Origin of the sequence: Blautia sp. AF19-10LB (assembly GCF_003461245.1) — a bacterium.
GTDB lineage: Bacteria > Bacillota > Clostridia > Lachnospirales > Lachnospiraceae > Blautia_A > Blautia_A intestinihominis.
The window spans coordinates 1-57,671 of the sequence record NZ_QTWS01000013.1 but is presented as its reverse complement, the minus strand read 5'-3'; the positions used below and the strand labels follow the sequence as shown (position 1 = coordinate 57,671).

The following is a 57,671-nucleotide window of genomic DNA, read 5'->3' as shown; positions in this document are numbered from 1 at the left end:
CCTTACGCAGCTTAACAAGTGGTGTGGCAACACTTCTGTAAATCCACAATCCTACGGACACACTCGTAAATATCAGGATGACCAGTGCCGTAAAAAAAAGATCCTTCGTCATGATCCGTAAGCCCGAACCGTCAACTCCGGTCTCTCCGATCGTAATATCATAATCTGCTTCCTGCACTGCTTCATTCTTAGATGTACTCCTGTGCTGCGCTTCGCTGAACCCGTATAAAGTAGCCGCCAGCAGCAGCATTGGAACTAATATGATCATCAGGAAACCGAGTATGATCCTCTGTTTTAATTTCATAACACATCCCCGCTTCTCTGTATAAAAATAAACGCACATATAACGAGTCTGTACCCGCTATATATGCGTTCATTATATCATATCACGATATTCCTATCTCTAAATTTTCTATAAAAACGGTGAAAAAACCGTGTCTTACAGATATTTCTTGAGATCGTCAACTTTATCCAGTTTTTCCCACGGAAGATCTACATCTGTACGTCCAAAATGTCCGTAAGCAGCTGTCTGTTTGTAGATCGGTCTTCTCAGGTCGAGCATACGGATGATTCCTGCCGGACGGAGATCAAAGTTCTCACGGATGATCTCAACAAGTCTGGTGTTGGAAAGTTTTCCTGTTCCAAATGTTTCTACATTGATGGAAGTCGGTTTTGCTACACCGATCGCATAGGAAAGCTGGATCTCGCACTTGTCAGCCAGTCCTGCTGCAACGATGTTCTTTGCAACATAACGTGCTGCATAAGCTGCGGAACGGTCAACCTTTGTGCAGTCTTTTCCTGAGAAAGCACCGCCGCCGTGACGTCCGGATCCACCGTAAGTATCAACGATGATTTTACGTCCTGTAAGTCCACTGTCACCGTGAGGTCCACCGATCACGAAACGTCCTGTCGGGTTGATGAAGTACTTGGTATCATCATCTACCATGTCTGTCGGGATGATCTCATCAAATACATATTTCTTGATGTCTTCGTGGATCTGCTCCTGTGTAACTTCCGGATCATGCTGTGTAGAGCATACAACTGCATCGATACGGATCGGTTTGCCTTCTTCACTGTATTCAACAGTTACCTGAGTTTTTCCGTCTGGTCTTAAGTATGGCAGAGTTCCGTCTTTGCGGACTTTTGTAAGCTGGCGAGCCAGTTTGTGTGCCATGTTGATCGCATATGGCATGTACTCTTCTGTTTCATTGGAAGCATATCCGAACTGGATTCCCTGGTCTCCGGCTCCGATCGCATCGATCTCGTCTTCTCCCATCTTAGCTTCCAGAGCTTTGTCTACGCCAAGAGCGATATCTGCTGACTGCTCATCGATTGCAGTGATGACTGCACATGTATCAGCATCAAATCCATATTTTCCACGGGTATAACCGATCTCTCTTACTGTATCTCTTACGATTTTCTGGATATCAACGTAAGCGCTTGTTGTGATCTCTCCCATAACAAGTACAAGACCTGTTGTTGTAGCGGTCTCGCATGCTACACGGCCCATCGGGTCTTTTTCCATGATCGCGTCAAGAATGGCATCGGAAATGGCATCGCACATTTTGTCCGGATGACCTTCAGTTACAGATTCGGATGTAAATAAAATCTTTTCTTTCTCCATGATTGGTTCCTTTCTTTTTTATCTGGTCTATTGATCAATAAGTTATCTGCGTACATAACAAAATAAGACAGCCCCAACAATAGGACTGTCTTGAATTTGATTTCAATCCTCTTATTGTTCGATCACTCGCTCAGGTTGGCACCTTCCTCTCAAGGGAGGGGTTGCCGTGGCTTCACAGATCCTTTGTATCTCCACCACTCTGAATAAAAGGCCGTTTATGAAGTTATCGCAGTACATACAATAAACTTATTTTATATACTTGTCAAGTATCTCGGATGACAAATTTTATCAACCTACGCGAAGACGGAATTTCTGGATTTCTTTCTCACTGGAAACTCTCTCGATCTCTGCGCCGAGACTTCTCAGTTTCTCTTCGAAATTCTCATATCCTCTCTGGATATAAACAATATCATCTACTACTGTGATTCCATCCGCTGCCAGACCTGCAATTACCAGAGCCGCTCCTGCACGGAGATCCGGTGCACTGACTCTTGCGCCTGTAAGCTTGCGAACACCATCAATAATAGCAGAATTTCCCTCAACTTTAATATTCGCTCCCATTCTGGAAAGCTCGTCCGCATATTTGAAACGGTTTTCAAAGATACTCTCTGTTACGATACTTGTTCCTTCTGCAAGGGCAAGTGTAACAGCGATCTGCGGCTGCATATCTGTCGGATATCCTGGATATGGAAGAGTCTTGACATGAGTGCGGTGAAGTCTCTTGCCTGCACGTACACGTACTGCATCATCAAATTCTTCAACCTCACATCCGATCTCTTCAAGTTTGGCAGTTGTTGCCTCAAGATGTTTCGGGATAACATTCTTAACTGTAACATCCCCGCCAGTTGCGGCAGCAGCAAACATAAAAGTTCCTGCCTCGATCTGGTCCGGAATGATAGAATACTCTGTACGATGAAGTTTCTCAACACCCTTGATACGGATAACATCAGTTCCCGCACCCTTGATGTTGGCTCCCATACTGTTCAGGAAGTTCGCAACGTCTACAACATGCGGCTCTCTCGCTGCATTCTCGATCGTAGTACGGCCAGATGCCATAGAAGCTGCCATCATAATGTTGATCGTCGCACCTACAGATACAACATCAAGGAAAATATGGCTTCCATGAAGGTTCTCTGTCTCTGCAACGATCGCACCATGAAGGATGTTCACATCTGCACCTAATGCACGAAATCCCTTCAGATGCTGATCGATTGGTCTGCTTCCGATGTTACATCCGCCCGGAAGCGGAACCTCAGCGTGTTTGTATTTGCCAAGTAATGCGCCAAGAAGATAATATGACGCACGGATTTTCTTAATATATTCATAATCTACACTGATATCGTTAATTGTAGATCCGTTAATCTTAACGGTAGACCTGTCAATTCGCTCAACCTGAGCTCCTATCCCGGCAATTGCTTCCAACAAAACATTGATGTCTCTTACGTCAGGCAGATTCTCAATAAGAATGGTTTCATCCGTCATGATCGCAGCAGAAAGAATAGCAAGCGCAGCGTTCTTCGCACCACCGATCTCAACTTCTCCTACTAACGGATTGCCACCTTTAATTACATACTGTTCCATAAAGCACCTCTATAATTATTTTCACTCCGCAAGTCGAAGCGAATGCCAGAGATAAATCTCATCCTCAAAGTCTGTATTATAACACAGATTTGCCATTTGTAAATAAAAATTTACTCTGTCCCCTTCCGCTTCATTGTCTTTTCAACAATAGTTACTTTGAATTCTCTTCTAGTATTTCCAAAAGATCGTGCAGACTTTCTTCCAAATCTTTCCCTTCTTCGTCCAGAACAACATCTGCATATTTCTCATATAATGGAGTTCGTTCTTCGTACAGATCCTTCAATGTCTGACCGTCCTTTAACAGTACGCCTCTGCACTGCAGATTGCCAAGGCGCTTTGCAAGGGAATCTAAAGATAATTTCAAATATACAACTGTTCCAATCGACCTCAGATGATTCATAGCCTCTTCACAGTACACTACGCTTCCGCCTGTCGCGATCACAGTATGGTTTACATCAATAGACGCATTGACACGGTTCTCAATTTCCTTGAATCCCATGTATCCTTCTTCTTCAATGATCTCACGCAGACGTCTTCTTTCCTGTTTCTGGATCAGAAGATCCGAATCAAGGAACTGATAGCCTAATACCTTTGCCAGTACAACGCCTATTGTGCTTTTGCCGACTCCAGGCATTCCTATCAATGTTATATTATTCATAAAATGTCCGTTCTCCTGTTTGATTTCTCACAAATTGCTTAACGCCCATTTTAGCATAAATGCCCTTTTTCTGCAATCCCTCTTTGGGAAGGCTCATTTTTTCGCACTTTTTCTCCGTTTTTTGACACTGTAGCCAAATGTGCCCAGTTTCTTTCCGATACCAAGATATTCTCCATGAGAATATACCATCGGACGCGCACGGTTAAGATCAAAGCGGTTGTTTTCGTCCATATACTCCTCATCCGCATGTACTGCAAGTACTTCCGCAAGAAACATATCATGAGATCCCAGTTTCTTAACTTCTGTAACACGGCATTCTATAGATACCGGAGATTCTTTGATCATAGGTGCTTTGACAAATTCTGCCTTTTCTCTTGTAAGTCCTGTTTCTTTGAATTTATCAACGTCTCTGCCAGAGCGGACACCACAGTAATCCGTAGCTCTGGTAAGTTTCTCTGTCGTCAGATTGATTACAAATTCTCCCGTTTCCATCAGCATATGATGGGAAAAACGGCTCGGACGAACAGAAATATAAACCATTGGAGGATTTGTGCAGATCGTACCTGTCCAGGCTACTGTTATAATATCATCCTGTCCTTTGCCATCTGTAACGCTCACCATAACCGCCGGGAGCGGATACAGCATATTCCCTGCTTTCCAGGTCTGTTTTGCCATGATTTACAAATCCTCCTGTCTGTCTTTTGCTTTTGTTTTATGCATAATCACCGGACATCTGTGCTGCTTCCATCAGCGGCGGGATCAGCTGTTTCTTACGTGAAACTACACCTTCGAGATAGAATGCATCGTTTTCCGGCTCCATCTTAAATGCATTTTCTGCCATTTCACGGCTTCCCTCTCCATAAAACAGCAGTTCCGTTGACTGTGTTATAATATCCGTCAGCATGAAGTAAACTCTGGTGACACCATGGCGTCCGCATTCGCTTACCATGAACGGCAGCAGTCTTTCTTTGATCTCTTTGAGTTCTTCTGAATCCATAGAACTGATCTGTCCAACGCCAAAGCAGATATCACCTTCTGCAATAAATTTCTTGTAATCCTGATAAAAGATTTCTTCCGGTGATTTATCCTTGAGGTTGCTTCCTGCACGGAACATTTCCTTCGCAAACTGCTCAATGGAAATATCTGCGATCAGTGCCAGTGCTCCTGCTGCCATCTTATCCTGCAGTGTGCAGGTCGGTGAACGGAACATCAGCGTATCTGAAATGATCGCTGCGCACAGAAGTCCTGCGATCTTAGGCGAGATCTCAAGTTTCTGTTCGCCATAGATCTGATACATGATCGTTCCGGTACATCCCACCGGCTGGTTACGGAAGCTGATCGGCTGAACCGTCTGCAGTGTTCCAAGTTTATGATGGTCAATGATCTCAAGAATGTCAGCTTTCTCAATATTATCTACTGCCTGATCGATCTCATTATGGTCTACAAGAACTACCTGCTTCTTGTGCATGCCCAGGAAATTACGTCTGGATATGGTACCGATACATTTGCCCTTCTTATTGATGACCGGGAATGCACGATGACGGTGCTTGATCATGACATCCTGGATATCATCTGTAAAATCTTCGGTATTAAAAGTTACAAGATTTTCTGTTTTCATGATATATCTGACCGGAATACTCTGGTTGATCAGTCGCGCGATCGTAAAGGTATCATACGGGGAAGAAATAATGATGATATCCTTCTCATGTGCGAGTTTCATAACATTCTCTGATACCTGGATTCCAAGTCCCACGATAATACAGCTTACATTCTGGGAAATCGCCTGAAGATGATCCTCTTCTCTGTCTCCCATGATGATCATATCATCTTCTTCGATATATTCTTTCATTTTATCCGGGTTGGCAGTTCCTACCATAACTCTTCCCTTGATAAAATATCCATGAGGATTTCCCTCGATCACTTCTCCGTCGATCGTCTCTGCGATCTTCTGATACTGTGTTCTTGCTCTGGAAAGAAGATAGCTGTCAGTCGTATCCATATAGGTCTTCGCAATATCACCGATCGTGATCAGACCTTCCAGGGCACCTTCTTTATCTCTGATTGGAAGAGAAACAATGCTGTTCTCCTGCATGATATCCCATGCAGCTTTCAGCGACATTCCCTTGTCTGCATCCGGGCTCATACGGATATCCATGTCCTTGACCTGGGTTCCGATATTACTCAGATATCCCGGCGGCTGAACTCCAAAACGGCTCAGCACATACTCTGTCTCCTCATTGATCTGTCCTGCGCGCTTCGGAATAAATTTCTGGTGCTGGCTTGTCCTGTTTTTGATGTCGCAGTATGCAATTGCCGAACAGATAGAATCTGTATCCGGATTTTTATGTCCTATAACAAAAATTTTTTCCTGATTTTTCATTCCAGCCGTCCTTTCAATCCAGTTTGATATTTGCAAAGAGAGAGCCCAGTGTAGTGGTTGCCTCTTCTCCTGCATCTGGTACTTCATAAACTTCTTCTTCGATTTCCTTCGCCATCATATCAGATGCTTCCTTAATGCTGAGACTGAGCTTTCCGTCCTTGATCGCAGTGACTTTGACTTTGACCTTGTCTCCTACAGCAAGAACCTCTGACGGTTTCTTGATCCTCTTCTCGCAGATCTGAGAAATATGCACCAGACCGGAAAGTCCGTTTCCAAGATCTACAAATGCACCATATGGCTGAAGGCTCTCTACTGTTCCCTCGGTGATAAGCCCGATCTCAAGGTTTGAAACTTTGTTTCTGCGTTCTTCTTCTGCCTTCTCACGGAGAATTTCCTTAGCAGAAAGAATCAGTTTCTTACTTTCTTTATCAACGTCGATGACCTGTACCTGGATCGGTTTGTTCAGATATGCCTCTGTATCCTCAACATATCCAAGAGCAAGTTTGGATGCCGGGATAAAACCTCTGACACCTTCTACATAAGCGATAACGCCTGCGTTTGTGATTCCTTTTACTACAACATCCAGAACCTCTCCAGATTCCTTTAATCCCTTAAGTTTATCCCATGCAAAGACATCAACTGCCTCTACCCTTGAGAGCAGGATATTTCCATTTCCGTCATCTTTACGGATCACGGTAGCCTGAATCTCGTCCCCTTCCTGGACATTTTCTTTGAGGTTAAATCCTGGCTCTCTGCTGAAATTCTCTGCCGGGATCACACCTTCTGCATAATATTTAAGATCGAGGATCACTTCTTTTTCATCCACACTGATCACAGTTCCTGTGAGAATGTCACCTTCCTCGATCGTTTTCATGGAAGCTTCCAGTTCTTTTTCATAATCTTTCATTGACTCAGACATGATCTGCAATTCTCCTCTCGTATAAAAATCTATCTATATCGTCTATACTTTTGATCATTTTACTATAGTTAGTCTCATTATAGCATATTTTATATGCAGGAGGAAATAAAAAAAGTCCCCAAAAAGGGACTCAATAAACGAGGAGTGCCCCGGCAGTGGTTTACCGGGGCGATTATTATGAAAAAATTTATGTGTAATGAAGAACATTACAACGTCTGTTAGTGAAGTTCTCTTCGAACTGTACTTATAATAACAGTCGATTATGAACTTTTTATGAACAAACAATGAAGTTTCCGTATATTTGCACAATTTTATTTCTGTATATTCATTTTTTTTATTCAAATATACTATAAATTTCTGACTCCTCTATTTTTTATCCTGTGTGTTTTTCACAAACGTACTAGTGTCTTTCCTGTGAGGTCAGTTAAGGATGCTTCTGGCAAAATCGACCAGTTTGCCAATGATTCCTTTGACATCTTCTTTGGTGATCCCAAGCTCATCCAGCTTGTTATAAACCTTATTTACCTGACTTCTCAGCTGGTCCTCATCCAGATCTGTATTCTTGAATTTATCATATAACTGGATCAGAGTCTGTTTCTCAGAATCGGAAAGTGTAATTCCCGCACTTTCTGCTGCCACATCAAGAGCTGAGCCGATCTCATCATTTGTTACATCTACCTGACCGAGAATTTCCTTAGCCTGAACGATCAGATCCACTACCTTGTCCGGATCGGACAGAAGTTCATCCACTCCGTTATCCTGAAGGATCTCTACGGCCTGGTCAACCACATCTGAGCTGTCCTGTGCGTAGACCATCGCCGGTGTTGTACATGCAAGAGCCCCTGCAAGTACCAGTGCACTGATTTTTTTGTTTATTTTCATTGTAATTACCTCCTGAATTCATGCATTCTCATGTATCAGCCTGAATTTCACACCTGTTTCGATGCTTTTTCTCTCAGGCGAGCCCATTATACCACAGTTTTTCGGCTATGCTGTAAAAATTTTTTATCTGGCTGTCATTCATAAAACTTTTGACCTTTGTTCACTGTTTTTTCATAAGTTCAACACGATTCCATCATATTTTCTGGCTATACTAAGACCATAAAAATAATACAGCCAACATTATTTTTATAATTTTCTTTTTCATATGTTGATAGCCTGAAATGGTTATCAACTCTCCTTCCTTTTAAATTTAATAAATAATAAAAAGCATCCGACCAGCCACCGGATGCTTTTTATTTGCTTATTTATTTAATTTCGAAAATGTATCTGACAGTCTGGCAAACTGTTCCAGCGTCAGTGCTTCCCCTCTGATATTCAACGGAAGTCCACATTCTGTGATCGCAGCTTCTACCTCTTCCTTGGAATACGGCAGTTCCTGTGAATTCTTAAGACTGTTTGACAGAGTTTTTCTTCTCTGGTTAAAAGATGCACGAATCAGACGGAACATTAATTTCTCATCCAGCGTTGTTACCGGCGGATTCTGATGTCTCGTCAGGCGGATCACCGCACTTCCAACCTTCGGCCGCGGCATAAAGCAATTCGGCGGTACATTTGCAACGATCTTTGGTTCTGCATAATACTGTACAGCCAGTGAAAGTGCCCCGTAATCCTTGGAACCAGGACCTGTCTGCATTCTGTCTGCCACTTCTTTCTGTACCATTACCGTGATCGAATCTACTGGAACATGGCTTTCGAATAAGCCCATAATGATCGGTGTCGTAATGTAATATGGCAGATTTGCAACGACCTTGATCGGACGCCCCTGATTCTTCTCATCTGCGATCTTACGGATATCTGTCTTGAGGATATCTCCGTGAAGAACAGTTACATTGTCCCATTCCTTAAGTGTATCCTTAAGGATCGGAATCAGTGCATCGTCAATCTCAACTGCTGTTACTTCTCTTGCTGCCTCTGCAAGATACTGTGTCATCGTTCCGATTCCCGGTCCGATCTCCAGTACAAAATCATCTTTGGTGATCTCGGAAGCTTCGATGATACGCTCCAGAACATGGGTATCGATCAGAAAATTCTGACCAAACCTTTTCTGGAATACAAAACCGTACTTTTGAAGGACTTCAATGGTATATTTAGGATTTCCAAGATAAGGTCTGGCCATATTTTCTCCTCTCACTAATTAAAATCTTTCTCGTAAAGTACCAGGTATCCATCCTGATTTACTTTTTTCTTGGAGATCAGTTTACGAAGACCTCCTCTTGATTTGGCGATCGCACTGTCAATGATGTCCTTGACCGCACCGATATTCATCGGCTGATCTTCCTTCTGGCTTGTGCTGATCAGGTTATACAGCGACAGCATTGCCATCTGGTCGATGGTGTATCCGTTCTCTCTTGTGTAGATTTTCGCAAAATTAACAAGTTCATCGTTGGTAAATACCGGAATATTGATCATAGATGTAAACTTGGATGTAAATTTCGGGAATCTTGCGATCAGTTTACGCATTCCGATCTTTTCATCCTCAATGATCACGATCAGTCCGTCAGTCCGGAACTCCATTGCCTTATTCAACTGATTAACTGTTTCTTTTGCCAGCTGATTGGCGTTTTCGATAACCAGGAAACCGCCTGACATCTTACGAACAATCTCTGCTACATTCTTGCCATTGATCTGATCCGCAAATACATAGGCAACCTTGGATGCCTCCAGGTTCAGTTCCTTGCAGATCGCCGGGATCAGTCCTGAGATCAGTCTTGTCTTTCCTGTCTCACGGCCACCCATCACAATAATATTTCCTGTCTTTGAAGTCTTGTCAGAAGCACAGATCTGCGCATCATAAAGTGCATCCACGATCTGTTCCCTTAAGCCCGGAACTTTCGCAAAGTAGGTAAAGAGTTTCTCCTCATCTGCGGTCATCTTCTTTTCTCTCGGAATGATATCCCTGGCTTTGCGTTTCGGCTCAACAGTATAGAGAAGCTGCTCCATGTCGTCATCTTCCGGTTCCTGCTGTTTTTCTTTCCTGCCGGATTTTCTGAGAGTTGGTTTCTTTTCAGGAGTCTTGGCTGCTTTTACAGTATCCTCATACTGATCTGCAAGGAATTCTTCTTCCTCAAGATCACTGATATCCTCATCTTCGTAGCCGTCTTCCTCACCGAAATCTTCATCAGAGTCATCTTCCATCTTATAAGAATCCAGATCATCATAAATTTCTTCTTCCGGATCCTGCTTCTTGACAGGTCCGTTCAGGAATTCTTCTTCTGCACTGCGAAGATCCTCTTCAGACATATAATCCTCAGCATCCTCTTCTGCAGTATTTACTTCCTGAACCGGTTCTTCTTTCACTATCGGTTCATCCGGAATTTCAATTCCCTGTGCAGTTGCTGCTGCAAGAATCGTATCTTCCAGATTAAATTCAAAATCAGGTGTCTCCTCAGAATCTTCTGCTCCCGGAAGACAGATATCCGGTGCTTTCGGAATTTCTGTATGTAATGGATTTTCCATTCCAACATTCTTCATTGCTTCCGGGATCTCAAGTTCAGGAAGTTTTGTCTCCTCTTCCTCTGCCGAATCAACAAAGTCATCCTCTGTCTCCAGCGGTTTCACTTCTTCTGGAATTTCAACCTCTTCGATTTCCGGTTCTTCTTCAGCTTCCGGAAGCTCCTCTGCTTCTTCAGCATCTGTTTCCTCAGATTCGATCACTACATCCGGAAGTTCTTCTTCACTGACTTCCTCAGTTACTTCTTCCGGTGTCTCTTCCTGTTCATCCTTGATCTCCTGATTTGTAACTTCTTCTATCTTCTCCTCGATCGTGCTGAAAATAGAAGTTCCAGGTGTTGCCGGAGGCGGGATCACTGCATCTTCCGGTTCAAGTTCCGGTACATTTGTCGGTTCTGCTTCTGAAGAAATATCCTTGATCATTTCTTCCGGAACCTCCTCAGCAGGTGCTTCCTCCTCTTCCTTCATAAATTCCTCTTCGGATTCTTTTTTCTTTCCTGTAAAGATATCGCGGATTCCCTTGGAGATTTTTTCCTGAAGGCTTTCTGCTCCATTAACATCACGCTCATCAATATCTACGCTGTCGATCACAGGTGCATCATCATCTGCTGCCGGTGCTGCTTCTGCCCGTGGTTCTTTCGCTTCTCCATCCTGAACCTCTTCTTTATTCTCAGCGGAATCCTCCACTGTCTTGAGATTCGGAATAAACTGTTTATCGTATTTTTCTTTTTCTTTACCACTCAGCATTCCCATACGACTCTTAAGATCCAGGGCTTTCATGACATACTTGCCATCACTGAACCAGAGAACCATTTCATCACAGAGATCCAGGCATTTCTTGGTATCTCCATTCTGATAATATAATTTAGCCAGCTCGTATGACCATCTCTCTGTGAATTCTTTCTCTTTGTAATCCTCGAGAATTCTGATCTGCTCTTCGAGCGGAGCCTGTTCTGCTTTGCGGATTTTATATTTTAATACATACTGTGTACTGTCATTAGGGGCAACTTCCAAGAATTCATCATAATATTCCATTGCCTCATCAATATCCTTCATCTTGAGGGATACTTCGATTAATCGATACAAAATATTTCTGCCAATAGGAGCTCTGTGATAAGCCAGAAGGAAAATCTCCCTGCTGTCGTCATACCGCTTGTTTGCTGCATAGATCTCACCAACAACACAAAGGGTATGAACATTCTTTACACGACGCCAGTCAATACTGTCTACAACTTCCATGGCATCCTTGTAGTTCTTCTTCTCTACAAGGCGGTTAATTTCTTCAAGTTTGATCCGAAATTCCTCTTTGTCCAATATATTCACCAACTTTCCAAGATTATGAACAGTGTAACATACACTAATATCCTTGTCAAAACTGTTTCTTACGTTTTCTTTTTATCCATAGAACTCTGTTTTAAACAGGCTCAAACACTTCTCCTTTGACAACTTTGAAAACTTTGTTCAGGTGAAACTGATGACTTACAAAATCATCCAGTCCAGTACAGGTGATCAGAGTCTGTATATCATGGATACAGTCAAGAAGATAGGTCTGACGGTTGCTGTCCAACTCTGAAAGTACATCATCCAGCAAAAGTACCGGCGTATCCTTGATCTTTTCTTTTACAAGATAAATTTCTGAAAGTTTCAAAGATAATGCTGCGGTCCTCTGCTGCCCCTGTGAGCCAAACTTTCGTATATCCACCCCGTTTACCATAAAACAAAGATCATCCCTGTGAGGTCCGGAGGAAGTCATCTTCATCCGGATATCTCTGTCTCTGTTCTTTTTGAGCGTTTCCTCAAAAAATTCAGCCTCCGTACTGGGCTCATAGAGTACTTCAATATGTTCCTCTCCCCCTGTCAGGTTGCTGTGGATTTCCTTTATGACTGTATTCAGATCTTTTACGAACTCTTTTCTTTTGCTGATGACTTTCTGCCCGTACTGGAGCATCTGCAGATCCCATATTTCAAGCGTATCCTTAAGTGCCGGATTATGATACATATCTTTGAGAAGTTTATTTCTCTGGTTCACGATATGATTATATCCAGCCAGATCTGTAAGATAGATCTGATCCAGCTGGCAGAGTTCAAGGTCCATAAACCTGCGTCTTTCCCCCGGACCATTCTTGATAATATTTAAATCTTCCGGTGAAAAAAAGACAAGATTCACGATTCCAAACAGTTCTCTTGCCTTTTTTATCGGAAGACCGTTAATTGCAACTCCCTTTGCCTTGTTTTTGCGAAGATGCATGTCGATCTTGTAGGAAAGTCCGTCTTTTTTGATCATCATGCGGATGTGGGATTCTTCCTCCCCAAACCGTATCAGTTCTTTATCCTTGCTGCCCTTGTGGGACTTTGTCGTTCCACAGATATAGACAGATTCCAGGATATTGGTTTTTCCCTGTGCATTATCTCCGTAAAAAATATTTGTACCTTTGTCAAAATCAAGCTGCAATTCACGGTAATTTCTAAAATTCTGAAGTTGTACAGATTCAATATACATAATTATTTTATAACTTTGATTTCCTGACCTTCAAAAGTGATCACATCACCAACGTATACTTTGCGTCCACGCTGCTGATCTACTTCACCATTTACTTTTACATTTCCATCCTGAATTTCATATTTTGCCTGAACACCGTCCTCTACAACTCCGGCGAGTTTCAAAGCCTGTCCAAGTTTGATAAATTCATCTCTGATCGTAATTTCCAAAATAATCCTCCTCCTTATCTGGCCTGATTCTGACTGATGTTAACTGGTAAGATCAGATAAGTATATGTTTCTTCGTCATCTCTGATGAAGCATGGTGCTTTTGGATTCATCAGATACATGTGGATCGTCTCATCATCAATAACTTTCAAAGCATCGATCAGGAATTTCGGGTTGAATCCGATAAGAATATCTTTACCCTCTTTTTCAATGTCGATCTCTTCATCCATAGATCCCATAGAAGAATCAATCTTCAGCTCCATCTTACCATCACTGATCTCAATTACGATCGGTTTCTTATCTCCTTCTCTTACAAGAAGTGTTGCACGGTCAATACAGTTCAGGAATTCTTTCTTGTTTACACTGATCTTTGTATCGTAATCACTGGAAAGCATCTGATCAATTCGGAAATATTCTCCCTCAATCAGTCTGGATACCACAATTGTCCGATCAAATTCAAATAAAATGTGGTTTTTTGTGAAATATATACTAACCTGATCGTCAATTTCTCCAGAGAGGATTTTGCTGATCTCGCTGAGTGTCTTTCCTGGAACGACAATCTTGCGATCTGAATAATTTCGCTTCAATGGCATTTTTCTGATGGAAATACGGTGTCCATCCAGAGAAACAATCTTCAGACAATTATCTTTGATTTCGAACAATTCACCAGTCATCAAACGGTTGTTTTCATTGACTGCAATAGAAAAAATAGTCTGACGGATCATCTCTTTCAAAGTAAACTGAGAAAGGGTCAGTGCTTCGTCTTTTTCGATAACCGGAAGGTATGCAAAATCTTCGCCTGCTTTGCCAGGAATTGTAAACTTGGCTTTTTCACAGGTGATCGTTGCTACATAGTTGCTGTCAGTTTTGATAGTTACATCACTGTCCGGAAGTCTTCTGATGATTTCATAAAAGATTTTGGCATCAAGTGCAACCATTCCTTTTTCTTCGATTTGTCCATCTACGATTGTTTCAATGCCCAGTTCCATATCATTTGTTGTAAATTTGATTTGGTTTGTGGTTGCATCCATAAGGATACATTCAAGGATTGGCATGGTTGTTTTAGAAGGAACAGCTTTCAAAGAAATATTTACGCTTTTTAACAGATTATTTTTGGGACAGATAATCTTCATGTGTATAACTCCCTTCGTGTTTGAAAATTGCTTTTATAAATATATAAATATATAGATATCCGCCGTAGCCGCCTTAGGGGATGGGGATTGTGTGTAAAAGTCTTTCAAACCTTGAAAATAAAGGTTTTGAGGACTGTATAACTACGTGTAAAACTACCAGATAACTTTGAAAGTGGGTGTGGATAAGTCACTTAACCCTGTGGATTAATTTTTTTCTTCAAGGTAGCGATGGAGTTTTTGAGGTTATCATTTGTTGCTAATTCTTTTTCGATTTTCTCAATTCCGTGCATAATTGTAGTGTGATCACGGTTACCAAGATTTTTGCCGATCGTCTTGAGAGAAGTGTCAATGATCTCACGGCAGAGATACATGGCGATCTGTCTTGGCATGACGATCTTGGAACTACGCTTGTTTCCGCAGAGTTCCGCTACAGTTACATGATAGTGTTCTGCAACAACGGAAATAATATAATCCGGAGTGATGACTTTTTGCTCATTTGGGGAGATGATATCCTTGAGTGCCTGCTCTGCAAGTTCAAGGGTTACTTCCTTTTTCTCCAGTTTGGAACTTGCCATTACCTTATTAAAGGCACCTTCCAGCTCACGGATATTGGATTTGATGTTTGTTGCAATGTAATTAATGACTTCTTCGCTGATATTGTAGCCTTCGAGCTCTTCTTTTTTGTGGAGAATTGCCATTCGGGTCTCGTAATCAGGTAAGGTAATATCTGCGATCAGACCCCATTCGAATCTTGAACGGAAGCGTTCTTCCAGAATTTCCATATCTTTCGGTGGTTTATCTGAAGAAATGATGATCTGTTTCTTGGCACTGTGCAGACTGTTGAAAGTGTGGAAAAATTCCTCCTGTGTGGATTCCTTTCCTATAATAAACTGAATATCATCGACCAGAAGAACATCAATATTCCTGTATTTTTCACGGAATTTGGACATTGCGGAGTTATTTCCGTTTCGGATCGTTTCGATCAGTTCATTTGTGAATTCTTCACTGGTTACATACAAAACTTTGCTGTTTTCATCATGTTCAATAATATAATGAGCGATGGAATGCATCAGATGAGTCTTGCCAAGTCCTGCACCTCCGTAGATAAACAGCGGATTATAGGTATCTCCCGGGGATTCTGCAACAGCAAGGGCTGCGGCCTGAGCAAATTTGTTATTATTTCCGACAATGAAAGTATCAAAAATGTATTTCGGATTCAAATGTGCATCTTCACAGCGACGTTCGATATCTGACATTGCAGGTGCTGCATTATCATAAGAAGGAACATCTTTCTGAGGTGCTTCATCAGGAGATATGAATTTGACATCGCACTCACTTATTCCAGTCAGTTCGCAGATGGTAACCTGGAGAAGAAGTTTGTACTTTTTATTAAGAAGGTTTATCAGAACTACCTGTTCAGATGGGACTAAAATTGTGATGACATTGTCAGTCACATCGTAGACTTCGAGCGGTTTGAGCCATGTATTGAAGGCTACGTCGCTGATATTGTAGTCACGTTTGACTGTCTGAAGAATTTCATCCCATTTTTCTATAACTTTATCCATATTTCAAACTCCTGGTTCCTTTGAATGTGTGTAAATTATTCGTAACTGTTCAGTACTTTCACAGTTACAATTGGTCAATTGGACATAGATATCCTTTTATATATTATAATAAATCCAGTGGTTAATCAATCATTATTTGTGTAAAATTATCCCCTGAAAAAATGGTTTGTGTGGTTAAAATCGGGTGTTGTCCACAAGTTATCCACTTTATCCACATGTGCATAAGTTGGAAAGTGTGGATAATCCCCTATAAGTTTACATAACATCAGTACAGGCGGATAATTACCCCTGTGGAATGTGTATAACTTTGTCCACAGAGAGAATGCTGTAAAATAAAGGATTTTTTTAGGAATATGTGTAAAAATATGGGGGTATGTGAGGATAAAACAGCCGAAAAAGTTTAAGTTATCCACAAGTTATCCACAAAAAGTGGATAACTTTACGTAAACCAGATATTTCCACAATTGAGTGTGGGTTATTTTGAAAGTGTCGGAAACACTTAATTTTATTGGATTTTTTGTGAATTTTTGCTTGACGAACGGGTGCAGAATGAATATAATTAAAACGATGTTCTATGATAATAGTATGAATAGGGATAATAGATAAAGGAGGTGCTTTACCTATGAAAATGACATTTCAGCCAAAGAAAAGATCTAGAGCGAAAGTTCATGGTTTCAGAGCTCGTATGAGCACAAAGGGCGGCCGTAAAGTATTAGCAGCCAGAAGATTAAAAGGAAGAAAGCAGTTATCAGCCTAAGATATAAGACCGCAGTTATGTGGTCTTTTCTTCTATAATAAAGAAAGGGGATTCGATGAAATATTCAGAGTCCTTAAAGAAAAACAAAGATTTTCAGCAGGTATACAGACATGGAACATCAAAAGCAAATCGGTATCTGGTGATGTACGTACTGGATAATCAGTACATGAAGAATCGTCTGGGAATATCAGTAAGTAAAAAAGTAGGGAATAGTGTGGTTCGCCACAGGCTCACCAGACTGGTAAGAGAGAGCTATCGTCTGAATGAAGAACTTTTCAGGAGAAATCTTGATATTGTTGTAATTGCCAGACCAGCAGCGAAGGGCAGGAGCTATCAGGAGATAGAGAGTGCTTTCATGCATCTGGCAGGGAAACATCAGATCATAGAAGAGGTTCATACTGATGAAGAAACTTCTTATTAAAATGATTCGTCTCTATCAGAAATATATATCACCGATGAAGAGAACTAAATGTCCTTATATTCCCACATGTTCTCAATATGGTTTGGAAGCAATCGAAAAATATGGTGCAATCAGGGGAGGATTACTGGCAATATGGAGAATATTACGTTGTAATCCTTTTTCTCATGGGGGATATGATCCCGTACCATAAAGGTAAATGGATCAATCATGAAGTTGTTCCATAAGATCATCCAGGAGGAACAAGTAAATTGGAAAGTATGATTTTGGCTACTAAAAGTGGTACCCCGATCATCGGCCAGGTCGCAATCGTGATGGGCTGGATCATGAACGGTATCTACAAAGTGCTGGATATGGTTGGAATTCAGAACCTTGGCCTTTGTATTATTATTTTCAGTATTCTGATCTATCTTTTTATGACTCCTCTGCAGATCAAACAGCAGAAATTCTCTAAGCTGAGTGCGATCATGCAGCCGGAGATCCAGAAAATCCAGAAGAAATATCAGGGTAAAAAAGATCAGGATTCAATGATGAAGATGCAGGAGGAAACCCAGGCGGTATATCAGAAATACGGTGTATCCCCTACAGGAAGCTGTGTTCAGCTCGCTATCCAGCTCCCAATCCTGTATGCTCTGTATCAGGTAATCCAGAATATCCCTGCTTATGTAAGCAGTGTATATAATGTGTTCAATGGTGTCTGCACACAGATCCTTGCAGTAGATGGATTTGCAGATATCATCAATAACTTTATCACAGACAACAAGATGACACGAGTAAGACAGGTCACAGATAATGCAGATTCTATCGTAGATTTCCTGTATGCTCTGTCTCCATCCCAGTGGAAATCCTTACAGGATATCAGTCAGTTCTCCGGATTCTCAGATCAGATCAGCAAAACTGCTTCCGAGATCCAGAAGATGCAGACTTTTGGTGTGCTCAACATCGCAGACCAGCCGCTGAGCTATATCAAAACAGGATCCCTGATCCTGATCATTGCAGCTCTTGCAATTCCGGTTCTGTCATGGGCAACACAGATGCTCAACCTGAAGCTTATGCCACAGGCAGCAACACAGGGCGGTGGCGAGAATAATGCAATGGCAAGCTCCATGAAGACTATGAATACAGTAATGCCGCTTATGTCTGCATTTTTCTGTTTCACATTCCCGGTAGGTCTTGGTATTTACTGGATCGCAAGTGCCGTAGTAAGAAGTATCCAGCAGCTTCTCATCAACCGTCACCTGAACAAGATGAACATTGATGATCTCGTAAACGAGAATATGAAGAAGATGGAAGCCAAACGTGCAAAAGAAGGACTTCCGCCGCAGAAGATCACAAACCAGGCACATCAGAGCGTAAAGAATATCAACAAGATCGACAAAGGTATGAGCGGTTCTGATGAAGCAAACCGTGCGAAGAAAGTAGAAGAAGCTTACCAGAATGCTTCCCATGCAAAAGAAGGCAGCATTACCGCAAAAGCAAATATGGTCAAAGCTTTTGATGAGAAAAACAAGAAGAAATAGAGAGGGAAGGTCGGGGTTTTATCATGAATGAATATATGCAGTTTTCAGCAAAAACCAAAAATGAAGCAATCACAAAAGCATGTATTGAACTGGGCGTGACCAGTGATCAGCTTGACATTCAGGTAATCAGCGAAGGAAGTTCCGGATTTTTCGGAATTGGAAGTAAGCCTGCGATCATTAAAGCTCGCAAAGTAGAGGATCATTCAGAAGAAAAGGAACTCGAGGAAATAGTAGCTTCTGTCAAACTGGATGCATTCAAGGACGAGCCGAAACCGGAACAGAAGAAATCTTCACCGAAGCCGGCACCAAAGGCACCTGCCAGAACTTCTAATAAACAAGAAGTAAAGCCAGAGGCAGCGAGAGAAGAAAAACCTGCAAAACCGGTCAGAGAGAAACAGCCGAAAGAAAGAGTTTACAAAGAGAAACCAGTAAGGGAGCCGAAACCGGCCAAAGAAAAACCGGTAAGAGTATCCAAGCCGATCGAGATCATCACTGATCCGGCAGAGATCAAAGAGATCGAAGAGAGAGCATCTGTTTTCCTTCATGATGTATTTGCATCCATGGATCTCGGAGAAGTCCAGATCACATCCAAATATAACACAACAGATGGCTGTCTGGAAGTCGATTTTGAAGGCCAGGATATGGGAATCCTGATCGGTAAGAGAGGACAGACACTTGATTCTCTCCAGTACCTTACAAGCCTCGTTGTAAACAAAGGCAAATCCGACTATATCAGAGTAAAACTCGATACAGAGGATTACAGAAGACGCAGAAAAGAAACTCTCGAGAACCTGGCAAGGGGAATCGCCTACAAGGTCAAGAAAACAAGAAAACCTGTAGTTCTCGAGCCAATGAATCCTTACGAGAGAAGAATCATCCATTCTGCACTTCAGGGAAATAAATTCGTAGAGACAGTAAGTGAAGGTGAAGAACCATACCGTCACGTAGTTGTCAAATTAAAGAGATACTAAAGTGTTACTGCTCACAGGTAGTATCCCGCGAGGTGTTTTGCCATGAATATGGCAAAATCCCGAGACATACAGGGCAAAATCCCATCACCGTAGGTGATTTGGAATGGATTTTGACCAAGTTACTGTGAACGAAGTGAACAGTAACATTAAATCAGCAGTGAAAACAGTTCACAACTGAAATATAAAATGTTATTCTAGGTGAAAGCGTGAATAACACGTGATTGGCGTGTGCTTTCTTCTGGGATAACATTTTTTTTATAAGGAGGAATTATGGAAAAAACGATCGCTGCGATCTCAACTGCTATGAGTGCGTCCGGAATCGGGATCGTCCGTATCAGCGGAGATGAAGCAATGGATGTGATTTCCCGGATCTATCGTTCCAAAAACGGAAAGAAAAATATCAGGGAAGTACAGAGCCACACGATCCATTACGGTTTCATCTATGATGGAGAAGATGTGGTTGATGAAGTTCTGGTTATGATCATGAGAGGACCTCACACTTATACTGGTGAGGACACCGTAGAAATAGATTGTCATGGCGGAGTCTATGCCATGAAGAAGGTTCTGGAAACCGTGCTCAAAAACGGAGCCGTGATCGCAGAACCAGGAGAATTTACAAAGAGAGCTTTCTTAAACGGAAGGCTGGATCTGTCGCAGGCGGAGGCTGTCATGGATGTCATTCAGGCCAAAAACTCCATGGCACTCAAGAGCTCCGTAGAACAGCTCAAAGGCTCCGTACAGCGTGCCGTAAAAGAGATCCGGAGCAGACTGCTCTACCAGATCGCATATATAGAATCTGCCCTGGATGATCCGGAGCACTACGATCTCACCGGCTATCCACAGGAATTAAGAGTCATTGTGGATAAAGAGACCAAAGAGATCCAGGACCTGTTGAAAACTGCCGACGACGGAAGAATGATCCAGGAGGGGATCAAGACAGTTATCCTCGGTAAACCAAATGCCGGCAAATCTTCCCTCCTCAATTTCCTGGTAGGCGAAGACCGCGCGATCGTCACAGAGATCGAAGGCACAACGAGGGATATCCTGGAGGAATACATTTCTCTGAACGGAATTACACTTCGCGTGATCGATACCGCAGGAATCCGCGAAACCGAGGATGTAGTGGAAAAGATCGGAGTCGGCAAAGCCAAACAGATGGCAGAGGACGCAGACCTTATCCTGTATGTTGTAGATTCATCCAGACCACTTGACGAAAACGATGAAGAGATCATAGAATTACTTTCCGGAAGAAAAAGCATCGTGATCTACAACAAGACAGACCTTGAGCCGGTCGTAGATATGGAGAAAATAAAGCAGCGTACCGGAAGTCCGGTGATCCCTGTTTCTGTAGTGGAAGAAACAGGGATCCGTAAACTGGAAGATGAGATCAAGAACATGTTTTTCCAGGGAGAACTTTCTTTTAATGATGAAGTATACATCACAAATGCAAGACACAAAGCTGCACTGGAAGAAGCGAAAGAAAGCCTGGAACTTGTGAAGAACAGTATTGATATGGGAATGGCAGAAGATTTCTTTTCCATCGACCTTATGAATGCCTACGAAAGCCTCGGAAGGATCGTGGGAGAATCCGTAGGGGAGGATCTGGTCAATGAGATCTTCAGCAAATTCTGTACAGGAAAATAAACGCAATTTAGAAAAGAAGGGAAGATAAAAATGGAGGACAGAAGACTGGAGAAAAACTGTGATATCGTTGTAGTTGGAGCCGGTCATGCAGGATGTGAAGCAGCTCTTGCCTGTGCAAGACTGGGACTTGATACCGTAATGTTTACAGTCAGTGTGGACAGTATCGCACTGATGCCGTGTAACCCGAACGTAGGAGGCAGCTCCAAGGGACATCTGGTAAGAGAGCTGGATGCACTCGGCGGGGAAATGGGCAAAAATATTGACAAGACTTTTATTCAGTCCAAAATGCTGAACCAGTCCAAGGGACCTGCAGTTCACTCACTCAGAGCGCAGGCAGACAAACAGGCATACAGCACAGAGATGCGTAAGACTTTGGAAAACCAGCCAAACCTTACGATCAAACAGGGAGAAGTAACCAAACTTCTTGTAGAAGATGGAAAGATCACAGGTGTAAAATTATATTCAGGTGCAGTTTATCACTGCCAGGCGGTCGTACTCTGCACAGGAACTTACCTCAAGGCACGCTGTATTTATGGTGATGTCAGCAACTATACAGGTCCGAACGGACTGCAGGCGGCAAACTATCTGACGGATTCACTCAAGGAACTTGGAATCGAAATGTTCCGTTTCAAGACAGGAACACCGGCACGAATCGCAGGAAATACCATCGACTATTCCAAGATGGAAGAACAGTTTGGTGATAAGAGAGTTGTACCGTTCTCTTTTTTCACAGACCCGGAAAGCGTGCAGATCGAGCAAAAATCCTGCTGGCTTACCTACACAAACGAAAAAACACACGAGATCATTCGTGCAAACCTTGACCGTTCCCCTCTGTATTCCGGAATGATCGAGGGAACAGGACCGAGATACTGCCCGTCCATCGAGGACAAAGTAGTAAGATTTGCTGATAAGAAACGCCATCAGGTATTTATCGAGCCAGAAGGACTTTATACAAACGAGATGTATGTCGGTGGAATGTCAAGCTCCCTTCCTGAAGATGTTCAGGATGAGATGTACCACTCCGTACCGGGACTGGAGCATGCAAAGATCGTAAAGAACGCCTATGCGATCGAGTATGACTGCATCAATCCGCGGCAGCTTTATCCGACACTGGAATTCAAGAAGATCAAGGGACTTTTCAGCGGCGGACAGTTCAACGGAAGCTCAGGATATGAAGAAGCAGCTGCACAGGGACTGATCGCCGGAATCAATGCGGCTATGGAAGTTAAGGGACAGGAACAGCTGATCCTTGACCGTTCCGAGGCATATATCGGCGTTCTGATCGATGACCTTGTTACGAAAGAAAACCACGAACCATATCGTATGATGACAAGCCGTGCAGAATACCGTCTGCTTCTCAGACAGGATAATGCAGATTTACGTCTCCGCAAGAAAGGTTATCAGGTCGGTCTGATCGACGAGGAGACTTATCAGAAACTTCTTGAAAAAGAAGCAGCGATCGCAAGAGAAATTGAGCGAACAGAACATGCGACGATCGGAGGAAATCCGGAAGTGCAGAAGCTCCTTGAAGAAAAAGGAAGCACTCTTCTGAAATCCGGAACAACCATCGCAGAACTGATTCGCAGACCGGAACTCACTTATGAAGACCTTGCGCCGATCGACAAAGAACGTCCGGAACTTCCATGGGACGTAAAAGAACAGGTTGAGATCAATCTGAAATACGAAGGCTACATCAAGCGTCAGATGAAACAGGTAGAACAGTTCAAGAAACTGGAAGCAAAGAAGATCCCGGAGGACTTGGATTATGAAAAAGTCGGAAGCCTCCGTATTGAAGCAAGACAGAAACTGGAAGAATACCGCCCGGTATCTATCGGACAGGCGTCCAGAATCTCCGGCGTATCTCCGGCAGATATCTCTGTGCTTCTTGTATATCTGGAACAGTACAGACGAAATGCATAAAGAAGGAGCAGATCAATGGCATATGATTTAACAATACTGGAAGAAGGCTGCCAGGAACTTGGCATCACTCTCGATGAAGTCCAGAAAAAGCAGTTTACAGATTTTTACGAATATCTTGTAGAAAAAAATAAAGTCATGAACCTGACCGGTATCACAGAATTTCAGGAAGTGCTGGTAAAGCACTTCCTGGACAGCCTTGCCTGCGTAAAAGCAGTGGATATGAGCAAGGTAAACAGGATCATGGATATCGGAACAGGTGCAGGTTTTCCGGGCGTTCCGCTCAAGATCGCGTTCCCGCATCTGGAAGCCTGCCTTCTGGATTCTCTCAAAAAAAGAGTGAACTTCCTTGAGGAAAATTTCCAGCTTCTGAAACTGGAAAATATCACTGCGATCCACGGCAGAGCCGAAGAATTTGCCAAAAACAAAGCATACCGCGAAACGTATGATCTCTGTGTTTCCCGTGCGGTATCCAATCTGGCAACTTTATCAGAATACTGCCTTCCATATGTGAAGACAGGCGGATTTTTTATTTCCTATAAATCAGGTACCGTACAGGAAGAAGTAGAGCAGGCACAGAAAGCAATCAAGATCCTCGGCGGCAGGATCCAGGATGTTGTCTATTTCCAGCTTCCGGATTCAGAGATCCAGCGCTCCCTCGTTGTGATCGAGAAGGTCAAAGCGACCCCGGGACGTTATCCACGCAAGGCAGGCACTCCTCTCAAAGAACCTTTGTCATAAATTATCCTGAATTTCTCAAATTCCTTTTCACAGAATCCTCACAGATTTATCCAATTTTTATCACAACTTTCTCATAGAATATTTCAAGGAGCGGATGTAAGATCCGCTCCGTAATAAAAGATGTTTCCAGGTATCCCCTATCTCTGTTTCGCCCGGAAGCATCTTCTGTTTGTAAAGAAAAGGAGGAGAAATTTGTGATTGAAGTAAACAATCTGGTCAAACGTTATGGCGACCATACAGCAGTTGACCACCTTTCTTTTAAGATAGAGAAGGGAAAAATCTACGGCTTTCTCGGGCCGAACGGAGCCGGTAAATCAACAACTATGAACATGATTACCGGTTATATAGCATCTACGGAAGGAACGGTAACCATTGACGATCATGACATACTGGAAGAACCGGAACAGGCAAAGAAATGTATCGGTTATCTGCCGGAAATTCCGCCTCTTTATTTCGATATGACAGTGCTCGAATATATGAATTTCGCCGCTGATCTCAAAAAAATCCCAAAAAACGAAAAGAAATCCATGGTTGAAGAAGTCATGGAGATGGTCAAGATCTCAGATATGCGTAACCGCCTGATCAAAAATCTGTCCAAAGGTTACAGACAGAGAGTTGGACTTGCACAGGCGATCCTAGGATATCCGGAAGTTATCATCCTGGATGAGCCGACAGTAGGACTTGATCCGAAGCAGATCATAGAGATCCGCGATCTGATCAAGAGCCTTAAAAAGAAACATACCGTTATCCTGAGTTCTCATATTCTTTCTGAGGTAAGTGCAGTATGTGATTATGTATTGATCATTTCTCATGGCAAACTGGTTGCCAGCGATACGCCGGATAACCTGGGGAAACTCGCGCAGGGTTCCAACAATCTGTCACTTCTTGTCAAAGGAGATAAGGACAAGATCCGTATTCTGCTTGGAGAGATCGAGGGGATCAAGGAGATCGCGATCAACGCAGCCAAGGATCAGGAAGGCTGGGAAGTGAAACTTTCCACAGAAGAAAATACAGATATCCGTGAGGAAGTTTTCTTTAAGATGGCAGAACATCATTATCCGATCCTTGAAATGCAGTCCAAGAAAGTATCCCTCGAAGAGATCTTCCTGGAGCTGACCGAAGATGACAAGAAGAAAAAACCTGAGGAACCGGAGAAGGAGGGAGAAACGAAATGACAGCAGTATATAAGAGAGAGCTGAGAAGTTATCTCACATCTATGGTAGGATATTTGTTTATTTTCTTTATCCTGCTTCTTACAGGTATTTATTTTTCGGCCTATCAGCTGGCAGCAGCTTATCCGAAATTTGAATATACGTTAAGTGCGCTGACCTTTGTATTTCTGATCAGCGTTCCAATCCTGACCATGAGAGTTCTTGCAGAAGAACGGAAACAGAAGACAGACCAGCTGCTTCTGACAGCGCCGGTTTCTGTCGGCCAGATCGTTCTTGGTAAATATCTTGCACTGGTAACGATCTTTGCGATTCCGATGGTCATCATGTGCTTTTACCCACTTCTGATGTCAAAATTCGGAACAGTTTCTTTTGCAGGAGCCTATACAGGTATTCTGGGATTTTTTCTGCTTGGCTGTGCAAACCTTGCAATTGGTGTATTTGTATCTTCCCTGACTGAGAGTCAGGTTATTGCAGCAGTTCTTACCTTTGTATTTCTGTTTGCATTTTATATGATGAACGGAATTTCCTCATTCTTTTCAGAGGGAGCTCTGTCTACCTGCATTACATTTGGACTTCTGATCCTTGCGGCAGCTCTGATCATTTATACGATGATCAAGAATCTGCTGATTTCGGCAGCAGTATGTGTGATCGGAGAGATCATTCTTGCGATTATATATGTGGTAAATTCTTCTTTCTTCTCAGGCGGGATCCAGAAGGCTCTGAATATCGTTAACCTGAGTAGCCATTTTGATAACTTTGCCAATTCGATCTTTGACATCAAGGGAATCCTGTATTTCGTGTCAGTGATCGCAGTTTGTCTTTTCCTGACCGTACAGTCTATTGCGAAGAGACGTTGGAATTAAGGAGGCGAGAAAGATGAAACTGAAGGAAAAGTTTAACAAAAAAGACGGGCAGAACAAGAAAGAAAAGAAGCCGTTAAAGCAGAGGATTAAAGAATCCATGAATGGAAAATATCTGAAAAACGGTTCCTATAGTGTTGTGATCAGTGCGATTTTTATTGTGATCGTAATTGTGATCAATATGATCGTCGGATCTCTGCCATCCAAATATACAGAGTTTGATGTAAGCTCACAGAAGCTTTATAGTATCGGCGATGAGACGAAAGCTTATCTCAAGAAGCTGGACAAGGATATCACGATCTATCAGGTTGTCCAGAGTGGTTCTGAGGATGAGACATTAAAGAGACTTCTGGAAAGATATGCGGAAGAATCTTCGCATATTAAAGTTGAGACAAAAGACCCTGTTGTAAATCCGAAATTTACTTCTCAGTATACAAGTGATGATGTTTCTGCAAACAGCCTGATCGTTGTATGCGGTGACAGAAGCAAAGTCGTATCTTACGATACGATCTACCAGTCCTCCATGGACTATAACACTTACAGTTATACAACAACAGGATTCGACGGCGAAGGACAGATCGACAGCGCGATCTCTTATGTAACATCCGAAAATCTTCCGATCCTGTACACACTCGACGGACATGGAGAGAAGGAACTCGATTCTACCTTAAAAGAAGATATCGAGAAAGCGAATATCGATATCCAGTCCCTGAATCTTCTGACAGAAGAGAGCGTGCCGGATGATGCAGCCTGCCTGCTGATCAACGCACCGACAAGTGATATTTCCGAGACAGAAAAAGATGCGATCATCGAGTATCTGGAAAACGGCGGCAAGGCTATGATCTTCTCTGATTATACGGAAGAATCCATGACAAACTTTGACGCTGTACTTGCAAATTACGGCGTAGAGAGAACAGAGGGAATCGTGATTGAGGGAGATTCCCAGCATTACGCACAGATGCCATATTATCTGGTTCCGACAGTTAACAGCACAGATGCGATCACAGATTTTGCTTCCAAGGGATATTATGTGCTGATGCCTACAGCACAGGGTATCCAGAAAACAGATGATGTGAGAGATACGGTAACGATAGAGAGTCTTCTTACTACATCAGACAGTGCATATTCCAAGGTGGATGTAAACAGTGGAAGCATTGAGGAAACAGATGACGATATCAAGGGACCATTTGACCTAGGTGTAAGCATCACAGAATCTCTGGATGATGACAAAGAAACACAGATCGTTTATTATGCTTCCTCCAATCTGATGGACAGCCAGATCAATCAGATGGTATCCGGTGGAAATGAGCAGATGATCATGGAATCCTTAAGCTGGATGTGCAGTTCCGATGAAACTTCTACGATTTCTGTTCCGGCAAAAGACCTCCAGGTTTCTTACCTGACTCTGACTGCCTATGATGCAAGTTTCTGGAAGATCATTATCATGGGTCTGATCCCGGTTGCATTTCTGGTGATCGGCTTCGGCGTATGGCTGAAAAGGAGAAAAGCATAATGAAAAAAAAGACAGTAAAACTTGTCTCTGCTGTAGTTGCACTTGGCGTGGTGTCCGGAGCTTATGTGGGCGTAAATTCTTATGTTTCTTCTCAGGAAAAGAAAGAATCTGAGGAAGAGGACACAAGCGTTGAACTGACCAGCCTGTCTACAGATGATATTACTTCGGTTGCATTCACAGCAGGACAGGACAATGTAGAATTTGACAAAAAAGACGACGCCTGGTCGGAAAAAAGCGATGCGGATTTCCCGGTGGATCAGGATACTGTAAATACTGCAGTGGGAGGGCTCGCATCCCTCTCTGCTGCACAGGAAATCTCTGATGTGGAGGATTTAAGTGAATATGATCTGGATTCTCCACAGAATGAGATCAAACTTACGACAGATGACGGAGATACAGTACTTCAGATCGGTATGGAGAATGAATCCACCAGCCAGTATTATGTGAAGAAAAGCGATGATGACAAGAATGTATATCTGGTAGACAGCTCCGCAGTGGAGCCATTCATGGGAACTCTGTATGATTTTGCAGAGAGCGGAACTTTCCCGTCTGTGACTTCCTCAACGATCACAGAGGTCAAGGTTGACAAAGAAGACGGTTATGAACTGACCCAGGATCCGGATAATCTCTTCTGGAATGTGTCAGACGGAAAGACATCCGAAAAAGCAGATACCGATAAGGCCGGAACGGTGACATCAGCAATCGGTTCACTGGCATATGACAGCTTTGTGGATTATAACTGCACAGATGATTCCAAATATGGATTTGACGATCCGTATGCAGTGATCACTGCGAAATATACGGAGGAAGAAGCGGTAGAAGATGATTCTGAGGATGCCGAAGATACATCGGAAAGCACAGATGAAACGGATACAGATTCTGAGACATCTTCTGAAGATGAAAGCTCAACGGACAGCGATACAGAGGATGCGGATTCTTCTGACACAGAGGACGATTCCGAGGAAGAAGAGACAAAGACAGTCACAGTCGACAAAGAAATCACTATCTATGTCGGTGATGAAACAGGCAGTGACCGCTACGTAAAAGTAGACGACAGCAAAGAAGTCTACACGATCACAGAGGATTCCCTGACAGACATCCTTGACAGCACAGTATCTGATTTCTACAGTCTTTCTGTAAATTATCTCTCTGTCAACAGCCTGGATTCTCTGGAAGTAAAAACTCCAAACGGCGACCATACAGTGACAGTAACACGAGAGACGACGAAAGACAGTGATGATGAGGAAGCAGAGGAGACAACAACCGTTTCCTATAAACTGGATGGAGCAGATTTGGATGAGACAATATTCACAACCTTCTACAATAAACTCATCAACATGACTGCCCAGCAGCGTCTCACCGAAGACTATACCCCGGAAGGCGATCCTGCATACACCTTCGTATTCAAAGACACAGACGGCAACGAGACTACCGCAGAGTACTACGAATACGACACAAACTTCTATGCAGCAGTTGTCGGAGATAAGGTTTATCTGGTAAACAAGATGAACATTCGAGATATGGATGAGGCATATCAGAAAGTGATAAATCAGGATAAAGAAACTAATTCTGAAGAAGAATAAAAAGACAGCCCGGATTGATAGGAACACTATCAATCCGGGCTGTTTTTATGTCAGCACTTAACGAACATTACTGAAGGACCATTTGCTGAATGGACCATATACGTTCTTTCCACCTACGATTTTGTAGGCTCTTATTCTCATTCCAATTTTGTCGTAACTGGAAAAGCTTTCGCCGTAGCTGTTTTTTTTGGTAAATTTTGAATAGGTAAGGACATTTCCATATTCATATCCGCGAATCTGCACCTGATATCCGGCAGCACCTTTAATCTTATTCCATGTTGTTCCGTAAGTGACACCATTTCCACCGGTTGCACTGAGGTTTTTCCAGAAACGGACACCTGACTGAACCGGAGTACCCAGTCCATTATTGGAGACTGCCTTTCTGACACCCTGAATTCGGTTGCTGGCATTACTGTAAACACGCTTTTTGCCATACTGGCGGAAGGCTCTTACAGAGTAGGTATACCTGCTACCTGTTTTGGCTTTTTTGTCCAGGTAGGCAAGGCTTCTGCTGCCCTTTACACCGCCGATACATTTGTTGTTTCGATAGATCACGTATCCGGAAGCATTCGAAATACGTGTCCAGTTAAGATACATACCACTGCTGGTACTTCTGGCAGTTTTTAATCGCGGGGCAGAAACCCTGACGGTGGCTTGTGAAGTAACCGGAACACAGAGAACCATCATACAGGCTGCGATAAGAACTGCGAATAACTTTCTGAAATTTTTCTTCTTCATAGTCATTCCTCCTTGATTTTGATAACTTCATTTTACCTTTTTTGATGTATTTCGACAATAACAAAATTTTTTGTAAAATCCCCTTGATATTCGTGGTCCCTTATGACCCGAGTTGTCCCTGACATAAAAAAAGTTCTACCCTGGTCAAAATTTCTCTTACAAGTGCTCTGGAACTAATTTTAGGCCGATGCTATCATATATATCAGGAAAACAAGAAAGGATGTAGTGACATGGGAGAAAAAACATACAGGAATTAAGAGAAGAATTCTACTTTGATCTGTTTGAGCGGATGTTTGAAAAAGACAGAGAAAAACTCCGTATTTATTACAGCAAAGAATGCCCGACAGTTTCTTTTGTGTATGAAACGAAGAAATGACAGAAGAAGAACTGGAAAAATATATTGTCAGGAAAGACGATGAAGTTACACGGATACTTTTTGCATACGAGATAAATGCTGAAGGAAATATGGAATGGCATAAAATAACCAAAGATATGGCTTCAAAATGGAAAAAAGACCTGAATGATGTAACAGACCTTCCAGAAAAATAGTAGAACAGGAGAAAAGCAATGGATACATCAGAACTTGCAAGACGAATGAAAAAATATGAGGCAGTACCCAAAAACGTATTAATGAGAAGAACACCTGTAATTATGAGGCTGGATGGCAGGGCATTTCACACTTTTACCAGAAATTTCGTGAAACCGTTCGATGAAGTTTTGATGAAAGCCATGCAGGATACCATGAAGTACCTGTGTGAAAATATTCAGGGATGTGTTCTTGGCTATACACAGTCGGATGAGATAACACTGGTTCTCACAGATTACAAAAAATTTACATCAGAGCCCTGGTTTGATTATGAAGTGCAGAAAATGTGCAGTATTGCAGCAGGCTTGGCGACTCTGGAATTTAACCGCAAAATGCAGATGTATTCCAGAACATATGCTGACACCGCATCAGATGAAAAAGAAGAAAAACAGGCAGAAGTCTATGCAAAAGCAGTCAGCAACGGAGCAATATTTGACTGTCGCGTATTTAATGTGCCCAAGGAAGAAGTGGCGAATAATCTTTACTGGCGTCAGCTGGATGCCATGAGAAACTCAATCCAGATGCTTGGACAGGCAAATTTCCGCCATAAAGAATTACAGCATAAAAACTGCCGCCAGATTAAAGAGATGTTACTGACACAGAAAGGACTTTCCTGGGATGACCTTCCTTCACAGTTTCAGAGAGGGAGCTGTTGTATCAAGGAAACTTATGATTTCGAAGAATTCTATGATTTGGAAACCCTCTCTGTTGAACCGGGAACGGTGAGAATGCATTGGGTGATTGACAAGGATATCCCGGTTTTTAAAGATGAAGGAAGAGAGTATGTGAACAGCAGAGTGTATATTGGAGAGGGAAATGAATGAGTTTTATTATTATCAGAACTTATGGAGACGAATGGAAAAGGGATGTGAAAAACGACTGGTTTTTTGAATCAGATGAAGAAATAGACAGGGAATTTATGAATCTGGTCGAATCTGAATTCGGCGAAGAAGAACAATTTCTGCACCATCCGGAAGTCATAAAATATCTTGATATCTTTGGAATAACGGTTGGCGAATGTATCACACAGTTCCGTAATATCATGCAGCCGGCATCCAGACAGGAAGCACAGAAACTTGTCCAGCACGAATGCAGAAAGATCACCCATTCCGTATACCATGACTGGGAAGAAGTACGCAAGACAGCAATCCTGATCCTGCGGCACATGGGGATTTTTGTCAGAGAAGCACAGGCAGAAAAAACGATCCACGGCGTCCTGATTAATATGAACTGGGTATGGGAACAGTATCTGCAAAGTATTCTGGAAGATGAAATAAAAGAAGAGTATACTTTCCAACCACAGAATGAAAGAGAGACATTCTTCAGAATACCAGATAAAGAATCACAACGTAAATTAAAACCAGATTTGTGTATTTACAAAAAAGGAAATAAAACCACACCTGCGCTGATCCTGGACGCGAAATATAAAAATGCCTGGAGTGATGCTGCTCAAAATGGCAATTTTAATGAAAAAAGCGTAAGAGAAGACTGTTTCCAGATACTGGCATATATGTATCGGTTCAGATGTAACAAAGCAGGAATATTCTGCCCCTGTATATACCGCACAGTCAAGAAAGTAAAAATAATAGCTTCAAATCCTTTAAAGAAGCAATGGAAACAAACGAAAAAAAATTTAAAAACCAGGTAAAAAAAATTCTGGAAATATCTTGATATTTTTTTACCCATATGACCTGATTCCTCCCCGGAATATATGAAATCTGTCCTGATGCAAAAAAGTTTTACCCTGAAAAAACTTTTTTCTGCAAACCCTTGGACCTGTTTGTTGGCGAATGTTATACTTATAGCGAACAATAAAACAGAGCAGATTTCAAATGTTTGGGGAGGATTTTTTTTATGAGAGAAGAATATTTAGCAGAAGAAATGAACGAGCGTGATGACTTATTTGAGGACATCCCGGACGACGAACTGGAAGAAGTGGAAAGAGAGGCAAGAGAGCTGCGTAGCTGGTTCGAAAATCCCGATATGTGGGCGGGAAAATCTGTCCATGATTACCTGGAAGACAGATGGAGCGAAGATCACTGGTATGAAGAAGATGAGGACATTGTTGATTCAGACGAGGATATCTTCACAGATGAGTTCGATTATGATGATGATTCCCTTTTGAATCTTATAAGCGAAGAACCTGACGAATCCAATGAAGAGATGTTCGAAGATGAGGATGATGAAACATTATGGAAGTCTGATGAAGAGGGCGTAATCGAGATGGATCTGGATGATCCGGATGTGTTTGCATTTCTCTACATGTTTTATATGGAACATGCAGATTGCACCGGATGTAAAATGCAGGAAGGTGATGAAATATGATATATATAACGGGCGACTGCCACCAGGATTTTGAAAGATTCAATCTAGATGTTTTTCCAGAACAAAAAGAAATGACCAAGGATGATTGTGTGATCATCTGTGGCGACTTTGGCGGTGTCTGGAACAGAAACGAAGAAAGCAGCAGAGAAGCAAAGCTCATGGACTGGCTGGAGAACAGGTCGTTTACAACATTGTTTGTGGATGGGAATCACGAGAATTTTGACCGGCTTTATGCTTATCCGATCGAAAAATGGCACGGGGGCAAGGTTCACAAGATACGGCCGTCCGTCATTCATCTGATGCGTGGACAGGTGTTTGAAATTGATGGAAAAAGCATATTTGCATTTGGCGGAGCCAGCAGTCATGATATTGCCGGAGGCATCCTTGAACCGGATGATCCTGATTTTAAGAAAAAAAAGAAGGAATTGGATCGGGGCTGGTATCCGTACCGAATAAATCATGTGAGCTGGTGGAAGCAGGAACTTCCATCCGAAGAAGAGATGCAGGAAGGAATCGAGAACCTGGCAGCACATGATAACAAAGTGGATTTTATTGTAACACATTGCTGTGCATCGAGTACGCAGACCTTACTTGGAGGCGGGTTGTACAAGACGGATATTCTTACAGAATATCACGAAAAAATCCGCCAGAATACAAGTTTTAAGAAATGGTTCTTCGGGCACTATCACGATAATCGAAATGTGAATATAGAAGAAATTCTGATTTATGAGCAGATGATCAGAATCTGGTAAGATCATGAAACAGGTTTACCAGTTTACAGAGATTGTAGCGGCACAGGCAGGTGCCGCCATAGCAGGGAGGAAAAATGTCTTTAAGAATACCTTTAAGATCAGAAAAACCAGGAAACGTACAAATATCCGAAAAAGAATTCTGGAGAGAGTCATGCGGGAAATCCTCTATGTCAATGAACGAAGACAGAGAATGGCCGGAAGACGATATGGACTGGTCATTTAAAATTCAAGATGAAAAGCAACTGGAACAATGCCTGCAAATGAAAACAGACGATATACACTGGGATATCTTTAAAGACGCATATGAGTGTCCAGGAGCAATAAAAGTAGATGTCTGGTCATGGGAGACTTTAATGGGAGAAAGATCCTTCTTTTATGTGGAAAGACCACTGACGGCTGCGATTCTGTTAAACAATCAGGCTGAAACTGAAAAATTTGTGGAAGAACAGCCAGTCATAATGAGTCCGGGACTGGAAAGTGCGATTGCTTTTCTGAACGAAGAACGTACTGAGAAATTTATAAAAGAATACGGAGAACTGGCATCACAGGTGCGGTTATCTGCCATTTATGAGGCTCAGAATACCACCCTGCTGAAATATTACATAAAAACACACCGTAGCCGGGATCTGCAGGAACTGAGAACTTATCTGGAATGGCTGAATAACAGGAGAAAAGACAAAAAAAGCATAGAACGAAAGCTGTACGAATGGAACGCATATAACGAGAACGAAAATTTCTGGTTTTTTAAATTATTTGTTCGAACCTTTGAAATAGAAAGAGAGCCAGACATAATAATCATAAGGGATATTCAGCGACGACTTCTGGACTATCTGAGCAGAACGATAATGGCAGAAGGTGAGATGCGTGAAATCTTTTGGACAAACCTGAACTGGGATGATCTGGATGATATGACAGAATCTAAATTTATAAATTGTGTCCGATGTTTCATGTTGTTGACAAAGAAATATGGACCGCTTGATATCACAGATGAAGTACAGGATATCATATCAGGTGAGATCGTTGCACTGGATATGATAAGATTAAAATCTGGCATAAGAAAAAACTTCGTGAAGCTGAACCAGTATGAAGTAAAGATGCCAAAGGATAATGCAAAGGCTGGAATCATGCGTGGGAAATGGCTGAAACGCCTGATGCGATATGCAGTTTCGGAAACACTGTGGGAGAAAACCGATCCGGTCACAGAGTGGATCATATAGAGAGATGACTGGAAACTTGTAAAACGCGCAATCAGACAAAAATATATTGGGAAGGAAAATGCAGACAAACTTCTGGAGTATGCAACCACTGTGGAAAATACAGAAACAGATCCACGAATTGTTCAGTTGCTGCTGGCAGAAAGATAAGATACAAACAGCTTTTGCACAGGGAACCCGAAAATTAATAAATACTATTCAAAAAGAAAGGAACAGGTTACTGAGAAGTAATATCAGCTACAGACCATATGCAAACGTAGATTATGAAAAAATTTATAAAAAAGTAGTAGAAATGGATCCGTCCATGGAAGAATTCATAGACGAAGTAAGAGAAATCGAACTTCCGGAAGATGAGGAAATACAGCAGTTGGAAGCCGGGCTGAGAAAAAAGGACAAAAAAGCAACGGAAAGGCTTATAGAACTGTATACGAGATATGCGGTAAGACTGGGTTTACAAAGAGCGGAAGAGAACGAAATGAATATCATAGATGCAATTTCGGAAGCGCATATAGGGCTTGTTGTGGCAGCAAATAACTACAATATTGACAGATGCGGTATATTTGAGGAATATGCACACACTTATATCATAAGCAGATTTGACAGAAATCAGGAAACAACAAGGAAGACAATGCATTATCCACCTGATCACAAAAGAAATTACTTTAAAGTATACCGTAAACTGAGAGATAATGGATATAAACCTGGAAATCTTAAAGAATCAGAGAAGAAGGAAGCATTTGAACTTCTTCGGAAGGAAACGAATCTGTCAGCGGAAGCGATAGAAATTGCTATGGATGCAATGATTCCGGAAGAATCCATGGAGCAGTATTTTGCAGAAAACTATATAGAAGAAAGCAATTGCTATACAAATGACGTGCCAGAAGAATTCATTACAGAAATGGAAGAAGTAGAGAAAGAAATAGACATTCATAAAGCTGCTGAGGCACTGGATCAGGTGATGGATACACTGGCTCCGAGAGAAAAAGAAATCCTCAGGCTGAGATATGGGCTGACAGATGGAAAAGAATATACACTGGAGGAAGTTAGCCAGAAATTTGGCGTAACCAGAGAACGTATAAGGCAGATTGAAGCGAAAGCATTACGCAAACTGCGTCATCCAGTCAGAGGCAGAATTTTACATAAGTATATAGAATAAAAGGAAAATGACAAGAGTTGACTGACAGACAGGAGTAAAAATGGGCTTGAAATTCTCTGGAACAAACTATGAAGATCAGAATGGGATAGAAAAGTATATAAAAGACGGAACCATTATCATGAGTTCGGAACTGGAGAGCACCATTGCTTTTATGGATGAAAAACACAGTGAGGAATTTATAAAAAAGTGCAGAGATCTGGCAGATCAGGTACGGCTGTCTGCTATTTACGAGGCACAGAATATTCCACTGTTAAGACAATATATCAGAAATCATTATGAGGATGAGGTACACGAAGAACTTCGGGCATATCTGGAATGGCTGAATGGAAAGAAAAAGCGGAAAGAAAAAATAAAAAGAAGACTGTATGTACGGAAAAAGGATAGTTATACAGAAGATTTTCGGTTTTTCAAAATATTTCTGCGTACCTACTGGATGAGAGAATCCGGATATGCTGATCAGATCATCAGAGATATACAGAGAAGACTTCTTGAGTATCTGGAATCAGAAATAACAGATGAACTGGCTGGTTACAGTTTTTCCGGGATAAACCTGAACTGGGATGATCTGAATGATATGGATAAACCAGATGCCATAAATTGTGTTCAGTATTTTATGCTGCTGACACAGAAATATGGTCCGGTTGATGTTTCGGATAAAGTTTATGATTTCGTGGATGACGGTGTGTACGTGCTGGACATGATAAAATTAAAGTCCGGTGTAAGAAAGAACTTTGTGGCATTGCATCAGTATGAGGTGGAGATGCCGGAGAGCAGACAAAAGGAAAGTATCATACAGAAAAAATGGACAAAGAGGCTGATGCACTACGCAGTTCCGGATAAGCTTCGGGAAGAAACAGATCCGATTACAGAATGGATCATAAAGAAAAATGACAGAAAACTCATAAAGTATGCGATCAAACAGAAATATATCGGAAAAGAAAATGCAGGGAAACTTCTGGAATATGCTTTTTCTCTGAAAAATGTGGAAACAGATGATTGGATCATTGAACTGCTGACAGAAGAAATGACCGGGCATAAGCAGCAGTCTGTGGAGAAATCCGTAAAAACTCAATGAGAAGGAGCTGGAAATGGAAGAGGACCGCTTTGAAGTAATTGATCAGGATGCTTACGAGGCTGTGAATGCAAAAGAAAGAACAAGAATAACTTCTTTTGATGATGCCAGTTTTTATTATGTAGATGGCAGTCTGACGGAAGCAGTTATAGCTGGAAAGAAAAGACAGATTCGGAAACTGGCACAGAAACAGCCCGTCAGAAGAAGTCCTGCACTGGAATGTGCAATTGCACTTTCCACAAAGGGACTGACAGAATTTATGATAAGAACAATACCGGAAGTAACAGATCTGGTAAGAATGTCAGCAATCTATGAAGGCCGAAATCAACCATTACTGCAGCGATATATGGAAAACCATCCTGATCCAAAAGAAGGCGCGCGCGAACTCCGGACGTATCTCAGATGGCTGGCTAAAAGGAAAAAACAGGGCGGACAGATCAAAAGAAGTTTTTATGTTTTGCAGAAATATATGCATACAGAAAATTTTGCTTTTTTTAAGATGTTTGAACGATATATGGGACCGGAAACCGCCAGTATAATAGTACAGGATATTCAGGGAAAACTTATCGGTTATCTGGATAGGATCATAGATTATAAGAGGAATCGGAAACTGAAAATTCCAAGATCAAAACTGGGCTGGGGACATGTAGAAGAATGGAATCTGGAAGATGTAGAGAATCATGTATCGTATTTTATGAATCTGGTGTGCAGATATGGTCCGTATGATGTGACAGACAGAGTGGAAGAGTTTATGGAACAGGGAGTCTTTACCCTTGATCTAATCCGGCAGAGATCCGGCATGAAGAAAAATTTTGCAGCGATACATCAGTACATGGCGCAGGTATCAAAAGAGGATCCGAGAAAAAGGATCATGCCGGGAAAGTGGATGAAGCGTCTGATGCGCTATGCGGTTCCGGATAAGCTTCGGGAAGAAACAGATCCGATAACGGAATGGCTTATACAGCGAAATGACTGGAAACTTATAAAGTATGCGATCAAACAGAAATATATCGGCAAAAAGAATGCAGATGCGTTATTGAAATATACAGTTTTTTCTGGCAGGGAGGACACAGATCCGAGAATTATCGATTTACTGGTGGCACAAAAGAATGCGCAGTGATAAAATAAAGCTGATTTTATTGTAAAGTGAGGAATCAGAGATGTTATATTTTGTAAATGATTATTCAGAAGGTGCGCATGAAAAAATTCTTCAGCACCTGATTGACACCAATATGGAGCAGCTTGCCGGTTATGGCATGGATCACTACTGCGAGTCAGCCAAGGAGAAGATTAAGAAGGCCTGCGGCTGTGAGGACGCAGAAGTCTTTCTGCTGACAGGAGGAACGCAGACCAATCAGATTGTCATTGACACACTTTTACAGCCATATGAGGGCGTTGTAGCGGCTCAGACGGGGCATGTCAGTACACACGAGGCCGGTGCAATCGAATTTACCGGACATAAAGTTCTGGAACTTCCACAGAAGGATGGCAAGATCTGTGCAGCAGATCTTCAGAAACTGGCAGAGAGATTTTATGGAGATGAGAACCACGAGCATATGGTTTTCCCGGGGATGGTCTATATTTCTCATCCGACAGAGTATGGAACCCTGTATTCCAGAAAAGAACTGGAAGAGTTGTCAGCCGTATGCAGAGAATACAAAATGCCCCTGTACCTTGACGGTGCAAGACTGATCTATGGAATTGCCGCGGCAGAAACAGATGTGACATTACAGGATATTGCAGAACTCTGCGATGTATTTTATATTGGTGGGACCAAGGCAGGCGCACTCTGCGGTGAGGCAGTTGTATTCACGGGAGACAGCATGCCGAAGCATTTTCTTACAAGAGTAAAGCAGCATGGAGCACTGCTTGCCAAAGGAAGGCTTGTGGGAGTGCAGTTTGATGCACTTTTTACCGATGAGCTTTATAAAGAAATCGGCAGAAACGCGATCGAAACGGCAGCAGTTCTGAAAAAAGGTCTACAGGAAAAAGGATATAGATTTCTTTTGGAGTCTCCAACAAATCAGCAGTTTATTATCCTTGAGGATACACGGTTGGAGGAACTTCGAAAGGATGTGCAGTTCAGCTTCTGGGAAAAAACAGATGCTTCTCATACAGCAGTCAGATTTGCCACAAGCTGGGCAACCAGAATGGAAGATGTGCAGAAACTTCTTTATTTGTTATAGATTGTAAAACCTTTTTGTTTGTCGTATAATAAGGCTACTCAGACATGAAAAGGGAGGTAAAACATGAATAAACACGGTAAACGACTGATAACTCTCGCAGCACTGGCAACAACGACAACAGCTATCATCCACATTGCGAACAAAGTGGTTGCGGCATCAGCAGGTCTGAAGGAAATGCTTGATACAAATGGCAAAAATTATTACCATTGGCGTTTTGGTGATATCTATTATACAAGAAAAGGCAAAGGAAGCCCGATCCTTCTGATCCATGATATGCTTCCAGGCGGTTCCGGATATGAATGGAGCAGGATAGAGGATGATCTTGCACTGGAGCATACCGTGTATAACATAGACCTTCCAGGTTGTGGACGTTCCGAGAAACCAGGTATGACTTATACAAATTATGTATATGTTCAGAGCATCTGCGATTTCATCAAAAATGTGATCGGAGAGAAAACCGATGTGATCGTCAGCGGTTATTCAGGATCCTTTGTTATTATGGCATGCCGCAATGAAGAAAAACTGTTCAACAAGATCATGATGGTCAATCCGGTCAGTCCGGGAGTCCTGAAACAGATGCCGACAAAGAAAGATAAAATTTTCCGCAAGTGTCTGGAAGTTCCGGTATTTGGTACTCTGGTTTACCATATGGTTGTGTCCAGAGCCGCGATCAATAACGAGTTTATTGAGAACTTTGCCTTTGATCCATTCCACCCGCTTCGCGATCTTCAGGACGCTTATTATGAGGCTGCCCACAAAGGCGGATGTTATGCAAAGAATGTATATGCAAACAAAATATCAAAATACATGAATATCGATATCACCCGTGCACTGAAAGAGATTGATAACAGTCTTTATATTGTAGAGGGTGAAGCTGAGAACAATGGAGAAGCGACAGTAGAAGCTTATCAGAACATTAACCCATCTGTGGAAACAGTTACTCTTAACGAAACAAAACATTTTCCACAGGTAGAGGATCCGGAACATTTTCTGGAACAGGTTGGAATTTTCTTTTAATGCACAAGCCCTGTAGCTGACTGAACAGTTGATAAACAAATTCAGCCAGCCACGGGGCTTTTTTTAAATTGAGGAGAAAATATCAGCCCTGCTGTTTATACTTCGAAATCGCCAGAATCATAAATACAAAGGCAGCAATAAACATAGCTTCGATTCCCATGGATTTCCAGATTTCTTCTGCAACAGGTACGGGCAGGGTTTTGTATTGTGCAAGTGTTTCATTTATAGATTCATACCAGTAGACCGGCAGAAACTGAGCAATCTTAAGGACGCTTTTGTTCATAATACTCATTGGGACAAATGCTCCGCACAGAAAGCACATTCCCAGTGAAAGCAGGTTGGAGATTCCATTCAGCATATTGCTGTTTTTGACAAAAATCCCCACAAGATAGGAGAGCGAAAGTGCAATACCAAGCATCAGTGCCGTATTCAGAATATAGTATCCGATCAGAGGAGAAGTAAGGAACTCCTTACCAAAAAGGACACAGACACCTGCGACTGAGATCAGCCAGAGTACAGCTCCGAGCATAAACATTGCGAGCAGTCCTTCCATATTCTGACGACGCAGCGAGACTGCTGAGGCGCGCATTCGTTTCAGGATATCTTCTTTCTGAAAAGCCAGGAGAACATACCCCATGGAATAACTGAGCACAGCAAGAAACAGATAAGGAACATAGCGGAAATAGTAAATATAAGGTGGTGTTTCAAGATTATTTTCCGTACCTTTGTACATAGTTACTTCCGAGGCAGGCAATTCCATGGATGCATCCATGGCTTCCTTAAGGGAAAAACCTGCGGCTGTATAAGTACGTATGGAATTGATCCATGTACTGATCTGCTGATCTACGTAAAAAGAGGTATAAGAACCAGGGACTTTGGTGACGGAGAGAGGTTCTTCCTCTTCAATACATGTCTGGTAAAAATTTTCCGGGATCTGCACGATATAAGATGTATTTCTGTAAAAAAGTTCCTCCTGCATAACGGATGGTTCACTGGAGATTTCAGATACATTGTGGATAGTACTGAGGTATCTGATAAGACCCCGGGAAAGTTCGCTCTGATCTCTGTCTGCGACGGCAACATTGATCCGTGTCTTTTCAAAAGTACCGAGATGCTCTTTGCGGGCAGAAGCCTGAAGTGCGATGGCAATTGCAAAAAAGATCACCAGATATATCAGAAGCATTCCGAGATTTTTCTTTAAAATTTTTAAGTATCCTTTAAATACTGTCATAACGTTCCCTCCGGATAAGCAAGAATGAAGCAAGAACAAGCGCGGCACTCATGACGATCAGTGTGATCAGATTTCTGTAATAGCGTGAGGCATCGTCATATACATTAATACAGTAAAGAGCATCGGAGATCAGTGCAGCAGGATTGAACCTGTTGATGATCGGAGCGTGTTTTTCTACGGTGTCTTTCATAGAGCCGTTCATAAGTCCTGACAAAAAACAGCAGGACATGGAGATTGCGAGCATGATTCCGATCTTGATGCCTTCATTCAGTCTGCTAAGACTTCCGATAAACAATCCCATAGATACACCGATCAGGCTTCCGAACAGAGAAATAATCAACATTTTGCCGAACTGTCCCTGAAAATCTAGGTTCAGGATATTTCGCAGATACAGAAGCAGAACGATCACATCTGCGTACCCCAGCAGAAAAGAGGCAATCTGTTCTGAAAGGATCAGTTTCAGCTTGTGGGTAGGCGTGATGCAGCGACGTGCCGCCAGAGCCGTTAAATTGGCCTGTAAAGTGATCACAGAGCCAAAGCCGATAAAACATCCATAAAGACATCCCATTGCGACCAGAGCGTAAAAAAACTGCGAATTCCCATCTATTGTTTTGCCGCCGAGAGAGACTTCCCGGACCAGTTCTTTTGTATCTGACATCTGCCGGAGAGCGGAGAGAAGTCCGGAAGGATGTTTTTTCAGGATGGTCTGCAGCGTATGCAGATTGTTTTCATAACTTTCCAGGACGGACTGTAGAATGCTCTCAGGAATTCCCTGTCCATTGAGTGTAAGGTCTGGGATAGCCTGTTCATAGTAGATGCCGGAGATCTTTTTCTGACTTAATGCGTCAAGCGCATCCTTTTCACTCATTTCATGAAGAGCGATCAGTTCAGAATCTCCGCTTTGAACCTGATCAAGGAAAAAAACAAATACAGGATTGGCAGACTCTTTTACAAGTGCGACCTGCACGGTTTCAAAGTCCGCGTCATTCAGATTTCCAAATGCAAAAAAGAAAAAAGTGGCCATGATCAGCGGAAAAACAAGCGGCCAGAAGACCATATTAAAATTTCGCAGCTTGACCAGAAGGTTATATTTTATTAAATGCAGCATAGAAAAGATCCTTTCTTAAAAATATACATAATAATGCATAATTATACATCAATCACGAAGCTGTTTTCCCGTTATTTCAAGAAATACATCATTCAGTGTAGGAAGTTCAGAGAAAACCCTGCCAAATGTGAGATTCTGGCTCTGGAGGTAATTCAGAATCCGGATCAGGTTATGCTGTGCACCGGTGCAGCGAAGAGTGAGGATCTGATCTTCATAATGTACATCAAATACATGGGGAAGATTTCGGATATCCTGAAGCTGCTTTTCGGTCAGAAGAAGAGCTTCGACGGTGATCGTTTCGCCGGTTTTGATCATTTTCTTTAATTCTTCAGTGGTTCCGGATGCGATGACGCGTCCGTGATCCATGATCGCGATTCGTGTACAGATCTGTTCGACCTCTTCCATGTAGTGTGAAGTGTAGATGATCGTAGAACCCTGGCGGTTTAATTCCTGAATGCCCTCCAGGATTTTATTGCGGCTTTGCGGATCTACGGCGACAGTTGGCTCATCGAGGATGATAAGTCGTGGTTTGTGAGCAATCCCGCAGGCAATATTGAGCCTTCTGAGAAGACCGCCGGAAAGCTTTTGAGGTCGTGTTTTGCGGTAGTCTTCCAGTCCGACAAACCGGATGGCTTCTTCGACAAGTTCCCTTCGCCGATTTTTGTCATGTATGTACAGACCGCAGAAATAATCAATATTTTCGTATACGGTCAGTTCATCAAAAACAGCGACATTCTGCAATACGATACCAATCTGCTGCTTGACTTCGTAGTTGTCAGGCGTCATTTTCTGCCCGAAGATCTCGATGTCACCCTTATCATATTTCAGCAGAGAAAGGAGACAGTTGATAGCAGTTGTTTTGCCGGAACCGTTCGGACCGAGAAGACCGAAGATCTCTCCTTCTTTGATATCCAGATTCAGATGATTCAGAGCGACCAGATCTCCATATCGTTTTACAAGATTTTCTATATGAATCATAATAGTTCCTCCGGTTTCATATAATTTGAGGTTATAAAATAATTATAAAAGAAATCAGAAAGAATACCAAGTGCGTGATGTCACCAAAGAGACGTGACATTTGTCACTTTGTATGTAGCAGGGGAATATATTATAATGATTCTGAACAGAGATGTTTTTACGTAATTGTTTGCAGTAGTATCAATAAATAGTGAGGAATTGAGTGATGAGGTATTTTCGAGATACAGGAATACTTTTTCTGGGAGGAATCCTGCCATTATGTACACTCAGCCTGAATAGAGGGCTGGTACTGGCAATGCTAGAGACAGTGATATTAATATGTGGCAGTTACTTCTTTGACAGGAAATACACCAAAATCTTATTATGGAGTATATTTGCGGTATCATTTTTTGTAATGCCGGAAATAAGATTGTTCTGTCCCGTATTGATCTATATTCTCGTAAGAGAACAGGAGACGGTGACGACACTTTCAGGAGGGTTTCTGGGAACAATAATACTGATAAAAAATGACGCTTCTTTGCCAATAATGACAACTATATTACTGATTATAGAGGCTTTAGCGTGGATATTAGCGACTGATGCAATAAAGTACGACAAAATGTACTTTGAAATAAGAAGAATAAAAGATGACAGCGAAGAACGTACCCTGCTTCTTGCAGAAAAAAACAAAGCATTGCAGGAAAAACAAAATTATGAAATTTATGCGGCAACACTTCGTGAGAGAAACCGAATTGCCCGCGAAATCCATGATAATGTAGGACATTTGCTTTCAAGGACTATCTTATTAACCGGCGCGGCAAAGACCTTAAATCGGGACAAGAATATGGAAAGTCTGTTGGAAGGACTGGACACATCACTGAATTCTGCTATGAACAGTATACGTTCAAGCGTACATAATCTTCATGATGAATCTGAAACTCTCAGAGAGATAACAGAGGGAATTATAAAGGACTTTGAAAATTGCACGATGGAATACGATATGTCCGAAATAATACCCAATAAAATTAAATACTGCTTTGCGGCAATTATAAAAGAAGCACTGTCGAATGTTATAAAACACAGTAATGCGACAGCTGTAAAAATAGTACTCAGAGAACATCCGGCATTGTATCAGCTTTGTATCGAAGATAATGGAAAAGGATATTCAGAAAAGGAAGCAGACAGCAAAGGAATAGGATTAAAAAATATGCAGGAACGGGTGACATCACTTGGAGGAACCTTGCAGATCAATGGAAAAAATGGATTTCGGATATTTGCCGTAATTCCAAAACAACAGGATTAGAACAGTAAAAATGAGGATAAAATTAAGATGAAGATAGTAATTGTAGATGATGATTGTCTGGTTACAGAAGCGTTGAAGACGATCTTACAGACCAATGGGGACGTTGAAGTGGCTGCAACTGGAATCGATGGAGAGGATGCGTGCAGACTGTACAGACAGTATTGCCCGGATGTACTGCTGATGGACATTCGGATGAAAGGAATGAACGGATTGGAGGCTTCTGAACATATTCTGCAGGAGTATCCGGAGGCAAAAATCCTGCTTTTGACGACATTTCTGGATGATGAATATATAGTAAAAGCACTTCGGTTAGGGGCAAAAGGATACCTCTTAAAACAGGATTATGCCAGTATTCTTCCTGCGCTGCAGGCGGTAAATTTAGGGCAGACGGTTTTTGGAAAAGAAATCGTATCTAAAATACCAGATCTGATCAGGAAGGAAGAAAAGTTCGATTACAGTAGTTATGGGATCAACGAACGGGAACAGGAGATTATCCGTCTGATCGCTGATGGATACAGCAACAGAGAAATTGCGGCAGAGCTGTTTTTGAGCGAAGGAACTATCCGAAATTATCTGAGTGCCATATTAGATAAACTGCAATTAAGGGACAGGACTCAGGTGGCGGTGTTTTATTATCAACACAGGTGAATAATTATTAAAAAAATATACAATTATGTGGAAAAAGGTGCCAGAGAGGAGGCATATACAGGGAAAAAAGCGTGTGATGAAGCAGATAGAAGGGAAAAATGGGAAGATGAAAGAAGATATCAGGCATTAGGGAAAAGGAAAGAAAAAAGACAAATGTATTTAATAGAAAGACATGTGAGGCGACGCTTCTTAATGAACCAATATTATGTAAACTAAAAGATGCCGACAAAGCTCATTCGTGATGCACTTTACCAGGACTGTTCAAAATAGATGAAACAGAAATGATTAATATTGTATGTTTCACGCTTATAAAATGTTTCACGTGAAACATTGACGGACGCGCTGTAAGATAGATGATATAGAAAGATATATTTGTAACTTGTAAATTATAAACAATTCGTTGATGAAAATTTCCCTAAATTTTAATGTTTCACGTGAAACATTATGTGGAACATTAAAGGCAAAAGTGCTATAATTGATAGGTCGTAAATGATTTTGAAAGGAGGGTGAACTTTGGGAAGAATTATAGCAGTAGCCAACCAGAAAGGCGGTGTTGGTAAGTCTACAACGGCAATTAACCTTTCTGCATGCCTTGCTGAAAAAGGGAAAAAAGTTCTGGCAATTGACATAGATCCGCAGGGAAACACAACCAGTGGGTTAGGCGTTGATAAAAATGGCGTAGAAAATACGCTTTATGAATTGCTTCTTGGAGAAGCTGACATTAAAAAAACAGTTATAAAAGATGTAGTGGAAAATCTTGATTTAATTCCATCCAATATAAATTTATCCGGAGCAGAAATCGAATTGATTGGTGTGGATGATAAAGAGTATATTTTAAAGGGAATTACGGATAAACTTCGAAGAAAATATGATTATATTATCTTGGATTGTCCGCCGTCTTTGAATATGCTGACAATCAATGCATTAACAGCTGCAACTTCTGTCCTTGTTCCAATACAGTGTGAGTATTATGCTTTGGAAGGCCTTTCTCAGCTGATACATACGATTGATCTTGTAAAAGACAGATTAAATAAGAAACTTGCAATGGAAGGCGTTGTATTTACCATGTATGATGCCAGAACAAATCTTTCTTTACAGGTAGTCGAGAATGTAAAGGATAATCTTCAACAGAATATTTATAAGACCATTATTCCGAGAAATGTAAGACTTGCAGAAGCACCAAGTTACGGACAGCCTATCAATATATATGATTCAAGATCTGCCGGTGCAGAAGCTTATCGCCTTTTAGCTGAAGAAGTTATTAACAGGGAGGATAAATAATGGCAGGAAAAAAATCAGGACTTGGAAGAGGTCTGGATGCACTTTTTCCGGAAAAGGTTTCACAGGAAAAACCTAAAACTGTAAGAAGTTCTAAGCCAAAGACAAATACAGCAAGTACGAAATCAACAACAGAACAGTCCGTTGTAAAGGGCGAAACGATTGTAAAAATTTCAAAAGTAGAGCCGAATCGTGAACAGCCACGCAAGAAATTTGATGAAGATGCACTCCTTGAGCTGTCTGAATCTATCAAGATGTATGGCGTTCTGCAGCCGCTTCTCGTATCTGACAAGAAGGACTATTATGAAATTGTCGCAGGAGAACGGAGATGGCGTGCAGCAAAGATGGCTGGACTGAAAGAAATTCCGGTTGTCATCAAAGAATTTTCCGACCAGGAAATTGTGGAGATATCCCTGATAGAGAACATTCAGAGAGAAGACCTGAATCCTGTCGAGGAAGCAATGGCATATAAACGTCTGATTGATGAATTTAATCTGAAACAGGATGAAATCGCAGAGAGAGTATCCAAGAGCAGGACAGCTGTAACAAACTCTCTTCGTCTGTTGAAACTGGATCCGAGAGTACAGCAGATGATGGTGGATGAAATGATTTCAGCAGGACATGCGCGTGCATTGCTTGCTATCTCAGATGTAGAGAAACAGTATTCTGTAGCAATGCGGATTTTTGATGAGAAGCTCAGCGTAAGAGAGACAGAAAAGCTGGTAAAGACAATCTTAAACCCATCAAAGAAAAAAGAAACTTCGTCATCTGATTCGGCGGAAGATGCAATTTATGAAAGTCTTGAAGAAAAGATGAAGAATATTACCGGAACACGTGTATTTATTCACAGAAAGAAGAACAATAAGGGAAAGATAGAAATAGAATACTATTCAAGAGATGACCTTGAGAGAATTATAGATTTATTTGAATCTATCAGATAAAATAAAAGGGGTATGATATGAGTACAATTTTTGATAGTATTGGTATTGATCCTGGAATTGTTATCATTATTTTGCTTATTGTAGTTCTGGTATTGATTGCGTCTACAGTAAGCAGTAATATGAGATTGACTCGACTGGAGCGAAAATATAAAATGTTTATGAAAGGAAGCGATGCTCAGTCACTTGAGAAAACTTTCGTTCGTAAATTTGCACAGATCGATCATCTTTTTGAGGCAAAAGAGGATCATGAAAAGGCAATACGCACTCTGGCAAAACATTTCAAATTACTTTACAGCAAGTATGGTGTTGAAAAATACGATGCATTTGACGATGTTGGAGGAAAACTGAGTTTTGCACTGGCACTTCTTGACAGAGAAAACACAGGTCTGATTCTGAATGCAGTACACAGTCGTGATAACTGCTTCCTTTATTTAAAAGAGATCGTCAAGGGTGAATCTTATGTAATGCTTAGTCAGGAAGAGGTAGAAGCACTTCGCAAGGCAGTCAATTTTGGACTTGGTGAAGTAAATGAAGGCGAAACAACGAAAAAATAAAATGGATATAACCACTTATTTTCAGGAGGAGAAAAAATGTTAGACATTAAATTTGTGAGAGAAAATCCGGAAGTTGTAAAACAGAATATCAGAAACAAATTCCAGGACAGCAAACTGGAACTGGTAGACAAGGTTATCGAACTGGACAAAGAAAACCGTGAGATCAAGCAGGAAGTAGAAGCTCTCAGAGCAGAGAGAAACAAGATTTCCAAACAGATCGGCGCACTGATGGGTCAGGGCAAACGTGAAGAGGCAGAAGAGGTTAAGAAACAGGTGGCTGCATCTGGTGCAAGAATTGATGAGCTTTCTGCAAGAGAAAAAGAAGTAGAAGAAGAACTTCTCAAAAACATGATGGTTATCCCGAACATCATTGATCCATCTGTACCGATTGGTAAAGATGACAGTGAAAACGTAGAAATCGAGAAATTTGGTGAGCCGGTTGTTCCGGATTATGAAATTCCATATCACACAGATATTATGGAAAGCTTTGACGGAATCGATCTGGATAGTGCAAGACGTGTTGCAGGTAACGGATTCTATTATCTGATGGGAGATATCGCAAGACTTCATTCCGCAGTTATCGCATATGCGCGTGACTTCATGATCAACCGTGGATTTACTTACTGTGTACCGCCTTTCATGATCAGAAGCAACGTTGTAACAGGCGTTATGAGCTTTGCAGAGATGGATGCCATGATGTACAAGATCGAAGGTGAGGATCTGTATCTGATCGGAACAAGTGAGCATTCTATGATCGGTAAATTCATCGATCAGATCGTTCCGGAAGAAGAACTTCCAAAAACACTGACAAGTTATTCCCCATGCTTCCGTAAAGAAAAAGGAGCACACGGACTGGAAGAGAGAGGCGTTTACCGTATCCATCAGTTTGAAAAACAGGAAATGATCGTTGTCTGCAAACCAGAAGAAAGCCCGATGTGGTTTGACAAACTGTGGCAGAACACTGTTGATCTGTTCCGTTCTCTGGATATTCCGGTTCGTACACTGGAATGCTGCTCCGGTGATCTGGCAGACCTCAAGGTGAAATCTCTTGACGTAGAAGCATGGTCTCCAAGACAGAAGAAATATTTCGAAGTAGGAAGCTGCTCTAACTTAGGTGATGCACAGGCTCGTCGTCTGAGAATCCGTGTAAATGGAAAAGATGGCAAGAAATATCTTGCGCACACACTGAACAACACTGTAGTAGCTCCTCCGAGAATGCTGATCGCATTCCTGGAAAATAACCTGAATGCTGACGGATCCGTAAATATTCCGGAAGCACTGCAGCCATACATGGGCGGCATGAAGAAAATTGAGAAAAAGACCCGCGCATAAGGATATGGAGGTGTACTTTTGCACAGCTATTTAAAAGCAGTCGGTTTTTCAGAAATAAAGAAACGTGCGGAGATGAAAGAAATCCTGCTGGATGTGATTCGAAACTACGATGAAAAAAACGTGGTTTCAGACCATCCGGACGGCACTTTTGCTGAATTCTCCAAAAGTTATGGATACGACTGCGGAATTACTGTTTGCGGTCAGTACGATGAAGATAACAGGTTTCACGTGGAATATTATTATCCTTTCTTTAAGGGAACCGGCATTACAACGAATGAACCGGTGACAGTAGAACGGCATGCAGACAAAGAATCTTTTGCAGGTGCCTGCGACGATCTGAGAATAGGAATTACACTGATCTTTTATCTGCAGAATGGTGCGAGATATATGCTCGAAAAAAGCAAAGGAAATGTTTTGAACAAACCATTGACTTTATCCGGCCTTGCAGATGAGGGACGTATTCTTCTTCCGGTCCTGAAAGATAAAGAAGCAGTAAAGGTCGAGAAGGAAACCAGTAAGAATCGTAGTTCGCTGATTGCGGCAGCCAGAAATGGTGACGAGGAAGCGATGGAAAGCCTTACGATGGAAGACATGGATACATATTCCATGATCTCCCACAGGATCGTAAATGAAGATATTTTTACGATCGTGGATTCTTATTTCATGCCTCATGGAATCCAGTGTGACCAGTATGGAATTCTGGGAGAAATCCAGGAAATCCATCATACCCGCAATGAGGTGACAAATGAAGAACTCATTCAGATGACAGTAGAGAGCAATAACATGCAGTTCGATATCTGCATCAACAAAAAAGACCTCCTGGGTGAACCGGAGATTGGAAGACGCTTTCGAGGTAATATCTGGCTTCAGGGACAGATCCATTTCTGACAGATAAATAATATTAAAATACAGGCGGCAGATAAAGATAAAATTCTGCTGGAAGAACAGAAAGTCCCCACCCACTACTTTAATTGCGAAAGGCAATAAGCAGTGGGTGGGGACTTTCTTATTTATACTACTTAAGGAGGAAGAGATATATATAAGTAGCGAAGCGGATTATGAATAGCCGCTTTGCTACAAAAAATGGGGTAGCCAACTGGTAGGCGGATTTATCTGTTAATGCTGTTGAATGGGAGAGCTTTCTGCATGATTTCGTTGAATTCCTTACGCGCTTTCTCGTGGTCACAGATTTCGATAACGTCAGTTTCAGGATCGTATTTTACATATAAAACTGCGTTCTCCAGGTCGGGAGCTTCTTCCAGATCATTTTCACGGTTATTGGTCTGTTTGATCAAGACGCTGAAGCTCTTATCAATAGGTTCTTTAAAAACTTTTTTGTCTACAAAGGTGTTCTCTACTACGGATGTATCTGGATGCCAGATAGCCTTATCCAGAATATCTGCGAAAGCGTCTTCACTTAAATCGGCAAAAGAATAAAATGTCTGATACTTCCATTCGCTGTTTGTTAACATTAGATTACAAATTCTGTACTCGCGGAATATTCTTCTGCTATAAAGGTTTTTCCATTTGCATATACCATTGTCTTTTCAAATTTCTGGAGAAAATTATACTGTTTGCGAAGTTCGCGAATTTCGTCCGTCTTTTTTGACCAGCTTTCTGAAGATTTTAATTTTGGGTCAGTAAGTGCCAAAATTTTATCCGCTTCCTCCAAAACATCTTTTAACCAGAATTGCGTATCTCTTAAAGGGAACAGTGCATTGCTTCTTCTGGAAGCAGATCTCCTGAAATCCTTTTGAGAATTCCATTTCCCTTATATACTATCCCCAGTTTATCAATATATTCTTTTGCCTGTGGAAACTCAAAAGCTGCTTCCATTTCCAGCAGATTTTTCATAGCTGTTTCTTTATCGTATTTTTTGAGATTAGGATCTGTACCTACAACAGTGTTGTTTCCCTCTGCTGCTCTGGTGTCAAGCAATGGTAAAACATCATTTACTACGATGAATAATCTCTTTTTCATTAGTTAAGGTCCCCTTTTTATAAATAAGTTCGTTGTTGTTTCTGATGACATATATACTAAAGTATAACGTGATTTTGCTCCAGAGTATTGTATAGAAAAGTTTTGCTCAGGGACAAGTTTTTTCATCAGGGTAGAATGCACATATTACCAGGGACAACTCGGGTATATAACGACCAAGAAAGTCAAGGGAATTGTAAAAAATTATAAATGATTTGATGCAAACTTGATAAAATAAAAGACTTGTTTTTTGGGAGAAGATATAGTACAATTTCATTTGTGAGATATTTGTCCTGTTAGTTTAATGGATAGAACGGGCGCCTCCTAAGAGAAAGCCGAGGCATTCCCCAAAGGGAAAAAATGAAAAACAACTTTCAGTTCGAATTTATTCTGAAAAATGCCAAAGGTGACAACAAAGCATTCCCCAAATTGGGGAACGTTCTAATGTTACCAAAGCAAAAAAATCTGTAGATTGACAACTCAAAAAATAGTTGATAATCTTATATATGGCCGAAGGGAAAAAACCCAGAAACCCAGTAAAATCAAGGGTTTGCGGCATGTGTCGTCATAGCTCAGCTGGATAGAGCACTCGCCTCCTAAGCGAGGGGTCGGAGGTTCAAATCCTCTTGGCGACGGGCTTCAAAGCGTTCGAAAATGTTAGCTGGATTAGCTGACATTTTCGAACGCTTTTGTTATTTTCTAATCACATTCGTGACACAAAATTCCATTCAAAATGATTAATTTCCAGCTAACACAATCCGATTTTTGTTAGCTGACAGCTAATCAAAATTACCGTTTTGCAAACATGGGTTTTAAGAAGTCCGGCTAACATTTGGGTTCCGCTCCGTTGTCACCCCTTATTCGGGGATGCAAATCAGAGAAAAGGCGGGAAAAGAAACAATCTCTCCCAAACCTGCAAACATGAATTAGCTGAAACAGTATTCAATTCTATTAGCTACAGCTAATGGTCAAACAGCAATGTCTGTTTGGAACTTTACTATCTATAAAAGTTCCAGGCAGGCATTTTTTATTTCCTGAATCCTGGAGGAAAGGAGTCAAGATGACTGAACCAAACAGACAATCAGAAGAAAACGAAGAAAGAATCATAGAAATTGAGATTGAGCGTCTTCGACCGTTCAAAGAGCATCCGTTTCAGGTGAAAGATGATAAGGAAATGTTTCTTCTGCAGGAAAGCATTGAGAAGTATGGAATATTAAAGCCGCTGATCGTCAGACCGGTACCGGATGGATACTATGAGATCATATCCGGTCACAGAAGAAAACATGCTGCGGAGAAACTGGGATACCGAAAAGTACCGGTGATTATCCGGGTATTAAGTGAAGATGATTCAATTCTAAGTATGGTAGATTCCAATCTTCACAGAGAACGGATCAGCTACAGTGAAAAAGCTTTTGCTTACAAATTGAAGAATGACGTATTAAAAAGAAAAAGTGGTCGAAAAAAGAGCCAAGTTGACCACAAAACACCAAGAAAGCGGGCAATAGAAATCATCAGTGAAGATTGTGGCGATAGCCCAAAACAAGTGCAGCGTTATATTTCACTGACAAAACTGATACCGGAAATGTTGCAGAAACTGGATGATGAGATCATTTCTTTTTGTCCGGCTGTAGAGATAGCTGCATTAAGTGAAAAAGAACAAAGAGAACTGCTTGTAGCAATGGAGTATGCACAGGCAATCCCATCACTCTCACAGGCCCAGAGGATCCGGCAACTGAGTAAAGAAAAACAGTTGTCACTGGAAAAGATGGAAGAGATCATGTGTGAAGTGAAAAAGGGTGAGATCACAAGAGTGGCATTCACAAACGAGCAGTTGCACAAGTATTTTCCAAATTCTTATACACCGGCAATGATGAAACGGGAAATACTGGCACTGTTGAAATTATGGAAAAAAGAATCATGGGAAAGTTAAAGGAGAAAGAAATCATGTGTAAAGTTATATCCGTAGTAAACCAGAAAGGTGGTGTCGGAAAGACCACCACAACCGTAAATGTAGGCATTGGACTGGCAAGAGAAGGTAAGAAAGTGTTGCTGATCGACGCGGATCCACAGGGAAGTTTAACCGCAAGTCTTGGATATGAGGAACCGGATGATCTTCGCATCACACTGGCAACGATCATGATGGATGTCATCAACGAAGAAGAAATCTCTCTGGAAGATGGGATTTTACATCACCAGGAAAATGTAGATCTTCTCCCGGCAAATATTGAGCTTTCCGCACTGGAAGTAACGATGGGAAATGTTATGAGCAGAGAAATGATCATGAAAGAATATATCGATGCGATACGATGCCGATACGATTATATCCTGATCGACTGTATGCCGAGCCTTGGTATGATGACAATCAATGCACTGGTCTCTTCCGATTCTGTGCTGATACCTGTGCAAGCCGCATATCTGCCGGTGAAAGGACTTCAGCAGCTGAGCAAGACCATTCTTACAGTAAAGAAAAGACTGAACCGGAAACTGGCGATTGAGGGCATTCTCCTGACCATGGTTGATTTCAGAACCAATTACGCAAGGGGCATTGCATCAAGAGTACATACAACCTACGGAAGTCAGATCGAGGTATTTGAAAATGTAATTCCGATGTCTGTAAAAGCTGCTGAGACCAGTGCAGAGGGAAAAAGCATCTACATGCATTGTCCGAAAGGAAAGGTTGCAGAGGTCTATATGAACTTAACACAGGAGGTTTTGAAGAATGAAAAATAGAAGTGGCGAAAAGATTAAACTGGCAAGTATTGATGAACTGCTTGGTGTGGTAAATGAAGAATCTGCAATGGAGATAGAGATCAGTAAGATCCATCCGTTTAAAAATCATCCGTTCAAGGTGCTGGATGATGAAAAGATGCAGGATCTGGTAGAAAGTGTAAAGATCAATGGAGTACTGACTCCGGAACTGCTACGTATGGATGAAAATGAAGAATATGAGATGGTATCAGGACACAGAAGAATGCATGCAGCACAGCTTGCAGGACTTACGACTATTCCGGCAATCGTAAGAGAATTATCGGATGATGATGCGGTGATTGCGATGGTGGACGCTAACATTCAGCGAGAGGAACTGTTACCGAGTGAGAAAGCATTTGCATATAAGATGAAAATGGATGCTATGAGAAGAACAGCAGGTCGTCCGACAAAAGAAAATCCGTGCCAATGTGGCACACATTTACGGACAGATCAAGAAATAGGAAAACAGGTTGGAGAAAGTGCACGAAGTGTTCAGCGTTATATCCGACTGACAGAGCTTATTCCGGAACTTCTTGATCTGGTAGATAACAAAAAGCTTCAGTTCACGGTTGCTGTAGATATCTCTTACATCGATAAGGAAGTACAGGGATGGATTTACGAATATATCTGCGACACAGGATTTATCAAACCAAAACAGATTGCAGCACTTAGAAATCAGCTGAATGATGGACCAATCAATCAGATCCAGATGTTATCGATTTTCAATAATTGTGTAATGGCAAAGAAAGTATCCCGGTCTCTTACTTTCTCAGAAAAGAAACTGACAAAGTATTTTCCGGATGATTATACAGCCAAAGATATGGAACAGGTAATTGAATCATTATTAGAAAAATGGATGCAGGAACAGTCCTGTTAAGGATAGAAAAAGCTAAGAAAACAAAGTCAAAGAAGTTTAAAAAGAGGACTTCTTAGCAGAAAACGAAAGGAGGAAATTATGGAGAAAAAAATGACATTTAATTATTTTTACGGTACCGAAGCTGATCAGTTCAGCTTCTACCGCATACCAAAAGCATTATTTACAGACAGCTACTTTAAAGATTTATCAAGCGATGCCAAAATTTTATATGGACTGATGTTGGATCGAATGTCTCTTTCCATCAAGAATCAGTGGTTTGACGACAAAAACAGAGCATATATCTACTTTTCCATCGAAGATATCATGGAATTACTGAACTGTGGCAGAAATAAAGCCATCAAATCCATGAGAGAACTGGATGACGAAACAGGAATTGGTCTGATTGAGAAACGTAGACAGGGATTTGGAAAGGTGAATGTTATCTACGTAAAAACCTTTATGCCTGAGAAAACAGATGAGAAAAAATTTGGAGAGGAATTAGAGAAGTTTAAAAAACAAACTTCTGTGGAAAATGAAGAGACTGCAGAAGTTTACAATTTAAACTTCATGAAGTCCCAAAATCAAACTTCATGAAGTCCCAAAATCAAACTTCATGAAGTCCCGAAAACAAACTTCAAGAAGTTTACATTTCAAACCCTAATAATACTAATCTTAGTGATACTGAAATGAATGATAATAAATCTAATCATATCATATCTGTGGATGAGAAAAGATGTGATAGCGATAATCGCTCTGAGGATTATCAGGCTTATGAAAACCTTGTCAAGGAGACCATTGATTATGAATCACTGGAAATAACCCATCATGACGATATGCGACAGGTAGATGAAGTCGTGAACCTGATCGTAGAAACTGTGATGTGTAAAAATGACAAGATCTTGATTGCCAGCAACTGGTATCCGGCATCTCTGGTGAAGAAAAAATTTCTGATGCTGACCTATTCACATATCGAGTATGTCTTACACTGTATGCGTGGTAACACCACAAAGGTGAAGAACATCAAGAAATATTTATTAGCAGCCCTGTTTAATGCACCGTCTACGATGAATGGGTATTATCAGGCAGAAGTGAACCATGATATGCCAGGACTGGTAAGATAGGAGGTGCACATGTTTATTTTAAAACTTGCTGGGAAGATATTATTACTGCCGGTATGGCTGATACTTTTTGTGATCGGCCTGGCAGTGAAGATGACAGTACAGACTTATGCGGTTGTCAGAGGGATCCTTGGATTTATATTCACTTTGTTGATTATAGCGACTGCATACTGTTACCATGATTGGGTACAGGTTGCATTCCTGTTTTCGCTGAGTGTAATTCTGTATCTGATCCTGTTTGCAGGAGTGTTTGTAGACACTGTACTGGATATGACAAGAGAAAGTATTATTGATTTTATTTTATCGTGAGGAGGATATGAAAATGAGCGAAAACAATGATTTTATTCAGTTACCACCGATCAAAAAAGACACACCTTCCGAAGTGGTCTCAATGATCTGGCAATATTTGAAATTACCCGAGGAATCCAGAAAAAGGGTGAAAGCAGAGTTGATTAATGTACATGAGAACTGTGGGAAAGAAGATTTTCAGATTCCTAATCTCTATGACATCGTTTCAAAAGAGGAAATCGCAGAATTTGAGGGCATCATGCGTAAGATCATAACAGGAATTATTTCTGAGGCCAGTGGTATAGCCACCTGGGTGTATGTGCAGAAATATGAGAAACACAAAACTCTGGATGAAATGCTGCAAGAATGGCAAGGCGCAGGCCAGTTTATTATTGTCATGGATACCTGGTTCGAAAAATTGATGGCGGAATAATATGATACTGTGATAGAATGAAGAAAACGATTTGATGTGCAAATCGGAATTTATAAAGGAGAATATTGATGAAACTATTTTTATGTTCGCACTTTTCAAGTGTGGGAAGTCTGATAAAGGAAGAAATTGAAAATAAGAAAGTCGCATTTATTCCAACAGCTTCACTGCGTGAAGGCTACACCGGTTATGTCGGCTCGGCTCGAAAATTATTCAAAAAGTTGGGGGCAATCGTAACTGAAATTGATATTTCAACGGAGGCTTATTCAACGATACAGTCTGTTTTTGAAGAAGCAGATGTGATATATTTTACCGGCGGAAATTCTTTCTTTCTTATGGACCAGCTCCGTAAAACGGGAACTGATGGGCTACTGAAAAAGGAATTGGCAAATGGAAAATTGATGATCGGCGAGTCGGCAGGCGCAATTATATGTGCTCCAAGCATCCAATATATCGAGCAAATGGATGAAAAGCCAGAGGACTACTCACAAGAAGATGATGCAGGGCTTGATTTGATTGATTTCTATGTTCTTCCGCATTATCTTACAGCACCATTTAAGAAAGTTACCGAGAAAATAATAACTGAGTTTTCGGATTTGAATCTATGCCCGATTAACAACCGTCAGGGAATTGTAATTGATGGTGAAGATTCAAAGGTTATTTGCAAAGACTAATTTGAAAATTCCAGTTGTGCGCCCAGCTAAGGGTGTGTAGTCAAGCCGGTGGGATTCCGGTTTATCC

The 57,671-nt window shown here is 41.5% G+C and carries 60 protein-coding genes, 1 tRNA gene and 1 riboswitch (1 of these 62 running past the window's edge); of the genes, 41 read left to right on the top strand and 20 right to left on the bottom strand.

Annotated elements, in window-relative coordinates:
- From DWX28_RS08990 to dnaA, 14 genes are all read right to left on the bottom strand, one after another.
- On the bottom strand, window positions 1-304 hold the start of the coding sequence (locus DWX28_RS08990; RefSeq protein ID WP_022213285.1) for a sensor histidine kinase. It extends 857 nt beyond the left edge of the window; only the first 304 of its 1,161 coding nucleotides appear in the window; its start codon is at window positions 302-304; the stop codon falls past the left edge of the window.
- A gap of 135 nt (window positions 305-439) precedes the next feature.
- Window positions 440-1,624: a methionine adenosyltransferase gene (gene metK / locus DWX28_RS08985; protein WP_022213284.1), complete on the bottom strand. Its 1,185-nt coding sequence runs from the start codon at window positions 1,622-1,624 to the stop codon at window positions 440-442.
- A gap of 108 nt (window positions 1,625-1,732) precedes the next feature.
- Window positions 1,733-1,834: riboswitch (SAM riboswitch) on the bottom strand.
- A gap of 78 nt (window positions 1,835-1,912) precedes the next feature.
- Window positions 1,913-3,205, bottom strand: coding sequence for a UDP-N-acetylglucosamine 1-carboxyvinyltransferase (locus DWX28_RS08980; RefSeq protein ID WP_022213309.1), 1,293 nt, complete (start codon window positions 3,203-3,205; stop codon window positions 1,913-1,915).
- A gap of 151 nt (window positions 3,206-3,356) precedes the next feature.
- Complete coding sequence (locus DWX28_RS08975) at window positions 3,357-3,863, bottom strand: shikimate kinase (RefSeq protein ID WP_022213310.1); 507 nt, start codon at window positions 3,861-3,863, stop codon at window positions 3,357-3,359.
- Window positions 3,864-3,956: 93 nt separating this feature from the next.
- Window positions 3,957-4,538: a flavin reductase family protein gene (locus tag DWX28_RS08970; protein ID WP_118252505.1), complete on the bottom strand. Its 582-nt coding sequence runs from the start codon at window positions 4,536-4,538 to the stop codon at window positions 3,957-3,959.
- A gap of 37 nt (window positions 4,539-4,575) precedes the next feature.
- Window positions 4,576-6,243: a putative manganese-dependent inorganic diphosphatase gene (locus DWX28_RS08965; RefSeq protein WP_022213313.1), complete on the bottom strand. Its 1,668-nt coding sequence runs from the start codon at window positions 6,241-6,243 to the stop codon at window positions 4,576-4,578.
- 13 nt (window positions 6,244-6,256) lie between these two features.
- A complete protein-coding gene (locus tag DWX28_RS08960; protein WP_022213314.1) occupies window positions 6,257-7,162 on the bottom strand; it encodes a S1 RNA-binding domain-containing protein in 906 nt (301 codons plus the stop codon).
- A 420-nt stretch (window positions 7,163-7,582) separates the two neighbouring features.
- Window positions 7,583-8,044, bottom strand: a complete 462-nt coding sequence (locus DWX28_RS08955; RefSeq protein WP_022213315.1) for a DUF1002 domain-containing protein — start codon at window positions 8,042-8,044, stop codon at window positions 7,583-7,585.
- Between the two features lie 361 nt (window positions 8,045-8,405).
- A complete protein-coding gene (gene rsmA / locus DWX28_RS08950; protein ID WP_022213316.1) occupies window positions 8,406-9,281 on the bottom strand; it encodes a 16S rRNA (adenine(1518)-N(6)/adenine(1519)-N(6))-dimethyltransferase RsmA in 876 nt (291 codons plus the stop codon).
- Between the two features lie 14 nt (window positions 9,282-9,295).
- A complete protein-coding gene (locus DWX28_RS08945; protein WP_243875206.1) occupies window positions 9,296-11,929 on the bottom strand; it encodes a hypothetical protein in 2,634 nt (877 codons plus the stop codon).
- Window positions 11,930-12,029: 100 nt separating this feature from the next.
- Window positions 12,030-13,115, bottom strand: coding sequence for a DNA replication/repair protein RecF (recF, locus tag DWX28_RS08940; RefSeq protein ID WP_022213780.1), 1,086 nt, complete (start codon window positions 13,113-13,115; stop codon window positions 12,030-12,032).
- 2 nt (window positions 13,116-13,117) lie between these two features.
- The gene (locus DWX28_RS08935; protein ID WP_118252504.1) at window positions 13,118-13,327 is read right to left on the bottom strand and encodes an RNA-binding S4 domain-containing protein; all 210 of its coding nucleotides are present in this window, start codon (window positions 13,325-13,327) and stop codon (window positions 13,118-13,120) included.
- 11 nt (window positions 13,328-13,338) lie between these two features.
- Window positions 13,339-14,454 (bottom strand): DNA polymerase III subunit beta, encoded by a 1,116-nt coding sequence (gene dnaN, locus DWX28_RS08930; protein WP_022213782.1) that lies wholly within the window; start codon window positions 14,452-14,454, stop codon window positions 13,339-13,341.
- 191 nt (window positions 14,455-14,645) lie between these two features.
- Window positions 14,646-16,019, bottom strand: coding sequence for a chromosomal replication initiator protein DnaA (gene dnaA, locus DWX28_RS08925; protein ID WP_022213783.1), 1,374 nt, complete (start codon window positions 16,017-16,019; stop codon window positions 14,646-14,648).
- A gap of 622 nt (window positions 16,020-16,641) precedes the next feature.
- Between dnaA and rpmH the strand changes: the two genes are divergently transcribed.
- From rpmH to DWX28_RS08865, 12 genes are all read left to right on the top strand, one after another.
- Window positions 16,642-16,776 carry a 50S ribosomal protein L34 gene (gene rpmH / locus DWX28_RS08920; protein WP_005423866.1) on the top strand — a complete coding sequence of 45 codons (135 nt, stop codon included), beginning with the start codon at window positions 16,642-16,644 and terminating at the stop codon, window positions 16,774-16,776.
- Between the two features lie 55 nt (window positions 16,777-16,831).
- Window positions 16,832-17,197, top strand: a complete 366-nt coding sequence (gene rnpA / locus DWX28_RS08915; protein ID WP_118252503.1) for a ribonuclease P protein component — start codon at window positions 16,832-16,834, stop codon at window positions 17,195-17,197.
- Window positions 17,178-17,387: a membrane protein insertion efficiency factor YidD gene (gene yidD / locus DWX28_RS08910; RefSeq protein WP_118252502.1), complete on the top strand. Its 210-nt coding sequence runs from the start codon at window positions 17,178-17,180 to the stop codon at window positions 17,385-17,387. Before rnpA ends, yidD begins: the two co-directional genes overlap by 20 nt.
- Window positions 17,388-17,454: 67 nt before the next feature.
- Window positions 17,455-18,714 carry a YidC/Oxa1 family membrane protein insertase gene (locus DWX28_RS08905; RefSeq protein WP_173905736.1) on the top strand — a complete coding sequence of 420 codons (1,260 nt, stop codon included), beginning with the start codon at window positions 17,455-17,457 and terminating at the stop codon, window positions 18,712-18,714.
- Between the two features lie 23 nt (window positions 18,715-18,737).
- A complete protein-coding gene (jag, locus tag DWX28_RS08900) occupies window positions 18,738-19,685 on the top strand; it encodes an RNA-binding cell elongation regulator Jag/EloR (protein ID WP_022213402.1) in 948 nt (315 codons plus the stop codon).
- A gap of 270 nt (window positions 19,686-19,955) precedes the next feature.
- Window positions 19,956-21,329 carry a tRNA uridine-5-carboxymethylaminomethyl(34) synthesis GTPase MnmE gene (mnmE, locus tag DWX28_RS08895; protein WP_022213275.1) on the top strand — a complete coding sequence of 458 codons (1,374 nt, stop codon included), beginning with the start codon at window positions 19,956-19,958 and terminating at the stop codon, window positions 21,327-21,329.
- 30 nt (window positions 21,330-21,359) lie between these two features.
- A complete protein-coding gene (gene mnmG, locus DWX28_RS08890; RefSeq protein ID WP_022213276.1) occupies window positions 21,360-23,249 on the top strand; it encodes a tRNA uridine-5-carboxymethylaminomethyl(34) synthesis enzyme MnmG in 1,890 nt (629 codons plus the stop codon).
- Window positions 23,250-23,264: 15 nt separating this feature from the next.
- Window positions 23,265-23,987 (top strand): 16S rRNA (guanine(527)-N(7))-methyltransferase RsmG, encoded by a 723-nt coding sequence (rsmG, locus tag DWX28_RS08885; RefSeq protein WP_022213277.1) that lies wholly within the window; start codon window positions 23,265-23,267, stop codon window positions 23,985-23,987.
- 194 nt (window positions 23,988-24,181) lie between these two features.
- On the top strand, window positions 24,182-25,162 hold the full coding sequence (locus tag DWX28_RS08880) for an ABC transporter ATP-binding protein (protein WP_118252501.1): 981 nt from the start codon (window positions 24,182-24,184) through the stop codon (window positions 25,160-25,162).
- Entirely contained in the window at window positions 25,159-26,022 is an 864-nt protein-coding gene (locus DWX28_RS08875) for an ABC transporter permease (RefSeq protein WP_022213279.1), read from the top strand. The genes DWX28_RS08880 and DWX28_RS08875 overlap by 4 nt, the downstream gene beginning before the upstream one ends.
- Window positions 26,023-26,035: 13 nt before the next feature.
- Entirely contained in the window at window positions 26,036-27,532 is a 1,497-nt protein-coding gene (locus DWX28_RS08870) for a GldG family protein (RefSeq protein WP_118252500.1), read from the top strand.
- The gene (locus tag DWX28_RS08865) at window positions 27,532-29,115 is read left to right on the top strand and encodes a DUF4340 domain-containing protein (protein WP_118252499.1); all 1,584 of its coding nucleotides are present in this window, start codon (window positions 27,532-27,534) and stop codon (window positions 29,113-29,115) included. The genes DWX28_RS08870 and DWX28_RS08865 overlap by 1 nt, the downstream gene beginning before the upstream one ends.
- A 57-nt stretch (window positions 29,116-29,172) precedes the next feature.
- Here DWX28_RS08865 and DWX28_RS08860 read toward each other — a convergent pair whose 3' ends face one another.
- Window positions 29,173-29,853 carry a hypothetical protein gene (locus DWX28_RS08860; RefSeq protein WP_118252498.1) on the bottom strand — a complete coding sequence of 227 codons (681 nt, stop codon included), beginning with the start codon at window positions 29,851-29,853 and terminating at the stop codon, window positions 29,173-29,175.
- 372 nt (window positions 29,854-30,225) lie between these two features.
- On the opposite strand from DWX28_RS08860, the gene DWX28_RS19375 reads away from it, so the two are divergent.
- From DWX28_RS19375 to DWX28_RS08805, 12 genes are all read left to right on the top strand, one after another.
- Window positions 30,226-30,402 (top strand): hypothetical protein, encoded by a 177-nt coding sequence (locus tag DWX28_RS19375; protein WP_158565300.1) that lies wholly within the window; start codon window positions 30,226-30,228, stop codon window positions 30,400-30,402.
- An 18-nt stretch (window positions 30,403-30,420) separates the two neighbouring features.
- Window positions 30,421-31,263 (top strand): tRNA(His) guanylyltransferase Thg1 family protein, encoded by an 843-nt coding sequence (locus tag DWX28_RS08855; protein ID WP_118252497.1) that lies wholly within the window; start codon window positions 30,421-30,423, stop codon window positions 31,261-31,263.
- Window positions 31,260-32,087 (top strand): 5-methylcytosine restriction system specificity protein McrC, encoded by an 828-nt coding sequence (locus tag DWX28_RS08850; RefSeq protein WP_118252496.1) that lies wholly within the window; start codon window positions 31,260-31,262, stop codon window positions 32,085-32,087. The genes DWX28_RS08855 and DWX28_RS08850 overlap by 4 nt, the downstream gene beginning before the upstream one ends.
- A 206-nt stretch (window positions 32,088-32,293) precedes the next feature.
- Window positions 32,294-32,764 (top strand): hypothetical protein, encoded by a 471-nt coding sequence (locus DWX28_RS08845; protein ID WP_118252495.1) that lies wholly within the window; start codon window positions 32,294-32,296, stop codon window positions 32,762-32,764.
- A complete protein-coding gene (locus DWX28_RS08840) occupies window positions 32,761-33,516 on the top strand; it encodes a metallophosphoesterase family protein (RefSeq protein WP_118252494.1) in 756 nt (251 codons plus the stop codon). Before DWX28_RS08845 ends, DWX28_RS08840 begins: the two co-directional genes overlap by 4 nt.
- 4 nt (window positions 33,517-33,520) lie before the next feature.
- The gene (locus DWX28_RS08835; protein WP_118252493.1) at window positions 33,521-33,739 is read left to right on the top strand and encodes a hypothetical protein; all 219 of its coding nucleotides are present in this window, start codon (window positions 33,521-33,523) and stop codon (window positions 33,737-33,739) included.
- Window positions 33,684-34,733 carry a hypothetical protein gene (locus DWX28_RS08830; protein WP_022213903.1) on the top strand — a complete coding sequence of 350 codons (1,050 nt, stop codon included), beginning with the start codon at window positions 33,684-33,686 and terminating at the stop codon, window positions 34,731-34,733. The genes DWX28_RS08835 and DWX28_RS08830 overlap by 56 nt, the downstream gene beginning before the upstream one ends.
- A 79-nt stretch (window positions 34,734-34,812) precedes the next feature.
- The gene (locus DWX28_RS08825) at window positions 34,813-35,886 is read left to right on the top strand and encodes a sigma-70 family RNA polymerase sigma factor (protein WP_199611811.1); all 1,074 of its coding nucleotides are present in this window, start codon (window positions 34,813-34,815) and stop codon (window positions 35,884-35,886) included.
- A 40-nt stretch (window positions 35,887-35,926) separates the two neighbouring features.
- Window positions 35,927-36,961: a hypothetical protein gene (locus tag DWX28_RS08820; protein WP_118252490.1), complete on the top strand. Its 1,035-nt coding sequence runs from the start codon at window positions 35,927-35,929 to the stop codon at window positions 36,959-36,961.
- A gap of 13 nt (window positions 36,962-36,974) precedes the next feature.
- Complete coding sequence (locus DWX28_RS08815) at window positions 36,975-38,078, top strand: hypothetical protein (protein WP_118252489.1); 1,104 nt, start codon at window positions 36,975-36,977, stop codon at window positions 38,076-38,078.
- A gap of 40 nt (window positions 38,079-38,118) precedes the next feature.
- Entirely contained in the window at window positions 38,119-39,144 is a 1,026-nt protein-coding gene (locus DWX28_RS08810; RefSeq protein WP_118252488.1) for a threonine aldolase family protein, read from the top strand.
- Window positions 39,145-39,207: 63 nt separating this feature from the next.
- Entirely contained in the window at window positions 39,208-40,161 is a 954-nt protein-coding gene (locus DWX28_RS08805) for an alpha/beta fold hydrolase (RefSeq protein ID WP_118252487.1), read from the top strand.
- 82 nt (window positions 40,162-40,243) lie between these two features.
- On the opposite strand, the gene DWX28_RS08800 is transcribed toward DWX28_RS08805, so the two are convergent.
- Genes DWX28_RS08800 through DWX28_RS08790 form a run of 3 tightly spaced genes read right to left on the bottom strand, consistent with a single transcriptional unit; the run spans window position 40,244 to window position 43,478 of the window.
- Window positions 40,244-41,392, bottom strand: coding sequence for an ABC transporter permease (locus DWX28_RS08800; protein WP_118252486.1), 1,149 nt, complete (start codon window positions 41,390-41,392; stop codon window positions 40,244-40,246).
- Window positions 41,379-42,500: an ABC transporter permease gene (locus tag DWX28_RS08795; RefSeq protein WP_118252485.1), complete on the bottom strand. Its 1,122-nt coding sequence runs from the start codon at window positions 42,498-42,500 to the stop codon at window positions 41,379-41,381. Before DWX28_RS08795 ends, DWX28_RS08800 begins: the two co-directional genes overlap by 14 nt.
- Before the next feature lie 48 nt (window positions 42,501-42,548).
- Window positions 42,549-43,478: an ABC transporter ATP-binding protein gene (locus DWX28_RS08790; RefSeq protein ID WP_118252484.1), complete on the bottom strand. Its 930-nt coding sequence runs from the start codon at window positions 43,476-43,478 to the stop codon at window positions 42,549-42,551.
- Window positions 43,479-43,935: 457 nt separating this feature from the next.
- On the opposite strand from DWX28_RS08790, the gene DWX28_RS08785 reads away from it, so the two are divergent.
- The 8 genes from DWX28_RS08785 to DWX28_RS08755 all read left to right on the top strand — a co-directional run bounded on the left by DWX28_RS08785 (window position 43,936) and on the right by DWX28_RS08755 (window position 50,401).
- Complete coding sequence (locus DWX28_RS08785) at window positions 43,936-44,760, top strand: sensor histidine kinase (protein WP_243002393.1); 825 nt, start codon at window positions 43,936-43,938, stop codon at window positions 44,758-44,760.
- A 27-nt stretch (window positions 44,761-44,787) separates the two neighbouring features.
- A complete protein-coding gene (locus DWX28_RS08780) occupies window positions 44,788-45,408 on the top strand; it encodes a response regulator (RefSeq protein WP_118252482.1) in 621 nt (206 codons plus the stop codon).
- A 27-nt stretch (window positions 45,409-45,435) separates the two neighbouring features.
- Complete coding sequence (locus tag DWX28_RS19525; protein ID WP_147342094.1) at window positions 45,436-45,624, top strand: hypothetical protein; 189 nt, start codon at window positions 45,436-45,438, stop codon at window positions 45,622-45,624.
- Between the two features lie 297 nt (window positions 45,625-45,921).
- Window positions 45,922-46,689: a ParA family protein gene (locus tag DWX28_RS08775; protein WP_022213436.1), complete on the top strand. Its 768-nt coding sequence runs from the start codon at window positions 45,922-45,924 to the stop codon at window positions 46,687-46,689.
- Entirely contained in the window at window positions 46,689-47,627 is a 939-nt protein-coding gene (locus DWX28_RS08770) for a ParB/RepB/Spo0J family partition protein (protein WP_022213437.1), read from the top strand. Before DWX28_RS08775 ends, DWX28_RS08770 begins: the two co-directional genes overlap by 1 nt.
- 17 nt (window positions 47,628-47,644) lie before the next feature.
- Entirely contained in the window at window positions 47,645-48,181 is a 537-nt protein-coding gene (locus DWX28_RS08765) for a DUF4446 family protein (protein WP_118252481.1), read from the top strand.
- Between the two features lie 36 nt (window positions 48,182-48,217).
- Window positions 48,218-49,513, top strand: coding sequence for a serine--tRNA ligase (serS, locus tag DWX28_RS08760; RefSeq protein WP_118252480.1), 1,296 nt, complete (start codon window positions 48,218-48,220; stop codon window positions 49,511-49,513).
- A gap of 18 nt (window positions 49,514-49,531) precedes the next feature.
- Window positions 49,532-50,401, top strand: coding sequence for a DUF3881 family protein (locus DWX28_RS08755; RefSeq protein WP_022213645.1), 870 nt, complete (start codon window positions 49,532-49,534; stop codon window positions 50,399-50,401).
- 221 nt (window positions 50,402-50,622) lie between these two features.
- Here DWX28_RS08755 and DWX28_RS08750 read toward each other — a convergent pair whose 3' ends face one another.
- On the bottom strand, window positions 50,623-50,985 hold the full coding sequence (locus DWX28_RS08750) for a hypothetical protein (RefSeq protein WP_022213644.1): 363 nt from the start codon (window positions 50,983-50,985) through the stop codon (window positions 50,623-50,625).
- 229 nt (window positions 50,986-51,214) lie between these two features.
- A complete protein-coding gene (locus tag DWX28_RS08740; protein ID WP_022213643.1) occupies window positions 51,215-51,493 on the bottom strand; it encodes a hypothetical protein in 279 nt (92 codons plus the stop codon).
- Window positions 51,494-52,051: 558 nt separating this feature from the next.
- Here DWX28_RS08740 and DWX28_RS08735 point away from each other — a divergent pair.
- The 9 genes from DWX28_RS08735 to DWX28_RS08695 all read left to right on the top strand — a co-directional run bounded on the left by DWX28_RS08735 (window position 52,052) and on the right by DWX28_RS08695 (window position 57,604).
- Window positions 52,052-52,125: transfer RNA gene (locus tag DWX28_RS08735), tRNA-Arg, on the top strand.
- Window positions 52,126-52,454: 329 nt separating this feature from the next.
- The gene (locus DWX28_RS08725; RefSeq protein ID WP_118252478.1) at window positions 52,455-53,420 is read left to right on the top strand and encodes a ParB/RepB/Spo0J family partition protein; all 966 of its coding nucleotides are present in this window, start codon (window positions 52,455-52,457) and stop codon (window positions 53,418-53,420) included.
- Between the two features lie 14 nt (window positions 53,421-53,434).
- The gene (locus DWX28_RS08720; protein WP_173905955.1) at window positions 53,435-54,220 is read left to right on the top strand and encodes a ParA family protein; all 786 of its coding nucleotides are present in this window, start codon (window positions 53,435-53,437) and stop codon (window positions 54,218-54,220) included.
- Window positions 54,210-55,115, top strand: a complete 906-nt coding sequence (locus DWX28_RS08715) for a ParB/RepB/Spo0J family partition protein (protein ID WP_118252476.1) — start codon at window positions 54,210-54,212, stop codon at window positions 55,113-55,115. Before DWX28_RS08720 ends, DWX28_RS08715 begins: the two co-directional genes overlap by 11 nt.
- A gap of 78 nt (window positions 55,116-55,193) precedes the next feature.
- Window positions 55,194-55,688, top strand: a complete 495-nt coding sequence (locus DWX28_RS20775; protein WP_243002392.1) for a replication initiator protein A — start codon at window positions 55,194-55,196, stop codon at window positions 55,686-55,688.
- A gap of 92 nt (window positions 55,689-55,780) precedes the next feature.
- Window positions 55,781-56,215 (top strand): DUF6017 domain-containing protein, encoded by a 435-nt coding sequence (locus tag DWX28_RS20770; RefSeq protein WP_243002391.1) that lies wholly within the window; start codon window positions 55,781-55,783, stop codon window positions 56,213-56,215.
- A gap of 9 nt (window positions 56,216-56,224) precedes the next feature.
- Entirely contained in the window at window positions 56,225-56,521 is a 297-nt protein-coding gene (locus DWX28_RS08705) for a hypothetical protein (RefSeq protein ID WP_015514766.1), read from the top strand.
- 7 nt (window positions 56,522-56,528) lie between these two features.
- On the top strand, window positions 56,529-56,933 hold the full coding sequence (locus tag DWX28_RS08700; protein ID WP_118252521.1) for a hypothetical protein: 405 nt from the start codon (window positions 56,529-56,531) through the stop codon (window positions 56,931-56,933).
- A gap of 68 nt (window positions 56,934-57,001) precedes the next feature.
- On the top strand, window positions 57,002-57,604 hold the full coding sequence (locus tag DWX28_RS08695; protein WP_118252475.1) for a Type 1 glutamine amidotransferase-like domain-containing protein: 603 nt from the start codon (window positions 57,002-57,004) through the stop codon (window positions 57,602-57,604).
- Window positions 57,605-57,671 lie beyond the last annotated feature (67 nt).

Coding starts and splice junctions, on each gene's coding strand:
- metK (WP_022213284.1), bottom strand. CDS start 1,624: ATGGAGAAAGAAAAGATTTTATTTACATCCGAATCTGTAACTGAAGGT.
- DWX28_RS08980 (WP_022213309.1), bottom strand. CDS start 3,205: ATGGAACAGTATGTAATTAAAGGTGGCAATCCGTTAGTAGGAGAAGTT.
- DWX28_RS08975 (WP_022213310.1), bottom strand. CDS start 3,863: ATGAATAATATAACATTGATAGGAATGCCTGGAGTCGGCAAAAGCACA.
- DWX28_RS08970 (WP_118252505.1), bottom strand. CDS start 4,538: ATGGCAAAACAGACCTGGAAAGCAGGGAATATGCTGTATCCGCTCCCG.
- DWX28_RS08965 (WP_022213313.1), bottom strand. CDS start 6,243: ATGAAAAATCAGGAAAAAATTTTTGTTATAGGACATAAAAATCCGGAT.
- DWX28_RS08960 (WP_022213314.1), bottom strand. CDS start 7,162: ATGTCTGAGTCAATGAAAGATTATGAAAAAGAACTGGAAGCTTCCATG.
- DWX28_RS08955 (WP_022213315.1), bottom strand. CDS start 8,044: ATGAAAATAAACAAAAAAATCAGTGCACTGGTACTTGCAGGGGCTCTT.
- rsmA (WP_022213316.1), bottom strand. CDS start 9,281: ATGGCCAGACCTTATCTTGGAAATCCTAAATATACCATTGAAGTCCTT.
- recF (WP_022213780.1), bottom strand. CDS start 13,115: ATGTATATTGAATCTGTACAACTTCAGAATTTTAGAAATTACCGTGAA.
- dnaN (WP_022213782.1), bottom strand. CDS start 14,454: ATGAAGATTATCTGTCCCAAAAATAATCTGTTAAAAAGCGTAAATATT.
- dnaA (WP_022213783.1), bottom strand. CDS start 16,019: ATGGATAAAGTTATAGAAAAATGGGATGAAATTCTTCAGACAGTCAAA.
- rpmH (WP_005423866.1), top strand. CDS start 16,642: ATGAAAATGACATTTCAGCCAAAGAAAAGATCTAGAGCGAAAGTTCAT.
- rnpA (WP_118252503.1), top strand. CDS start 16,832: ATGAAATATTCAGAGTCCTTAAAGAAAAACAAAGATTTTCAGCAGGTA.
- yidD (WP_118252502.1), top strand. CDS start 17,178: ATGAAGAAACTTCTTATTAAAATGATTCGTCTCTATCAGAAATATATA.
- DWX28_RS08905 (WP_173905736.1), top strand. CDS start 17,455: ATGATTTTGGCTACTAAAAGTGGTACCCCGATCATCGGCCAGGTCGCA.
- jag (WP_022213402.1), top strand. CDS start 18,738: ATGAATGAATATATGCAGTTTTCAGCAAAAACCAAAAATGAAGCAATC.
- mnmE (WP_022213275.1), top strand. CDS start 19,956: ATGGAAAAAACGATCGCTGCGATCTCAACTGCTATGAGTGCGTCCGGA.
- mnmG (WP_022213276.1), top strand. CDS start 21,360: ATGGAGGACAGAAGACTGGAGAAAAACTGTGATATCGTTGTAGTTGGA.
- rsmG (WP_022213277.1), top strand. CDS start 23,265: ATGGCATATGATTTAACAATACTGGAAGAAGGCTGCCAGGAACTTGGC.
- DWX28_RS08875 (WP_022213279.1), top strand. CDS start 25,159: ATGACAGCAGTATATAAGAGAGAGCTGAGAAGTTATCTCACATCTATG.
- DWX28_RS08870 (WP_118252500.1), top strand. CDS start 26,036: ATGAAACTGAAGGAAAAGTTTAACAAAAAAGACGGGCAGAACAAGAAA.
- DWX28_RS08865 (WP_118252499.1), top strand. CDS start 27,532: ATGAAAAAAAAGACAGTAAAACTTGTCTCTGCTGTAGTTGCACTTGGC.
- DWX28_RS08860 (WP_118252498.1), bottom strand. CDS start 29,853: ATGAAGAAGAAAAATTTCAGAAAGTTATTCGCAGTTCTTATCGCAGCC.
- DWX28_RS19375 (WP_158565300.1), top strand. CDS start 30,226: ATGACAGAAGAAGAACTGGAAAAATATATTGTCAGGAAAGACGATGAA.
- DWX28_RS08855 (WP_118252497.1), top strand. CDS start 30,421: ATGGATACATCAGAACTTGCAAGACGAATGAAAAAATATGAGGCAGTA.
- DWX28_RS08850 (WP_118252496.1), top strand. CDS start 31,260: ATGAGTTTTATTATTATCAGAACTTATGGAGACGAATGGAAAAGGGAT.
- DWX28_RS08845 (WP_118252495.1), top strand. CDS start 32,294: ATGAGAGAAGAATATTTAGCAGAAGAAATGAACGAGCGTGATGACTTA.
- DWX28_RS08840 (WP_118252494.1), top strand. CDS start 32,761: ATGATATATATAACGGGCGACTGCCACCAGGATTTTGAAAGATTCAAT.
- DWX28_RS08835 (WP_118252493.1), top strand. CDS start 33,521: ATGAAACAGGTTTACCAGTTTACAGAGATTGTAGCGGCACAGGCAGGT.
- DWX28_RS08830 (WP_022213903.1), top strand. CDS start 33,684: ATGTCAATGAACGAAGACAGAGAATGGCCGGAAGACGATATGGACTGG.
- DWX28_RS08825 (WP_199611811.1), top strand. CDS start 34,813: ATGCAACCACTGTGGAAAATACAGAAACAGATCCACGAATTGTTCAGT.
- DWX28_RS08820 (WP_118252490.1), top strand. CDS start 35,927: ATGGGCTTGAAATTCTCTGGAACAAACTATGAAGATCAGAATGGGATA.
- DWX28_RS08815 (WP_118252489.1), top strand. CDS start 36,975: ATGGAAGAGGACCGCTTTGAAGTAATTGATCAGGATGCTTACGAGGCT.
- DWX28_RS08810 (WP_118252488.1), top strand. CDS start 38,119: ATGTTATATTTTGTAAATGATTATTCAGAAGGTGCGCATGAAAAAATT.
- DWX28_RS08805 (WP_118252487.1), top strand. CDS start 39,208: ATGAATAAACACGGTAAACGACTGATAACTCTCGCAGCACTGGCAACA.
- DWX28_RS08800 (WP_118252486.1), bottom strand. CDS start 41,392: ATGACAGTATTTAAAGGATACTTAAAAATTTTAAAGAAAAATCTCGGA.
- DWX28_RS08795 (WP_118252485.1), bottom strand. CDS start 42,500: ATGCTGCATTTAATAAAATATAACCTTCTGGTCAAGCTGCGAAATTTT.
- DWX28_RS08790 (WP_118252484.1), bottom strand. CDS start 43,478: ATGATTCATATAGAAAATCTTGTAAAACGATATGGAGATCTGGTCGCT.
- DWX28_RS08780 (WP_118252482.1), top strand. CDS start 44,788: ATGAAGATAGTAATTGTAGATGATGATTGTCTGGTTACAGAAGCGTTG.
- DWX28_RS08770 (WP_022213437.1), top strand. CDS start 46,689: ATGGCAGGAAAAAAATCAGGACTTGGAAGAGGTCTGGATGCACTTTTT.
- DWX28_RS08765 (WP_118252481.1), top strand. CDS start 47,645: ATGAGTACAATTTTTGATAGTATTGGTATTGATCCTGGAATTGTTATC.
- serS (WP_118252480.1), top strand. CDS start 48,218: ATGTTAGACATTAAATTTGTGAGAGAAAATCCGGAAGTTGTAAAACAG.
- DWX28_RS08750 (WP_022213644.1), bottom strand. CDS start 50,985: ATGTTAACAAACAGCGAATGGAAGTATCAGACATTTTATTCTTTTGCC.
- DWX28_RS08740 (WP_022213643.1), bottom strand. CDS start 51,493: ATGAAAAAGAGATTATTCATCGTAGTAAATGATGTTTTACCATTGCTT.
- DWX28_RS08725 (WP_118252478.1), top strand. CDS start 52,455: ATGGTCAAACAGCAATGTCTGTTTGGAACTTTACTATCTATAAAAGTT.
- DWX28_RS08720 (WP_173905955.1), top strand. CDS start 53,435: ATGTGTAAAGTTATATCCGTAGTAAACCAGAAAGGTGGTGTCGGAAAG.
- DWX28_RS08715 (WP_118252476.1), top strand. CDS start 54,210: ATGAAAAATAGAAGTGGCGAAAAGATTAAACTGGCAAGTATTGATGAA.
- DWX28_RS20775 (WP_243002392.1), top strand. CDS start 55,194: ATGGAGAAAAAAATGACATTTAATTATTTTTACGGTACCGAAGCTGAT.
- DWX28_RS20770 (WP_243002391.1), top strand. CDS start 55,781: ATGAATGATAATAAATCTAATCATATCATATCTGTGGATGAGAAAAGA.
- DWX28_RS08705 (WP_015514766.1), top strand. CDS start 56,225: ATGTTTATTTTAAAACTTGCTGGGAAGATATTATTACTGCCGGTATGG.
- DWX28_RS08700 (WP_118252521.1), top strand. CDS start 56,529: ATGAAAATGAGCGAAAACAATGATTTTATTCAGTTACCACCGATCAAA.
- DWX28_RS08695 (WP_118252475.1), top strand. CDS start 57,002: ATGAAACTATTTTTATGTTCGCACTTTTCAAGTGTGGGAAGTCTGATA.